Annotated in this window: 56 protein-coding genes and 3 pseudogenes (1 of these 59 only partly in view); 20 read left to right on the top strand and 39 right to left on the bottom strand. The window is 62.8% G+C overall.

Going from position 1 to position 55,041, the window contains the following annotated elements; all coding sequences use genetic code 11:
• Positions 1–208, top strand: a 208-nt coding sequence (locus AC07FD_RS18885; RefSeq protein WP_478351079.1) for a transposase, incomplete at its 5' end; no start/stop codon positions are given.
• An 81-nt stretch (positions 209–289) separates the two neighbouring features.
• Here AC07FD_RS18885 and ychF read toward each other — a convergent pair.
• Complete coding sequence (gene ychF, locus AC07FD_RS18890; protein ID WP_478351080.1) at positions 290–1,393, bottom strand: redox-regulated ATPase YchF; 1,104 nt, start codon at positions 1,391–1,393, stop codon at positions 290–292.
• A gap of 154 nt (positions 1,394–1,547) precedes the next feature.
• On the opposite strand from ychF, the gene AC07FD_RS18895 reads away from it, so the two are divergent.
• Positions 1,548–1,757 (top strand): hypothetical protein, encoded by a 210-nt coding sequence (locus AC07FD_RS18895; protein WP_478351081.1) that lies wholly within the window; start codon positions 1,548–1,550, stop codon positions 1,755–1,757.
• On the opposite strand, the gene AC07FD_RS18900 is transcribed toward AC07FD_RS18895, so the two are convergent.
• From AC07FD_RS18900 to AC07FD_RS18915, 4 genes are all read right to left on the bottom strand, one after another.
• Complete coding sequence (locus AC07FD_RS18900; RefSeq protein ID WP_478351082.1) at positions 1,743–2,033, bottom strand: hypothetical protein; 291 nt, start codon at positions 2,031–2,033, stop codon at positions 1,743–1,745. The two genes, AC07FD_RS18895 and AC07FD_RS18900, sit on opposite strands and share 15 nt — an antisense overlap.
• Before the next feature lie 3 nt (positions 2,034–2,036).
• Positions 2,037–2,759 (bottom strand): aminoacyl-tRNA hydrolase, encoded by a 723-nt coding sequence (gene pth, locus AC07FD_RS18905; RefSeq protein WP_478351083.1) that lies wholly within the window; start codon positions 2,757–2,759, stop codon positions 2,037–2,039.
• Positions 2,760–2,782: 23 nt separating this feature from the next.
• Positions 2,783–3,424 carry a 50S ribosomal protein L25/general stress protein Ctc gene (locus AC07FD_RS18910; RefSeq protein ID WP_478351084.1) on the bottom strand — a complete coding sequence of 214 codons (642 nt, stop codon included), beginning with the start codon at positions 3,422–3,424 and terminating at the stop codon, positions 2,783–2,785.
• 164 nt (positions 3,425–3,588) lie between these two features.
• Positions 3,589–4,623: a class I SAM-dependent methyltransferase gene (locus tag AC07FD_RS18915; protein ID WP_478351085.1), complete on the bottom strand. Its 1,035-nt coding sequence runs from the start codon at positions 4,621–4,623 to the stop codon at positions 3,589–3,591.
• A 293-nt stretch (positions 4,624–4,916) separates the two neighbouring features.
• On the opposite strand from AC07FD_RS18915, the gene AC07FD_RS18920 reads away from it, so the two are divergent.
• On the top strand, positions 4,917–6,923 hold the full coding sequence (locus AC07FD_RS18920) for a putative bifunctional diguanylate cyclase/phosphodiesterase (protein ID WP_478351086.1): 2,007 nt from the start codon (positions 4,917–4,919) through the stop codon (positions 6,921–6,923).
• 57 nt (positions 6,924–6,980) lie between these two features.
• Here the strand turns inward: AC07FD_RS18920 and AC07FD_RS18925 are convergent, their stop codons facing one another.
• Positions 6,981–7,409, bottom strand: coding sequence for a MarR family winged helix-turn-helix transcriptional regulator (locus AC07FD_RS18925; protein WP_478351087.1), 429 nt, complete (start codon positions 7,407–7,409; stop codon positions 6,981–6,983).
• A 152-nt stretch (positions 7,410–7,561) separates the two neighbouring features.
• Here AC07FD_RS18925 and AC07FD_RS18930 point away from each other — a divergent pair, with 152 nt between their 5' ends.
• Positions 7,562–8,425, top strand: coding sequence for an alpha/beta fold hydrolase (locus AC07FD_RS18930; protein ID WP_478351088.1), 864 nt, complete (start codon positions 7,562–7,564; stop codon positions 8,423–8,425).
• 62 nt (positions 8,426–8,487) lie between these two features.
• On the opposite strand, the gene AC07FD_RS18935 is transcribed toward AC07FD_RS18930, so the two are convergent.
• Both AC07FD_RS18935 and AC07FD_RS18940 read right to left on the bottom strand, forming a co-directional pair.
• On the bottom strand, positions 8,488–9,237 hold the full coding sequence (locus AC07FD_RS18935; RefSeq protein ID WP_478351089.1) for an SDR family oxidoreductase: 750 nt from the start codon (positions 9,235–9,237) through the stop codon (positions 8,488–8,490).
• 227 nt (positions 9,238–9,464) lie between these two features.
• Positions 9,465–10,709 carry an MFS transporter gene (locus tag AC07FD_RS18940; RefSeq protein WP_457151549.1) on the bottom strand — a complete coding sequence of 415 codons (1,245 nt, stop codon included), beginning with the start codon at positions 10,707–10,709 and terminating at the stop codon, positions 9,465–9,467.
• 152 nt (positions 10,710–10,861) lie between these two features.
• Between AC07FD_RS18940 and AC07FD_RS18945 the strand changes: the two genes are divergently transcribed.
• A complete protein-coding gene (locus tag AC07FD_RS18945; protein ID WP_478351090.1) occupies positions 10,862–11,740 on the top strand; it encodes an AraC family transcriptional regulator in 879 nt (292 codons plus the stop codon).
• A 22-nt stretch (positions 11,741–11,762) separates the two neighbouring features.
• Here AC07FD_RS18945 and AC07FD_RS18950 read toward each other — a convergent pair whose 3' ends face one another.
• The gene (locus AC07FD_RS18950) at positions 11,763–12,737 is read right to left on the bottom strand and encodes an AraC family transcriptional regulator (protein ID WP_478351091.1); all 975 of its coding nucleotides are present in this window, start codon (positions 12,735–12,737) and stop codon (positions 11,763–11,765) included.
• A 125-nt stretch (positions 12,738–12,862) separates the two neighbouring features.
• Here AC07FD_RS18950 and AC07FD_RS18955 point away from each other — a divergent pair, with 125 nt between their 5' ends.
• Positions 12,863–13,759 (top strand): SDR family oxidoreductase, encoded by an 897-nt coding sequence (locus AC07FD_RS18955; protein ID WP_478351092.1) that lies wholly within the window; start codon positions 12,863–12,865, stop codon positions 13,757–13,759.
• A gap of 18 nt (positions 13,760–13,777) precedes the next feature.
• Here the strand turns inward: AC07FD_RS18955 and AC07FD_RS18960 are convergent, their stop codons facing one another.
• The 6 genes from AC07FD_RS18960 to lgt form a co-directional block, all read right to left on the bottom strand.
• Complete coding sequence (locus AC07FD_RS18960) at positions 13,778–14,713, bottom strand: ribose-phosphate pyrophosphokinase (protein WP_478351093.1); 936 nt, start codon at positions 14,711–14,713, stop codon at positions 13,778–13,780.
• A gap of 155 nt (positions 14,714–14,868) precedes the next feature.
• Positions 14,869–15,495, bottom strand: coding sequence for a hypothetical protein (locus AC07FD_RS18965; RefSeq protein ID WP_478351094.1), 627 nt, complete (start codon positions 15,493–15,495; stop codon positions 14,869–14,871).
• 43 nt (positions 15,496–15,538) lie between these two features.
• The gene (locus AC07FD_RS18970) at positions 15,539–16,690 is read right to left on the bottom strand and encodes a M24 family metallopeptidase (protein WP_478351095.1); all 1,152 of its coding nucleotides are present in this window, start codon (positions 16,688–16,690) and stop codon (positions 15,539–15,541) included.
• Positions 16,690–17,484 (bottom strand): peptidoglycan editing factor PgeF, encoded by a 795-nt coding sequence (gene pgeF, locus AC07FD_RS18975; RefSeq protein WP_478351096.1) that lies wholly within the window; start codon positions 17,482–17,484, stop codon positions 16,690–16,692. The genes AC07FD_RS18970 and pgeF overlap by 1 nt, the downstream gene beginning before the upstream one ends.
• A gap of 132 nt (positions 17,485–17,616) precedes the next feature.
• Positions 17,617–18,705: a class I SAM-dependent methyltransferase gene (locus tag AC07FD_RS18980; protein ID WP_478351097.1), complete on the bottom strand. Its 1,089-nt coding sequence runs from the start codon at positions 18,703–18,705 to the stop codon at positions 17,617–17,619.
• Positions 18,702–19,556, bottom strand: a complete 855-nt coding sequence (gene lgt / locus AC07FD_RS18985) for a prolipoprotein diacylglyceryl transferase (protein ID WP_478351098.1) — start codon at positions 19,554–19,556, stop codon at positions 18,702–18,704. Before lgt ends, AC07FD_RS18980 begins: the two co-directional genes overlap by 4 nt.
• A gap of 166 nt (positions 19,557–19,722) precedes the next feature.
• Between lgt and AC07FD_RS18990 the strand changes: the two genes are divergently transcribed.
• From AC07FD_RS18990 to AC07FD_RS19000, 3 genes are all read left to right on the top strand, one after another.
• Positions 19,723–20,025 (top strand): accessory factor UbiK family protein, encoded by a 303-nt coding sequence (locus tag AC07FD_RS18990; RefSeq protein ID WP_478351099.1) that lies wholly within the window; start codon positions 19,723–19,725, stop codon positions 20,023–20,025.
• A gap of 324 nt (positions 20,026–20,349) precedes the next feature.
• A complete protein-coding gene (locus AC07FD_RS18995) occupies positions 20,350–20,850 on the top strand; it encodes a type III secretion system chaperone family protein (protein WP_006202532.1) in 501 nt (166 codons plus the stop codon).
• A 26-nt stretch (positions 20,851–20,876) separates the two neighbouring features.
• Positions 20,877–21,236: a tRNA-binding protein gene (locus AC07FD_RS19000; protein ID WP_478351100.1), complete on the top strand. Its 360-nt coding sequence runs from the start codon at positions 20,877–20,879 to the stop codon at positions 21,234–21,236.
• 144 nt (positions 21,237–21,380) lie between these two features.
• On the opposite strand, the gene AC07FD_RS19005 is transcribed toward AC07FD_RS19000, so the two are convergent.
• From AC07FD_RS19005 to AC07FD_RS19020, 4 genes are all read right to left on the bottom strand, one after another.
• Positions 21,381–22,403 (bottom strand): glycosyltransferase family 4 protein, encoded by a 1,023-nt coding sequence (locus AC07FD_RS19005; protein ID WP_477228199.1) that lies wholly within the window; start codon positions 22,401–22,403, stop codon positions 21,381–21,383.
• Positions 22,404–22,681: 278 nt separating this feature from the next.
• A complete protein-coding gene (locus AC07FD_RS19010) occupies positions 22,682–24,097 on the bottom strand; it encodes an ATP-binding protein (protein WP_095090872.1) in 1,416 nt (471 codons plus the stop codon).
• 49 nt (positions 24,098–24,146) lie between these two features.
• A complete protein-coding gene (locus AC07FD_RS19015) occupies positions 24,147–24,866 on the bottom strand; it encodes a response regulator (RefSeq protein ID WP_095090873.1) in 720 nt (239 codons plus the stop codon).
• Positions 24,853–25,386, bottom strand: coding sequence for a MarR family winged helix-turn-helix transcriptional regulator (locus AC07FD_RS19020; RefSeq protein ID WP_167392346.1), 534 nt, complete (start codon positions 25,384–25,386; stop codon positions 24,853–24,855). The genes AC07FD_RS19015 and AC07FD_RS19020 overlap by 14 nt, the downstream gene beginning before the upstream one ends.
• Positions 25,387–25,634: 248 nt before the next feature.
• Here AC07FD_RS19020 and AC07FD_RS19025 point away from each other — a divergent pair, with 248 nt between their 5' ends.
• From AC07FD_RS19025 to AC07FD_RS19035, 3 genes are all read left to right on the top strand, one after another.
• A complete protein-coding gene (locus AC07FD_RS19025) occupies positions 25,635–26,528 on the top strand; it encodes a branched-chain amino acid aminotransferase (protein ID WP_478351101.1) in 894 nt (297 codons plus the stop codon).
• Positions 26,529–26,673: 145 nt separating this feature from the next.
• On the top strand, positions 26,674–26,991 hold the full coding sequence (locus AC07FD_RS19030) for a hypothetical protein (protein ID WP_095091700.1): 318 nt from the start codon (positions 26,674–26,676) through the stop codon (positions 26,989–26,991).
• A gap of 139 nt (positions 26,992–27,130) precedes the next feature.
• On the top strand, positions 27,131–27,769 hold the full coding sequence (locus AC07FD_RS19035; protein WP_478351102.1) for an MBL fold metallo-hydrolase: 639 nt from the start codon (positions 27,131–27,133) through the stop codon (positions 27,767–27,769).
• A gap of 172 nt (positions 27,770–27,941) precedes the next feature.
• Here AC07FD_RS19035 and AC07FD_RS19040 read toward each other — a convergent pair whose 3' ends face one another.
• The 3 genes from AC07FD_RS19040 to AC07FD_RS19050 all read right to left on the bottom strand — a co-directional run bounded on the left by AC07FD_RS19040 (position 27,942) and on the right by AC07FD_RS19050 (position 29,328).
• Positions 27,942–28,370: a BA14K family protein gene (locus AC07FD_RS19040; RefSeq protein WP_478351103.1), complete on the bottom strand. Its 429-nt coding sequence runs from the start codon at positions 28,368–28,370 to the stop codon at positions 27,942–27,944.
• A 189-nt stretch (positions 28,371–28,559) separates the two neighbouring features.
• A complete protein-coding gene (locus tag AC07FD_RS19045) occupies positions 28,560–28,772 on the bottom strand; it encodes a cold-shock protein (protein ID WP_013530020.1) in 213 nt (70 codons plus the stop codon).
• A gap of 343 nt (positions 28,773–29,115) precedes the next feature.
• A complete protein-coding gene (locus tag AC07FD_RS19050) occupies positions 29,116–29,328 on the bottom strand; it encodes a cold-shock protein (protein ID WP_006202520.1) in 213 nt (70 codons plus the stop codon).
• Positions 29,329–29,837: 509 nt separating this feature from the next.
• Between AC07FD_RS19050 and AC07FD_RS19055 the strand changes: the two genes are divergently transcribed.
• A complete protein-coding gene (locus tag AC07FD_RS19055) occupies positions 29,838–30,239 on the top strand; it encodes a Kazal-type serine protease inhibitor family protein (RefSeq protein WP_478351104.1) in 402 nt (133 codons plus the stop codon).
• 62 nt (positions 30,240–30,301) lie between these two features.
• Here the strand turns inward: AC07FD_RS19055 and AC07FD_RS19060 are convergent, their stop codons facing one another.
• From AC07FD_RS19060 to AC07FD_RS19080, 5 genes are all read right to left on the bottom strand, one after another.
• Positions 30,302–30,526: a hypothetical protein gene (locus AC07FD_RS19060; RefSeq protein ID WP_478351105.1), complete on the bottom strand. Its 225-nt coding sequence runs from the start codon at positions 30,524–30,526 to the stop codon at positions 30,302–30,304.
• Positions 30,527–30,624: 98 nt separating this feature from the next.
• Positions 30,625–30,762, bottom strand: a complete 138-nt coding sequence (locus AC07FD_RS19065; RefSeq protein WP_164482279.1) for a hypothetical protein — start codon at positions 30,760–30,762, stop codon at positions 30,625–30,627.
• Positions 30,763–30,803: 41 nt separating this feature from the next.
• On the bottom strand, positions 30,804–31,088 hold the full coding sequence (locus AC07FD_RS19070; RefSeq protein WP_477300369.1) for a hypothetical protein: 285 nt from the start codon (positions 31,086–31,088) through the stop codon (positions 30,804–30,806).
• A complete protein-coding gene (locus tag AC07FD_RS19075) occupies positions 31,085–31,354 on the bottom strand; it encodes a hypothetical protein (protein ID WP_095090880.1) in 270 nt (89 codons plus the stop codon). Before AC07FD_RS19075 ends, AC07FD_RS19070 begins: the two co-directional genes overlap by 4 nt.
• A 148-nt stretch (positions 31,355–31,502) precedes the next feature.
• Complete coding sequence (locus AC07FD_RS19080; protein ID WP_478351106.1) at positions 31,503–31,703, bottom strand: cold-shock protein; 201 nt, start codon at positions 31,701–31,703, stop codon at positions 31,503–31,505.
• Between the two features lie 785 nt (positions 31,704–32,488).
• Between AC07FD_RS19080 and AC07FD_RS19085 the strand changes: the two genes are divergently transcribed.
• Entirely contained in the window at positions 32,489–34,123 is a 1,635-nt protein-coding gene (locus AC07FD_RS19085) for a tetratricopeptide repeat-containing sulfotransferase family protein (RefSeq protein WP_478351107.1), read from the top strand.
• A 232-nt stretch (positions 34,124–34,355) separates the two neighbouring features.
• On the opposite strand, the pseudogene AC07FD_RS19090 reads toward AC07FD_RS19085, so the two are convergent.
• From AC07FD_RS19090 to AC07FD_RS19130, 9 genes and pseudogenes are all read right to left on the bottom strand, one after another.
• Positions 34,356–34,710, bottom strand: a pseudogene (locus AC07FD_RS19090) (DUF1428 domain-containing protein).
• Between the two features lie 103 nt (positions 34,711–34,813).
• Positions 34,814–35,236, bottom strand: a complete 423-nt coding sequence (locus AC07FD_RS19095) for a VOC family protein (protein WP_478351108.1) — start codon at positions 35,234–35,236, stop codon at positions 34,814–34,816.
• 169 nt (positions 35,237–35,405) lie between these two features.
• Positions 35,406–35,588: a hypothetical protein gene (locus tag AC07FD_RS19100; protein WP_095091704.1), complete on the bottom strand. Its 183-nt coding sequence runs from the start codon at positions 35,586–35,588 to the stop codon at positions 35,406–35,408.
• Positions 35,589–35,681: 93 nt separating this feature from the next.
• Positions 35,682–36,068, bottom strand: coding sequence for a nuclear transport factor 2 family protein (locus AC07FD_RS19105; protein ID WP_478351109.1), 387 nt, complete (start codon positions 36,066–36,068; stop codon positions 35,682–35,684).
• Positions 36,069–36,202: 134 nt separating this feature from the next.
• Positions 36,203–37,729, bottom strand: a pseudogene (locus AC07FD_RS19110) (ABC-F family ATP-binding cassette domain-containing protein).
• Positions 37,730–37,982: 253 nt separating this feature from the next.
• Positions 37,983–38,875, bottom strand: a pseudogene (locus AC07FD_RS19115) (DMT family transporter).
• 188 nt (positions 38,876–39,063) lie between these two features.
• Complete coding sequence (gene uvrB, locus AC07FD_RS19120) at positions 39,064–42,087, bottom strand: excinuclease ABC subunit UvrB (RefSeq protein ID WP_478351110.1); 3,024 nt, start codon at positions 42,085–42,087, stop codon at positions 39,064–39,066.
• Positions 42,088–42,215: 128 nt separating this feature from the next.
• Complete coding sequence (locus AC07FD_RS19125) at positions 42,216–43,841, bottom strand: DUF2778 domain-containing protein (RefSeq protein WP_478351111.1); 1,626 nt, start codon at positions 43,839–43,841, stop codon at positions 42,216–42,218.
• Positions 43,842–44,054: 213 nt separating this feature from the next.
• Positions 44,055–44,246, bottom strand: coding sequence for a hypothetical protein (locus tag AC07FD_RS19130; RefSeq protein ID WP_478351112.1), 192 nt, complete (start codon positions 44,244–44,246; stop codon positions 44,055–44,057).
• A gap of 109 nt (positions 44,247–44,355) precedes the next feature.
• On the opposite strand from AC07FD_RS19130, the gene AC07FD_RS19135 reads away from it, so the two are divergent.
• Genes AC07FD_RS19135 through AC07FD_RS19145 form a run of 3 tightly spaced genes read left to right on the top strand, consistent with a single transcriptional unit; the run spans position 44,356 to position 48,909 of the window.
• Positions 44,356–45,225: a protein-L-isoaspartate O-methyltransferase family protein gene (locus AC07FD_RS19135; RefSeq protein ID WP_095091705.1), complete on the top strand. Its 870-nt coding sequence runs from the start codon at positions 44,356–44,358 to the stop codon at positions 45,223–45,225.
• Positions 45,226–45,274: 49 nt separating this feature from the next.
• Positions 45,275–47,977 (top strand): spermidine synthase family protein, encoded by a 2,703-nt coding sequence (locus tag AC07FD_RS19140; protein WP_478351113.1) that lies wholly within the window; start codon positions 45,275–45,277, stop codon positions 47,975–47,977.
• Positions 47,977–48,909, top strand: a complete 933-nt coding sequence (locus AC07FD_RS19145) for a hypothetical protein (RefSeq protein WP_478351114.1) — start codon at positions 47,977–47,979, stop codon at positions 48,907–48,909. The genes AC07FD_RS19140 and AC07FD_RS19145 overlap by 1 nt, the downstream gene beginning before the upstream one ends.
• A 7-nt stretch (positions 48,910–48,916) precedes the next feature.
• On the opposite strand, the gene AC07FD_RS19150 is transcribed toward AC07FD_RS19145, so the two are convergent.
• Positions 48,917–49,843 (bottom strand): LysR substrate-binding domain-containing protein, encoded by a 927-nt coding sequence (locus AC07FD_RS19150; protein WP_478351115.1) that lies wholly within the window; start codon positions 49,841–49,843, stop codon positions 48,917–48,919.
• A gap of 101 nt (positions 49,844–49,944) precedes the next feature.
• Between AC07FD_RS19150 and AC07FD_RS19155 the strand changes: the two genes are divergently transcribed.
• Complete coding sequence (locus tag AC07FD_RS19155; RefSeq protein ID WP_478351116.1) at positions 49,945–51,150, top strand: clavaminate synthase family protein; 1,206 nt, start codon at positions 49,945–49,947, stop codon at positions 51,148–51,150.
• Positions 51,151–51,166: 16 nt separating this feature from the next.
• Here AC07FD_RS19155 and AC07FD_RS19160 read toward each other — a convergent pair whose 3' ends face one another.
• Positions 51,167–52,423 (bottom strand): hypothetical protein, encoded by a 1,257-nt coding sequence (locus tag AC07FD_RS19160; RefSeq protein ID WP_478351117.1) that lies wholly within the window; start codon positions 52,421–52,423, stop codon positions 51,167–51,169.
• A 162-nt stretch (positions 52,424–52,585) separates the two neighbouring features.
• Between AC07FD_RS19160 and AC07FD_RS19165 the strand changes: the two genes are divergently transcribed.
• Together AC07FD_RS19165 and AC07FD_RS19170 are read left to right on the top strand one after the other, a co-directional pair.
• Positions 52,586–53,644, top strand: coding sequence for a CapA family protein (locus AC07FD_RS19165; RefSeq protein ID WP_478351139.1), 1,059 nt, complete (start codon positions 52,586–52,588; stop codon positions 53,642–53,644).
• Between the two features lie 67 nt (positions 53,645–53,711).
• A complete protein-coding gene (locus tag AC07FD_RS19170; protein ID WP_478351118.1) occupies positions 53,712–54,680 on the top strand; it encodes a hypothetical protein in 969 nt (322 codons plus the stop codon).
• A gap of 6 nt (positions 54,681–54,686) precedes the next feature.
• On the opposite strand, the gene AC07FD_RS19175 is transcribed toward AC07FD_RS19170, so the two are convergent.
• Positions 54,687–55,041, bottom strand: the 3' portion of a protein-coding gene (locus AC07FD_RS19175) for a YegJ family protein (RefSeq protein ID WP_478351119.1). It continues 140 nt past the right edge of the window; the window shows 355 of its 495 coding nt (coding positions 141–495); its start codon lies beyond the right edge, outside the window; its stop codon occupies positions 54,687–54,689.

Genomic DNA, 55,041 nt, shown 5'->3' on the forward strand with positions numbered 1-55,041 from the left:
CAAGTTCACGATGGAGATCATCAAGCGATCGGACAGCGCCAAAGGCTTCGAAGTCCTGCCACGCCGATGGGTCGTTGAGCGGCCCTTCGCATGGCTGGGTAGGTGCCGTAGGCTGGCCAAGGACTTCGAGCGATCCATCGAATCCGCACAGGCCTGGGTTCTCATCGCAAACATCCGCATGCTTACCCGACGGCTCGCAAGGGCCTGAAAACACGGCGGTCATTCCGATTCAGACACTTAGAGATGCCGGTACCGGAAGGGCTTGCCGCCAGGCGTGATCTTCACAAAATCAGGTGTTGAACTTGAACAGCAGGATGTCGCCGTCCTGGACGACATATTCCTTGCCTTCGTCGCGCGCCTTGCCGGCTTCCTTGGCCGCCACTTCGCCGCCCAACGTGATGAAGTCGTTGTAGGCGATGGTCTGGGCGCGGATGAAGCCGCGCTCGAAATCGGTGTGGATGACGCCGGCCGCCTGCGGCGCCTTGGCGCCCTTGTGCACGGTCCAGGCGCGCGTTTCCTTAGGGCCGGCGGTGAAATAGGTGATCAGCTGCAACAGCTCGTAGCCGGCGCGGATGACCTTGTTCAGGCCGGGCTCGTCGAGGCCGAGCGAAGAAAGGAATTCCATCTCCTCCTCGTCCGAGAGCTGGGCGACTTCGGCTTCGATCGCGGCCGCGATCACCACGGTGCTGGCGCCTTGCGCGGAGGCCATCTTTTCCACGGCCTTTGTGTGCTCGTTGCCGGTGGCGGCGTCGGCCTCGGCGACATTGCAGACATAGAGCACGGGATGCGAGGTCAGAAGGTTCAGCCCCTGCAGGATGCGCAGGTCTTCCGCCGAAATGCCCTTGAGCAGGATGCGGGTCGGCTTGCCGGCCTGCAGCAGCTCGAGCGCCGCTTCCATCAGCGGCAGCACGGTCGTCGCTTCCTTGTCCTTGCTGCCGGCGCGCTTGCGGATCTGCACGATGCGGCGTTCGAGGCTGTCGAGGTCGGCGAGCATCAGCTCGGTCTCGACCGTCTCGGCGTCGGCGACGGGATCGATGCGGCCCTCGACATGGGTGATGTCGTCATCCTCAAAGCAGCGCAGCACGTGCACGATGGCGTCGACCTCGCGGATGTTGGCGAGGAACTGGTTGCCCAAGCCTTCGCCCTTCGAGGCGCCGCGCACAAGGCCGGCAATGTCGACGAAGGAGATGCGGGTCGGAATGATCTCCTTCGACTTGGCGATCGCCGCGACCTTCTGCAGGCGCGGATCGGGCACCGCCACCTCGCCGGTGTTCGGTTCGATGGTGCAGAACGGATAGTTGGCGGCCTGTGCCGCCGCCGTCCTGGTCAGCGCGTTGAAAAGCGTCGACTTGCCGACATTGGGCAAGCCAACGATGCCGCATTTGAAACCCATTTTGTCCGGTCCTATTGGGAAATCGAAATTTGATCAGGGCTATGGGGGATAGGCCCCGACATCGTCAAGGCGCAATTCAATTCAGGCGTTGCGCGATGTCGTCGGTGGCTATGCCCAACGAGCGAACGCCGGACCTGCTCAGTGTCTGTAGGAGATGCCAAAAAGCATCGACTTCAGCGGTTCCAAAATCAATCGTCATCTGCCCATCAATCAATTGGGCACTGTGAATGATATTTCCGCCGATTTCCGTCGTTTCACGCTCTCCATCGATATCGAACCAGGCGTCAAACCATGCGTCGAAGAGATCGCCATCGAGCTCTTTGGTATCGAACTTGAAACAGACCTCATCCTATGTGAACGGTGAGATCAGGACGCCCATTCCGGCTATCTCGGCTCGTATACCCGGAGAGAATCTCAGATAGCTATCGCTGTTGATGAAGTGCGGATCGGGTTGTCCGTCATTGGCAACGAAGTCGACCGCAATGAAATTTCGATAAAAGGAATCGACGTTCGAAAACTTCACCTCGGTCGCATGGGATCCTTGGCGGTTGGCAGCAAGGTCACCAGCCGCAGAGACAAAGTGATCGAGATATTTCTGCCTGACGCGACGAACCAGATCCTGAACATCGCCGATATCCACGGCTCACTCCTTGCCGAAGAGTTTCTTCAGCATCGCGGCCATCGGGCCGCTTTCCGGCAGCTTGACCGCCGGCTGTTGCGGGCGAGCTTGCCGGACGTGACTTTGCTGCTTTGGCGCCGGCTGCTTTGGCGCCGGCTTTTCCGGCTCCGGCGCGGCCTTGCCCTGGACGGCGAGGCTGGCCTTGTTCATGAAGCCGGATTCGTCGCCCTTGACGATCATGGCGGCGTTGTCGGCGATCGCGTCGAGCAGCGGTTCGAGCCATTCGCGGTCGGCCTTGTCGAAATCGCCGAGCACATGGTGCTGGACCATTTCCTTGACGCCGGGATGTCCGACGCCGATGCGCACGCGGCGGTAGGCGTTGCCGACATGGCCGTCGATCGAGCGGATGCCGTTATGGCCGCCGGCGCCGCCGCCGGTCTTGATGCGCAGCTTGCCCTCGGCAAGGTCGATCTCGTCGTAGAAGACCGTGAGCGCGGAAAGCTCGAGCTTGTAGAAGCGCAGCGCTTCGCCGACCGACTGGCCGGACAGGTTCATGAAGGTCTGCGGCTTGACCAGGACGATCTTTTCGCCGCCAAGCATGCCTTCAGCAATCAGGCCCTGGAATTTCTTCGACCAGGGCGAAAAGGAATGGCGGCGGGCGATTGCGTCCGCCGCCATGAAACCGACATTGTGCCGATTGTTGGCGTATTTCGCGCCCGGATTGCCGAGACCTGCAAACAGCAGCATCGCCTGCTCCGGGCGTGAAAGAGTTACTTCTCTTCGGCGGCAGGAGCCGCTTCAGGGGCCGCCACTTCAGCCGTGACTTCCGTCTCCGGCTTCATCGCCGACGAGCCGGCAACGGTCGCGATGGTGAAGTCGCGGTCGGAGATGACAGGCTTCACACCGGCCGGCAGCTTGACCGCCGAGATGTGGATCGAATCGCCGATGTCAGCGCCAGTGAGATCGACGGTGATGAATTCCGGGATCGCATTGGCCGGGCAGTGGAACTCGACTTCGTGACGCACGATGTTGAGCACGCCGCCGCGCTTGATGCCGGGCGACTTGTCCTCGTTGATGAAGTGGACAGGCACGTCGACATTGACCTGGGTGTCCTTGCCGATGCGCAGGAAGTCGACATGGACAGGGAAATCCTTGACCGGGTCGAGCTGGAAGTCCTTCGGCAGGACCTGGATCTTCTTGCCGTCGACATCGATCGTGGCGATCGTGGTCAGAAACCCGCCGCCATGGATCTTGTAGTAGATGTCCTTGTAGGTGAGCGCGATGGCCAGGGGAGGCTGCTTGTCACCATAAATTACTGCAGGCACTTTACCGTTGCGACGAACTGCACGGGCGGACCCCTTACCGACCTGTTCGCGTGCTTCGGCCTTGAGCTCGTAAGTGTCGTGGCTCATGGCATTTCCTTTCGGTTTGTCTGGAGCGTTCCCGGCCGGCAACGTGCTTGGCCGTAAACGTCGAAAGCCGCCGGGTCAGGCGGCTTTCCGCCGCGTTGCCTCCAAGGGTGTCTACGCGGGTGGCGGCTCTATAGCGGAAGGCGGCCGGAGGTGCAAGCCAAAGGCTAGCCGCGCTTTTCTATCACGGCGTACAGCACGTTGCGGTTCTCGCCAAAGAACACCTTGGCCTCGACGGTGTTGCGGTCGACGCTGGCATTGACGATGTTCCACATGTCGACCTCCGTCCGCAGCAGCAACACCCAGTCCATGAACGTCTCGCGGTACCCGGCGTCAGGATTGCCCTCCGCGTAGTTCGCGAACAGGAATGTCCCGTTCGGCTTCAACATCTGCAGGCAGGTCTTGGTGAGTTTCACGGCAACGTTGTGCGCAAGGTAGTCATAAAGGCCGGAGGCGTAGATCAAGTCGAACTGGCCCAGCTTGTGACCCCTCGTGAGCACGGTCCGCACCGAGCCGTCGATGGCTTCGATCGCGGTGCCCTGGAAGTCGCGCGAGATCAATCCAACGCTCTGGGGATCCTGATCGAGTGCAACCCAGCGCTTGAGACGGCCCTCCGCCAGGGCGACTGAGCGATTGGCCTCACGCAAATGGCCGGCCGCGATCGCCAGGACCTCGGTTTGCGGTCCGTTCTTGGCCGCAGCCTCATCGACATATCGGGTCAAAAGATCGCGTCGTTCCCGGGCCGCAACGCACGACGGCACGTCCTGGGTGTGGGTATAGAGCGCCTTGCCGGTCTCCGAGGCGTTTGCCACGCTCTCAGCCACGTGCGGATCACAATAGATGTAATCGAGCAACTCCGCGTCGCCAGAATACCCCCTGGGCTTGCTGAAAGACCACCGTGTCAGCGGATCCTCAAGAAAGTACTCCAGGACCGGGTGGCCCTGCACCACCGGTATCAATGCTTGCCAAACGTCGGGATGCACCTTGGAACGCGTCGCGTTGAGGTGAGACATCAGGCGACGAATGATCTCGGCGGGGTCTTTTCGTTGTTCGATTTGCTGGTGTGTCGCGCTGAGAATGAGCGCCAGCTCCGCACGAGCGTTTTCGAACTCTTCGCCATGATGCTCGATCGTTCCCCGACGGAGAGTGCTGGCGATCATCTTGGCAGTAATCAGGCTTTTGCCATCAAACACGGTTTGCAACCCATCACTCCATAGTTAACAGTCAGTTAACTTATTGCGTAGAATGCTCCATTTGCCAATGGCGGGTCGGGCGCATTTTATCGGTATGATTAATTTCCCGCAAACCATGTTCATTCGTTAGGGAGCTTCTGGGGCCGATTCCTCGTTCGAGTTAACGGAAACTTGTCTTGCTCGATTGCATTTGTTGGCCCGGCGTCGCAATCGCTGTCGCGTCCAAGGAGCCGACCTGCGTGAGGGCAGAAGCTAGAGATGAGTTCGGCATACAAGATCCCCTTCAAACGGGGTTCGTTGTGATGGACGAACGCGTGGCATCCGTATTTGCCGATGCGGCTGATGCGGAACCGTACGAACCGCGTTACGAACTGGCGTCCGACGAGCTTCGCAGCCTTTACCGGACGGAAGCCCAGGTGACGCGAAGAGGGGAAGCCAGGCCCGGGCTTTGGATGGCCGTTGCCATCTATGTGCTGTTTTCGGCAACTGACCTGCTGCTGATCCCAGATGTGGCCGCCTACACGATCACGGCGCGCTTCGCGGTCGGACTGACCGCGCTTTTGATCCTGGAAATGCAGCTTCGCCATGGCGTCGGGACGGAATGGCTCGACATCACTTGCGCCGGGGCCATTATCTTTGGCTATGTCGGCTGGTTGTCCCCAGCGGTTATGGGTGCGGACAAGGAAAGCGTCTCTTATTATATGGTCTTCGGCACCATCTTCATGATGAGTGCCAATCTCTTCTTTACGTTCAGATTCAAAGTTTCTATTATAACTTCAACTATAATCTTATGCATATTGTATGTCGTAAACTATTTTGTGCCTTCCACGCTAACATACAAGTTGGTGTTTGGAACGTTCTACATTTCCTGCTTCACATTCACCTCATATGTGAACTGGAAACTGAATGAGGAGCGCTACAACGTCTTCCTGAACGCCCTGGAAGCCAAAATTCAGCACAACGAGGCGACCGAACGAGGCAAGGCTCTGCTGAGACTGTCGCGGACCGATCCGCTTACGGGTCTCGAAAATCGGCGGGCGATCGACGAAAAGCTGCGGGATTACTGGAGCGACTGGCAACGTGTTGGCACCAGTTTTGGGGCGATCCTCATCGACGTGGACTTCTTCAAAAAGTTCAATGACTGCTACGGCCATCAGGAAGGCGACCGCTGCCTGATCCATGTCGCCAATGCCCTTAGCGAAATGATCAAGCAGTATAGTGGCTCGATCGGTCGCTATGGCGGGGAAGAATTCATTGTCCTGGCTCGCGTGGAGAGAAAAGAGCAGATCATGGATCTCGCGGAAGCCATTTGCAGCACGGTGGAGAGCCTGGCGCTTACTCACGAGCTGCGGCGAGACGGGGTCTCGATTGTGACAGTGAGCGTTGGCGCGGCATTCACCAGGACGCAGACTGGCGCCAAGCTGGAGAAGATCATCCACGAGGCAGACCGCGCGCTCTATCTGGCAAAAGCCGGTGGTCGAAATTGCGCTCGGCTGTTCGATCCGACCGATCCCCAGAGCAGCGACGAAAGTGAGAACATCGCGGCCTTGCTGAAGATCGCGATTGGCCAGAATCTCGTTTCGCTGGTTTATCAACCTATCCAGGATGTCAAATCGGGCCGAGTCGAAGCCGTAGAGGCTCTGATGCGCCTCAGAATGCTGGACGGCACGTCGGTTCCGCCGAGCCTGTTCATTCCCGTTGCGGAACGAACCGGCGCGATCCTGGAACTCGGGCGCTGGGCAATAAGGACGGTGTGCTCCGAGCTTTTGGCGGACGACCACGTCCGCGTCGTCAGTGTCAACGTCTCTCCAATTCAGCTCAAGACACCTGGCTTCGCAACGTCTGTCGCGACCATTTTGGGCGAGACCGGCGTAGCCGGCAGCAGGCTGGCCTTCGAAATCACCGAAGGACTGGAAATGGAGATGCACTCGGACATTCTTCGCTGCATCAGCGACCTGAAGCTGCTCGGCATCAAGATATGGCTCGATGACTTCGGGACGGGCTTCGCGGGCCTTTCGTGGCTTCGTCTCATCGATTTCGACACGGTGAAGATCGACCGCTCGTTTCTGCACGACTGCAGCGCCCCGAACGGCAAGGCAATGCTCCAGGACATTATCACCCTGGTCCGAAATCGCGGCCACAAAATCCTGGTCGAAGGGGTGGAAACGGACGAGCAGATGGCCCTTATGCGCGAATTCGGCATAGACAAGGTCCAGGGCTTCCATGTCGGCCGTCCCGCTCCCGCCGCTAGTTTCCAGGCAAAGCGGACGCTCCGCAAACGTCCATTTACCGTGCTTAAGTCCGCATGATAGCCGTGCCGGCGCCGGCACTGCGGTTTTTGGACGAGACCGCTGTTTGGCGGCTGGCTATTGGCCGCCGGTCAACGCGTCGCGCAGCGCCTGAATCTGCCGGTTCAAGGCGTCAAGCTGTGCCAGCGTCATGCCCGAGCGCTCGATCAAGGTCTCATTCAGGCAGTTGCACCGGACAAGCAGCGCGCGCCCGGTTGCGGTCAGATCGACCTGCACCTGGCGCTCGTCGACCTGGCTGCGCCGGCGCCTCACCAGCCCAGCCTGTTCCATCCGCTTCACCAGCGGTGTGACGGTGCTCGATTCCAAGGCGAGCCGGTGCGCGATGGTGCCGACCGACATGCCGTCGGCCTCTGCCAGCGCATTGAGCACGAGATATTGCGGATAGGTGATGCCCATCTCGTCCAGCATCGGCTTGTAGGTGCGATTGATCGCCATGCTGGTGGCGTAAAGCGTGAAACAGAGCTGATTGTCCAACGGGAGAGGCACGGCGGATTCCTTCTTGCCAATACAGGCACCAAGTCTGTACCACGAAAAATGATATCGCGATACATATTTCCATGGACAAGCGGTTTGGGCTACGCTAGGCATGTGGACATCGCGATATTGTTTATCGCGACAACAATCGAAGGAAGATTGAGATGAACCAGGCCTTGCAATCCAAGCCCAGCGCCGGCAGCGGCACGATCACCACCAAGGACGGAACGCAGATCTACTACAAGGACTGGGGAACCGGTCAGCCCATCGTCTTCCATCACGGCTGGCCATTGAGCAGCGACGACTGGGACGCCCAGATGCTGTTCTTCCTGTCCAAGGGCTATCGCGTCATTGCCCATGATCGCCGCGGCCATGGCCGCTCGACCCAGACGGATATCGGCAACGAAATGGACACCTATGCCGCCGATGTCGCGGCACTGGCGGCGCATCTGGACCTCAAGGACGCCATCCATGTCGGCCACTCGACCGGCGGCGGCGAGGTGGCGCGGTACGTCGCCCAATATGGTTCGGGTGGTCGTGTCGCCAAGGCGGTGCTGATCGGCGCGGTGCCACCGATCATGCTGAAGACGGCGGCCAATCCCGGCGGCCTGCCGATCGAGGTGTTCGACGGGTTCCGCTCGGGCGTCGCGGCCAACCGCGCTCAGCTCTACGTGGATGTACCCGCTGGCCCGTTCTACGGCTTCAACCGCCCGGGCGCCGAAGTCTCGCAAGGTGTCATCGACAATTGGTGGCGCCAGGGCATGATGGGCGGCACCAAGGCGCACTATGATTGCATCAAGGCCTTCTCGGAGACCGACTTTACCGAGGACCTGAAGACTATCGACGTGCCGGTGCTGGTGATGCACGGCGACGACGACCAGATCGTCCCGATCGCCGACTCCGCACTGTTGGCGATCAAGCTGCTGAAGAAGGGTGAGCTCAAGGTCTACAAGGGCTTCCCGCATGGCATGGCCACGACCCATGCCGACATCATCAACGCCGACCTGCTGGCCTTCTTCAAGGCGTAGGATATTTCGACGTCACAGACAAAAGCACCCGCCATCAGGCGGGTGCTAAGGCCCTGCCGATCTCAGGCGATGCTCAAGCCGCCGTCGATCAGCATTTCCGCACCGACCATGAACGGGCATTCGTCCGAAGCCAGAAACACCACCGCATTGGCAATTTCCTCGGCGGTTCCGAAACGGCCCGCGGGTACCAGGCCGACCACCGCTTTCGCACGGGCCTTCGCCGCTGCCGGATCCAGCCCAAGTTTGTCATTGAGCGGTGTGTCGATCGGGCCCGGGCTGATTACATTGGCGCGAATGCCGCGCCCTATCAGTTCGCCCGACAGCGTCCGCGCCAGCGAAATCATGCCAGCCTTGGCCAGCGAATAGACATGCGTTCCTGCCATTCCCATATGCGCGTTGACCGAGCCGCTGAGGATGATCGATGACGGGTTCGAAAACAGCGGAACGAGCGCCTTGACCAGGAAGTACGGTCCCTTGAGGTCGACATCGATGCTCCTGTCGAACGCTGCCTCGGTCCAGTCGCCAAGCGGGCGCAGATCGGCGATGCCGGCGTTGAGGAAGAGAGCGTCGAGCTTGCCGAAGGTTTCGCCGATCCGCCCGGCAATGTCGCTTTGGGCGGCGGCATCTCCGGCGTCGGAGGCGATGACAAGCACATCGCTGCCCAAGATGTTGCGCGCCTCCTCGAGACGGCCCGCATTGGTGCCGGTAATGGCGACGCGCGCGCCTTCCTCAATGAAACGTCGCGCCGTCACCAGGCCGATGCCGCTGGTGCCACCCGTAATCAGCGCGACCTTGTCTTTAAGCCTGGACATAACAGATTGCCTTTCCTGACGCGGAGCGCTGCGCACTGATCCGTCGCGCCGAGCCCGGTACTTTATTTTCAACTTGAAAGCGTCCGCTGACCCAGCCTTGCCGTCGGCGTCATTTGTTGCACGTGTTTCGAACAATGACAGGCCTATACCCGGCGAATGACGAAAGAATCATTGAGGGCGTGGCAGCTGCCACGCCCTCACGTCAAAATCCTGAAGACTGGCTGATATTAGCTGATCGCCGCCTCCGCCTTCCTGGCTTCCCGCATGTTCGGCAGGAACACCGTCAGCAGGCCGAGCAGTGGCAGATACGAGCAGATCTGGAAGACGAACTCGATGCCCTTCATGTCGGCGACGACGCCAAGCACGGCGGCCGCGATGCCGCCCATGCCGAAGGCGAAGCCGAAGAAGATGCCGGCAATCATGCCGACACGTCCCGGCACCAGCTCCTGCGCAAAGACGACGATGTTGGAGAAGGCCGACGACAGGATCAGGCCGATCAGCACCGTCAGCACCATCGTCCATTCGAGGTTGGCGTAGGGCAGGGCCAGCGTGAAGGGCAGCACGCCGACGATCGAGAACCAGATCATCGCCTTCTGCCCGTAGCGGTCGCCGAACGGGCCGCCAAGCAGGATGCCGAGTGCCGAGGAGCCGAGGAACAGGAACAGCATGACCTGCGACATCTGCACGGAAACGCCGAATTTATGGATGGAATAGAAGGTGTAGTAGCTGGCGAGGCTGGCGATGTAGGCGTTCTTGCTCAACACCAGCAGGGTCAGCACGATCAATGCATTCATCACCTTGCGGCGCGGGAAGGGCGAGACGAAGGTTGCCGTCTTGCGGTTGCCCTGTGCGGCACGCAGGCGGCTGTACCAGCCGCCGACCTGCCACAGCACGATGATGCCGATCAGCGAGCCGACGGCGAACCACGAGATGCTGGTCTGGCCGAACGGCACGACGATGAAGGCAGCCAGCAGCGGTCCCATCGACTGGCCGAAATTGCCGCCGACCTGGAACAGCGACTGCGCAAGGCCAAAGCGGCCGCCGGACGCAAAGCGGGCGATGCGCGAGGATTCCGGATGGAAGATCGCCGAGCCGATGCCGATCAGCGAGGCGCCGATCAGTAGCAGCGAATAGTGCCCGGCATAGGCGAGCACGACCAGGCCGATCAGCGACGACGCCATGCCATAGGGCAGCGAATAGGGCATCGGCCGCTTGTCGGTGACCATGCCAATCACTGGCTGCAGCAGCGATGCGGTCACCTGGAAGGTGAAGGTCAGGAGGCCGATCTGCCAGAAGTCGAGGCCGTAATTCTCTTTCAGCAAGGGATAGATGGCCGATAGCAGCGACTGCATGATGTCGTTGATGCAATGGCAGAAGCTCACCGCCAGGATGACGGTGAAGGCCGTCGCCTGGGCCGAAGCGTGACTGACGGTCGCTGGTGGCGCGACGCTGGCGGCTGTCGTATCGGTCAAGGTAGGCTCCGTGGTCTTTTTGGCGGGCACGCCCGCAGGCAGGTCTGGCGGACGCTCCTGCAGACCGCGTTAGGACGGTTGCCTTATAAGCTGCTTGCGGCGCGACTTCTTTCGTGGTTTGGTCCAATAGTTTCGCAAGTGGGCCATACCCAATGCCGCATGGCAGGGAAATCTTTCACGCGGGCAATGCCAACCTCGAGCAATTGCACGAGCGCCGCTGGCTGTGGCTGGAGCAAGCAGTCGGGCCGGCGGTGGCGCTGCCGACCGAATATCCCGACGGCTACCATGTGCCGCAACACCGCCACAGCCGCAACCAGCTGCTGCACGCGCTGGTCGGCGTCGTGCTGGTAAAGACGCGGCATGGGCGCTGGATGGTGCCGCCCGATCATGCGATGTGGATTCCGGCCGGCACCGAGCATTCGGTCGAGATGCTGGGCGATGTCTCGATGCGTTCTGTCTATGTCATGCCGCAGGCTATTCCGGGGCTGCCGGAAGGCTTGCGCGTGGTCGGCGTCACCGACCTGATGCACAGCCTGATCGTGGAGTCCGAGAAGCTGCCGCAAGGGGGCGTGCTGGAGGGCCGTGGCGGGCTGATCATGAATCTCCTGCTGCATGAAATCCCGACCCTGCCGGAACGGCCGCTCGGCCTGCCGTTCCCGTCCGATCCCAGGCTGGCGGCACTCTGCCGGCGTTTCGTGGCGGCCCCTTCGCCGCATGCGACGATCGACGAATGGGCGGACGCCGCCGGCATGAGCCGCCGTTCCTTCACCCGCGCCTTCCAGCGTCAGACCGGCCTGTCGCTGTCGACGTGGCGCCAGCAGGCCTGCCTGTTCGCAGCACTGCCACGGCTGGCCGACGGGGAACCAATCACCAGGGTGGCACTCGATCTCGGCTATGACAGCGTGCCGGCCTTCATCACCATGTTCAAGCGCATGCTGGGCGCGTCGCCGCGCGGCTACATGCGCGGTGCGCGTGACAGCGGCGAAGGCATACGCCGGCCAAGCGCTGCGCTTCGATTGGAAAGTCCTTGATCTCGGCGTTATGCGCGGCCCTTCAGCCCGCGACCGGCTCGGGCAGGCTGGTGCGGATGATCTCCTCGCCATGCGGGGCGGAAGCCGGTGGCCGGCCACGGCTGTGTTGGCGCGGCGAACAGCCCATCACCCGCTTGAAGGCGGTGCTGAAGGCGCTTTCCGATTCGTAGCCGAGCGACAGTGCAATGACGGAAACAGGATCGCCGGAACTCGCCAGCCTGTCGCCGGCCAAGAGCATGCGCCAGCGCGTCAGGTAGTCCATGGGGGAAGCGCCGACCATCGCCCTGAATTTCAGCGCAAAGGTCGACCGCGACATGCCGGCGCGCTCGGCCAGCGCCTGCAGTGTCCAGCCATGCGCCGGGTCTTCATGCATGGCGCCGATCACCGCGCCGATCTGTTTGTCGGCCAGCGCAAACAGCCAGCCGACGCCGCCCCTCAGGCCCTCGGCCATATGCAGGCGCAAGGCCTCGATCAGGATCATGTGGGCCAGATGCTCGACGATGAGAAAGCCACCCGGCCGCCGCTCGCGCAATTCCTGCATCATCCGCTCCACCGGCCAGCGCAGCGCCGAATGATCGGAGTCGCTGCGGATGTGGACGATCGGCGGCAACATTCGCAACAGGATGCCGGCATGGTCCCCGGATAGGGCAAAGCGGCTGCTGACGAGAAGGAAATCGCCGCCGCCATTATGCGAGGTGATGCCACCGGTGCGGGCGGGGGAAAAGATAGTTCGGGCATCGACCGATGGCAGCTCCATGTCGCTGGCAAGGCGGAAAGGACGCCCGCGCGGCAGCAGGAAACAGTCACCCGTCTGCAGCCGCACCGCATCTGCGACGCCGTCCACGGACAGCCAGCATTGGCCGGATACCACGGCACCGCATTTGATGGCTGCCTGCTGGTCGGGGAACTGGATCGACCAGTCGCCACCGGCCTCCAGCCCGGCGGACAGGTAATTGCGCGGCTTCAGCAGCGACAGCACGTCTGAGAGCGGATCCATGAGCATTCCGGACGATTGCGAAGATAATACCGACTTTACAGCATAGATCGTATTTCCTCAATCCCGTATCTCCTTCGGCAACGGGCTGTCCATACGGCCCTTGAGCAAACAAAGGAGAAATCGCGATGCGTGTATTTGTCACCGGTGCCACCGGTTTTATCGGGTCGGCGGTTGTGCGGGAGCTCGTTGGAGCGGGCCATCAGGTGCTTGGCCTCGTCCGTTCGGATGCAGGTGCGAGGTCGGTTATCGCTGCGGGCGCCGAGGCGCATCGCGGCGATATCGAGGACCTGGAGAGCCTGCGCAGTGGAGCGGCCCTTTCGGATGGCGTCATCCACACCGCCTTCAACCATGACTTCTCGAAATTCGCGGCGAATTGCGAGGCGGACCGGCGCGCCATCGAGACGCTCGGGGCGGAACTCGAAGGCTCCGAGCGGCCCTTGCTTGTCACCTCCGGGCTGGCGCTGCTGACGCCGGCCGGTCACGTGGCGAGTGAGAACGACGCGCCTGTTCCTCCATCCGCTTCCTATCCCCGCGCCTCGGAAGTCACCGCCGAAGCGCTGGCGGCACGCGGAGTGTGCGCCTCGGCCGTGCGTCTTTCGCCCTCGGTCCACGGCGACGGCGATCATGGCTTCGTTCCGATGCTGATCGCCATCGCGCGTCAAAAAGGTGTTTCGGCCTATTTTGGCGATGGGACGAACCGCTGGCCTGCGGTGCACCGGCTGGACGCCGCTAGGCTCTTCAGGCTGGCGCTCGAGAAGGGGACCGGAGGAGCCAGGTACCACGGCGTTGCCGACCAGGGTGTGCCGACACGGGAGATCGCCGAGATCATCGGCCGCCGGCTGAACCTGCCGGTTGTCTCCAAAACCCACGAGGAAGCAGCCGACCATTTCGGCTTCCTCGGCCACTTCTTCGGCATGGATTGGCCTGCTTCCAGCGAGCAGACCAGGCAGGCGCTGGGATGGCAGCCGACGCAGCCGGGGTTGATCGCCGACCTCGACGGCCCGAGTTATTTCGAGGTTTGAAGCTGTTTCGAGACAGGCCTAGTCGAACAGGCTCGACACCGATTCCTCGGTCGCCGTGCGCGAGATGGCTTCGCCTATGAGGTCGGCGATCGAGATGACGCGGATGTTCGGAGCGTCGAGCACGCCTTGCGTCGGCTGGATGGAATCGGTGATCACAAGTTCCTGCAGCTTCGAGCCGCTAATGCGGGCGACGGCGCCGCCCGACAGGACACCGTGGGTGATATAGGCGGTGACACTGGTGGCGCCGTTGGCCAGCAGCGCATCGGCGGCATTGCACAGCGTGCCGCCGGAATCGACGATGTCGTCGATCAGCAGGCAATCCTTGCCGGCGACGGCGCCGATGATGTTCATCACTTCCGATTCGCCCGGACGCTCGCGGCGCTTGTCGACGATGGCCAGCTGCGCGTCGAAGCGCTTGGCCAGCGCACGGGCGCGCACCACGCCGCCGATGTCGGGTGACACCACCACGACATTGCCGAGCTGCTTGTACTTCGCCTTCACGTCGCGGGCCATGACCGGCACCGAAAACAGATTGTCGGTCGGGATGTCGAAAAAGCCCTGGATCTGGCCGGCATGCAGGTCGAGCGTCAGAACACGGTCGACGCCGGCGCGGGTAATCATGTTGGCGACCAGCTTGGCCGAGATCGGCGTGCGGCCGGAGGCGCGGCGGTCCTGCCTGGCGTAGCCGAAATAGGGAATCACCGCCGTGATGCGCTTGGCCGACGAGCGCATGAAGGCATCGATCATGATGAGCAGTTCCATCAGGTGATCGTTGGTCGGGAACGACGTCGACTGCAGGATGAAGACATCCTCGCCGCGCACATTTTCCTGGATTTCGACGAAGATTTCCTGGTCGGCGAAGCGCCTGACACTGGCCTTGCCCAGCGGGATGTTGAGATAGCGGGCGACCGCTTCGGCCAGCACCCTGTTGGAATTGCCCGCGAAGAGTTTCATACACCGTTCCTGGTGGAGGATGGAGAGATCAGACAGACTCTCCTGCACCTTTTAACCGGGCTTTTAGCGGCCCGCGCCGGTATTGCAAGCGCCGAGATCGGGAATCCGCCGGCTAATCTCAAGAAAGCCTCGCGCCATCGCCAGCCGGCAACACCTCAGCCCGCCTTGCCGCCGAGCCAGGCCGCGAACTGGTCGATGGTCTGGTCGGCGATTGCCTGCATAGTCGCCGGTGAGACCCCTTTCCAGCTATCGCCGCCCCCGCTGTCGCCGGAATTTGTCGAAGCTGCCTTCTGCTGGCCGTTGATGCGGTGCAGCCGGTTGCCGGCCGGGTCGTAGACGTCCCAGACATAGATGACGGTGGTGTCCTTGCCTTCCGATATCGCCGAGAAATAACCCTTGAGCACATGGGTCGCGGTCTGGTCGGTGCTGCCGGCAAGCGTGATGCCACGTTGCCTGGCGCGCGTCTGCAATTCCGCGGTCAGCGGCGTGGCGGCCTCCACCGAAGCACCGACGATCGGCGCGATCTGCAGGCGGGTCTTCGACAGGATGGCAGCACTTTGGGCTGGTGTGACCGGCGTGGTGGTGGTTGCGGGATTGCCCGCAATGGCGGGGTCGGCGGGCGACGGGGCGGGGGCGGCGCTGCCCTGGGTGCCGGGCGTCGACGGCGTCGAGGTCGCCGGCGGGGTGATGGCTGACGGTTCGAGAACGTCCTTTGCGTTGGTGCAGGCGGCAAGAGCCAATGCCACAAGCAATGACACGGTCGTCACATGCGATCGTCTCATTTGCCTTCTAACTCCTTGGCGAAGCACGCCTCCCATTGTGGATTCACTGTACGATCAAGTCGAGATCATGGCGGGACAGCGGCTTCGGCTGGGATTCGGTCGTCAGGTAGGTGCGGCCAAGCGTCATTGCCGTCTCTGTGTCGGAATCCATGATGATCATGTGGGCGAACAGCGTCATGTTCGGCGCGATCGGCTCGGGATTGCCCTGGTAGAACATCGGCATGTCCATCCAGGACGGCGTGAAGCGGGCGCCGACCGAATAGCCGCAGGCGTTCAGCCGGTGCTTGGTCAGGCCGTGCGCCTCCATGGTGCGGGCATGGGCGTCGAACACGTCGCCGAAGCTGTTGCCAGGCGTCATCGCCTTCTCGACGGCCAGAAGTGCTGCGCGGGCGGCGTCGAACAGCTCCTGATGGCGCTTCGAGACCTTGCCGGTGAGCACGGTGCGCATCATCGGCGCATGGTAGTGGTTGAAGACGCCGGCCCATTCGAGCGTCAGCTGATCGTTCTTGGTGAGCTTGCGGCGGCCGGACTTGTAGCGGCACAGCAGCGCATCGACGCCGGATCCGATGATGAACTCGTTGGCCGGATAGTCGCCGCCGCCGGCAAAGATCGCACCCTGCATGGCCGCCAGGATCAGCGCTTCGTCGCCGCCCTGCTTGATCAGCGGCAAGGCCGCGTCGAGCGCGTCATCGGAAAGGTTGGCGGCCTTCTCGGCCTTGGCGATTTCAGCCGGGCTCTTGAACAGGCGCAACCGGCCGACGATGCCGGACGCGTCGGCGATCTGGCCAAAGGTCTGCAGCTGTTCGTCCAGGCGACGGCCATTGTAGGCGGTCAGCCCGTGGGTGTCGTATTCGACGCCGATGCGGGCGCCGAGCAGGTCGAGCTCGTTGAGCAGATTGCGCAGGTCGACCGCCGGATTGGCGCCGTTGCGATCGGTCCACAAGACGATGTTGTCGATGATCGAGGTCTGGCGAGACTGGCGCAGGTCGGCCGAGCGGGTCAATAGCACCATCGAACCATCGGCCTTCACCACCAGGCACTGGAAGAAGCAGAAGCCGAATGTGTCGTAGCCGGTCAGCCAGTACATGCTTTCCTGGGCGAACAGCAGGATAGCGTCGAGCTTCTTCTCGGCCATCTCGATCATCAGCCGGTCGCGCCGCGCATCAAATTCCGAACGTTCAAAATGCAGCGCCATTATTGCTTCTCCAAAACGATTGCCGAAACCTGCCGGCCGTAATCGGGCTCCTTGCGGTGCGTGGTGCGCCGGTAGGAGTAAAACAGATCTTCCTCGGCATAAGTGCAGCGGCCGAGGCCCTCGGCCGTCACGCCGGCCTTAGCCAGCCGGTCGACCGTGTAGCGATTGAGGTCGAACATCGCATGGCCGGCGTTGGCGGATGGCACGAAATAGCGGATGTTTTCAGCGTCGGCCTCGACGAAACGGGCGACGAATTCCGGCCCGACCTCATAGTTTTCAGGGCCGATCGAGGGGCCGAGCACGGCAACGATGTTTTCGCGGCTGGCACCGAGGCTTTCCATGGCGAGGATGGTGTTTTCCAGCACGCCGGTGAAGGCGCCTTTCCAGCCGGCATGCGCGGCGCCGATGATGCGCGCCCGCGCATCGGCGAACAGCACCGGGCCGCAATCGGCGGTCGAGGCACCGATGGCAATGCCCGGCCGGTCGGTGACGATGGCGTCGGCCTTGGGCCGCTCGCCGGCAAAGGGCTCGCGCACGATGATGACATCGGGCGAATGGACCTGCCAGGAGGTCAGCAGATGGCTCGCCGGCACGCCCATCCAGGCGGCGACACGGCTGCGGTTCTCGGCGACCCGTGCCTGGTCGTCATTCGATCCGGTGCCGATGTTGAGGCCCTGGTAGATGCCGCTGGAAACACCGCCGAGGCGGGTGAAATAGCCGTGGCGGATGCCTTGCGCCTGCGCCTTGTCCAGCAGGGCCGACCGAACGGGATCCGGTTTGGTCTGATTCAGCATGCGGGCGTTGTTGTCCGTGTGGGCGGTTTCGTCAAGGAGAAGTGCTTTTCGACAAGAAGGCGGGGCAGAGTTCGGCTGGCGGTCCGAACGCTGTTTGCCGGACGGGAGATTGGGAGAGGCGGCAGTGAAAAGTCAATCCGCCGTGGCAAAGGGCCGGACGGCCATGTCGCGCGGCAGCACGGCAAGCACCTTGAACAGCTCGCCCATGGCTTGCGCGCCGGCGAGGCGTTCGACGTCGTCGGCGATCTTGTCGCGCGCCGTCCGGTCGGCATCGGCGCCGAGCCGGCCGGCACGCTCGAGAATACCCATGCCGAGCAGGAAGCCGCCTTGCGTCGACAGATGGGCGTCGAGACCATGCGCGCGCACGGTTGCGGCAAGAGCGGCGAAATCGACGTGGGTCGTCAGGTCGGCCTCGCCGGGATTGGCCAGCACATCTTCGTGATCGTGCCTGCGCAGAGCCTGCAGCGTGTCGCCGACACCTGGCCGGAGGTGGCCATAGTCCACGAACAGGCCGGCTCCGCCATGCGTGGATATGCGTTCGGCAATGGTCGCCATCAGGGCCGCCCGTGCCGGCGCGACCTCGACGATCGCGCCTTGCGGCGCGTCGGTGGCGCCGTCAGGCAGCAGCGTCGGGTCGACCGAGCCGGCGCCGGCGAAGAAGCGCAGCTCATTGGTCTCATCCAGGCCAACCATGCGCTCGCGCCAGCCGACACCGGCGCGGACGAACTGGCGGATGGGCACGGCATCGAACAATTCGTTGCCGACGATGAACAGCGGCTGTTGCGGCAGCGTGTCGATGGTTTCGTGCCAATCGATCGCGAACGGCGTCGTGCCCAGCGTCTGTTTCTGGACCTCTGTCAGGCGTGGGCTGGTTTCGATCATCGCAAAGCCGGCTCCTTTGGCCAGATCAGGATCAAGTCGCGATAGCGTGCGCAGCATGTCCTTCATCAGCGTGCCGCGGCCAGGACCGATCTCGGCGATGGTGACCGGCAGCGGCCGGCCGCTGGCCAGCCAGGCCTGGTAGAGCCAGATGGCGACGAGTTCGCCGAACATCTGGCTGATCTCCGGCGCGGTGATGAAGTCGCCGGCCGCGCCAAAGGGTTCGCGCGTCGTGTAGTAGCCGTCCACGGGGTCGAACAGGCACATCGCCATGTATTCGTTGACGGGAAGCGGCCCCGACGCCTCGATAAGGCCGACGATGCGGGTCTTCAGCCGTGTCATGCCGGCTGCGGTTGTGGCACCGGCTTGGCGGTCACCATCGCCCAGATGCCGACCAGCACCATCGGCGACGACAGGATCATGCCCATGGTCAGCCAGTTGGTGCCAAGGAGATAGCCGAGCTGCTGGTCGGGCTCGCGGAAGAATTCGACGAAGATGCGCGACAGGCCGTAGCCGCAGATGAAGGCGCCGCCGACGAAGCGCGGCGTCTTCAGCTTGAGGCGCGAATGGGTGAGGATGCGCAGGACGAGGAACAGCACCACGCCCTCCAGCAAGGCCTCGTAGAGCTGGCTAGGATGGCGGGCAAACGGCCCGCCATTGGGGAATTCGATCGCCCAGGGCACGTCACTGGGGCGCCCCCAGAGCTCGGAATTGATGAAATTGGCGACGCGCACCAGGCCAAGGCCAACCGGCACACCGGCCGCCACCATGTCGAACAGCGACCATGTGCGGATGCCGCGCTTGATGGAAAACAGCGTCATGGCGAGGATGACGCCGAGCAGGCCGCCATGGAACGACATGCCGCCCTGCCAGACCGCGAAGATGTCGAGCGGGTGGGCGATGTAGCGCGGCAGGTCGTAGAACAGCACGTAGCCCGTGCGGCCGCCCAGCACGACGCCGATGGCCGCCCAGACGATGAAGTCGTCGAGGTCTTCCGGCTTCATCGGCAGGACGCCGTTCGGCCACAGCCTCGCATTGGCGGCGAGCCGCTTGGCGTACCACCAGGCGAACAGGATGCCGACGATGTAGCCGACGCCGTACCAATGTACCGCCAGCGGCCCGATCTGGATGAGGATCGGGTTGATGTTGGGGAAGGGCAGGGAGGCCAGCGGCAGCAGGAAATTGTCGTTCAACAGGGAACTCTCGGTTGCGATCGTATTTGGGCGCGGACCATGCGGCAGGGTTTTGGCAGGGTCAAGGCAAGGCGGACGCGCCCGACTTGATGCCGCAGCAGGGCGCAACATGCTTGCATTCCAAGTGCAGCGCTACTAACTCAAATAACGTAAGCGAGGATTTGCCATGTCGACCGGACCGAACCGCATTCTCGATGAATTCGCCAAGCTGATGACCGATGCCGCCGGGGCTGCCCAAGGCGTGCGTCGCGAGGTCGAGACCGCCTTCAAGGGCCAGGCCGAACGCATCCTCAACACAATGGATGTGGTTCAGCGCGAAGAGTTCGAGGCGGCGCGCGAGATGGCCGCCAAGGCCCGGGAAGAAAACACCCGCCTTGCCGAGCGTATCGAGGCGCTCGAGGCCAAGCTTGCCGAATTGACCGGACAGGCCGCACCGGCGGCGGCGGTAAAGCCCCGCGCAAAAAAATAATCATTAAACTTTTCCACATAGCCCGATCCTGAAAAGCGCTTTGCCGTGAATCGCTTAACGGCGTTGCATGAATCTTTGTGACAGCGGCTTTCCACATGCGAATGACGCAGTGCGAAAAATTGGGCTGTTCACGCGACTCCCGATCAATAGACTGAATTTGTTGCATGATTCGGAACAGGGTCATGTGGCCGGGCGGTGGGGTCCGGTCTGGGGGTCTTTGCGTCGAGAAGTCCTGGCCGTCCGAGTTCTAGACAAGATTGTTCGTTGTGTGTGCCCTCCCGCGGAGCGTGTGGCGGCGCTCCTCAGAACGACAGGAAGCATTCCATGGAACTTCTCGAACTCGAATTCTCCCGCGAAATCCATCCGGTGGATGTTATCGAGCAGGTGGCCCACAACAACGACTGGTCCTTTGAGCGGGCCGGTGATGACGAGATTTCGATCTCGGTTGCCGGCAGCTGGACCGACTATCACGTCTCCTTCTCGTGGATGGAGGATTTCGAGGCGCTGCACCTGGCCTGCGCCTTCGACATCAAGGTGCCGGAGGCCCGCGCACTGGAAGTGATGCGGCTGCTGTCGCTCATCAACGAACAGATGCTGTTCGGCCATTTCGACCTCTGGGAGCAGGAAGGCGCGATCATGTTCCGCCAGTCGCTGCTCCTGGCCGGCGGTGTCGAGCCGTCGAGCCAGCAGGTCGAAGTGCTGCTGTCGTCGGCGCTGGAAGCCTGCGAATGCTATTTCCAGGCGTTCCAGTTCGTCGTCTGGTCGGGAACCTCGGCCAAGGACGCGCTGGCCGGCGTGCTGTTCGAGACCTACGGCAACGCCTGAGCTACGGCAAGGCAGACAAGACAGAGATGAGTTCGAGCAGCGCGCGCAAGCCCGAGATCAGTTTCGCCGACTTCGATCGTGTCGACATCCGCGCCGGCACGATCGTCGAGGCCGAACCGTTTCCCGAGGCGCGCAAGCCGGCGTTCAAGCTGAAGATCGATTTCGGCACCGACATCGGCATCAAGAAATCGTCGGCGCAGATCACCAAATACTATGCGCCGGAGGCGCTGATCGGCCGGCAGGTGTTCGCGGTCGTCAATTTCCCGCCACGCCAGATCGGGCCGTTCATGTCGGAAGTGCTGACGCTCGGTTTTCCCGACGAGGAGGGCGCGGTCGTGCTCGGCGCCATCGAGCGCAGGGTGCCGGATGGCGGGCGGCTTTTTTAGGACGTGCTGATATTCAGGTGAGGCGGCTTGCGAACGGCGGTCTCCAGCGCTTCCGGTGCTCACGCACCCAAACGGGTCTCGGAGCCCCCCATTCTCAGCTTGGCCTGATCTGAATCTCGACACATCCTGAGGCCACGATACTTCTCAGGCAGCCAGTTTCCGCGGCATGCCCAGCGCTTCCTCGACCGTGTCGAGAAACAGTTCGGCGCAGGCTTTCCAGCTGTAGCGCATGGCGCGTTCGCGCGCCTCGGCGCGGTCGACGTTGAGGGCGGCGAGCGCCGCCTCGCGCAGATCGGTCGACACCGCGCCGCCAAAACCGTCGCCGACAATGTCGATCGGACCGGTCACCGGATAGGCGGCGACCGGCGTGCCGCTGGCCAGCGCCTCGATGATGACATTGCCGAACGTGTCGGTGCGGCTGGGAAAGACGAAGACGTCGGCCGAGGCGTAGATCTCGGCCAGTTCGTCATTGGGACGATGGCCGAGGAAATGCGCCTGCGGGTATTTCGCCTTCAGCTTGGCAAGTTCCGGGCCCTCGCCGACGATCACCTTGCTGCCGGGCAGATCGAGGTCGAGAAAGGCCGAGAGGTTCTTTTCGATGGCAACGCGGCCGACGCAAAGGAAGATCGGGCCGGGAAAGCCGAGATCCTTCTTCTTGTCCGGCCGGAAATGGTCGGTGTCGACGCCACGCGTCCAGGGGCGCAGCTTGTTGAAGCCACGCGAGGCAAGATCGTCGGCGAGCGACTGCGTGGCGACCAGCGTGCCCTGGCCGGAATTGTGGAAATCGCGCAGCCAGCGATAGGCCCAGCTTTCCGGCACCGGCAGGCGGGCGCTCAGATATTCGGGAAAGCGGGTGTGATAGCTGGTGGTGAACGGCCGGCCGGCATTGCGGCAATAGCGCCGCGCCATGATGCCCAGCGGTCCCTCGGTGACGAGGTGGATGTGGTCCGCCTTGCCGGCTTCGATCAGGCGCGCAACATGGCCGGGCGTGGTCAGCGCCAGCCGGATGTCGGGGTAGGTCGGCAAGGGCAGCGTGCGAAAGATGTTGGGTGTCAGGAAATCCACCGCGACATCGAAGGATTTCAGCGTCTCGGTCAGCCGTTCCAGCGTGTGGACGACGCCATTGACCTGTGGGCGCCAGGCGTCGGTGACCATCAATATGCGCATGGCGGCCCTTTGCTTGAAAGGTCGACGGTTGCCTTGAGACGATGCCGGGACGGCGACCAGCCTGCGGCTCTCGCTTCGCTCCAGCGCACCCGGGCGGGCACGGGATCGAAGTGAGGCGGCAAGGCCGAATCAATTGAGGTCGCGCGCTTCATGCGCGCTCTTCACCATGGTTTCATGACGGGCGGATGAAGCAGTCGTCTAGCTAAGCATGATATCTCGATAAACAGTTTCCGTTTGTCCGAGAAAGCCGGTTTCCATTTTTCGAGATCATGCCCCGATCAGGCCGGAACCTTGATGACTGCGCGCAGGCCGCCGAGCGGGCTGTCGTCGAGGGTGATGTCGCCGCCATGGCTGCGTGCGATATCGCGGGCAATCGACAGGCCGAGCCCCGTGCCGCTGGCATCGAGGTTGCGAGCTTCGTCGAGCCGCACGAAGGGCTTGAACACGTCTTCGCGCCTGTCGAGCGGAATACCGGGGCCATCGTCGTCGATGGTGACCAGCAGCGAGCCGCGGCCATGATTGGCGTTGACCTCCACCGTCCTGGCATAGCGGAAGGCGTTGCCGATGACGTTGGACAGCAGCCGGGCAAAGGCGTTCGGCCGCACATGCACATCACGGTCGCCAACAAGCGTCGTCGACAGCTTGCGCTTGCGCAATCCGGCTTCCTCGTCGAGCTTTTGGAAATAGGCCTCGAGATCGAACCGCCCGGCATCCTCGGAAGCCTCGCCACGGGCAAAGGCGAGGTAGCCTTCGAGCATCGACTGCATATCGTCGATGTCCTGGTCGAGCGCCGCCTTGGTCTCGGCCTTTCCGCCGGCCAGCGCAAGTTGCAGCTTGAAGCGGGTGAGAATGGTTCTGAGGTCATGGCTGACGCCGGTCAGCATGGCGGTGCGTTGCTCGATCTGGCGTTCGATGCGCTCGCGCATCTGGATGAAGGCAAAGCCGGCGCGGCGAACCTCCTCGGCGCCGCGCGGCCGGAAATCGCGCGGCATCGGCCGGCCCTTGCCGAAGCTTTCGGCCGCCTCGGCGAGCGTCAGGATGGGCCGGATCTGGTTGCGCAGGAAGGGGATGGCGATCATCAACAGCACCAGCGAGGTGCCGACCATCCAGATCAGGAAGATGTGGGTGTTCGAGGCATAGGCCTGGCTGCGGCGCACGAAGACGCGCAGCACCTTGCCCTCAAGCTGGACGCGCACCTCGACGATGTTGGAATTGCCGACCGTGTCGATCCAGAACGGGCGGTTGATCTGGCGGGTGATTTCGGCCGAGAGAACATCGTCGAGGATCGAGAAGAAGGGCTTGGGCCCGGGCGCGGGCAGCGGGTCGGGCGGCAAGAGGTCGACCTTCAACTGCATGCGGTCCTGGGCGATCCGGATGATGTTGGCGTAGTCGGCGTCGTGCGGATAGGTTTCGATCATGTCGATGATGGCGGCGATGTCGCGCACGGTGGCCTGCGACAGACGCTGCGTCACGGTTGCCCAATGGCGTTCCATGAAGACGAAGGCGACGACCGATTGCAGCAGGATCATCGGCGCGATGACGATGATCAGCGAGCGGGCATAGAGCCGCTTCGGCATATACAGCGAAACGAGGCGCCAGAACCGGTTCCATGCACGCGGCACCGCCTTCAGCGTGCGCGCGGCGCGTGCGCTCAAGCCGTTATTGCCCGGCTGTTGCAGTTCCGTGGTTGCCATTCGCTCTTTTCGTTTGCCCGCAACCGTTCGACCGGCCGCAGGCGGCATTCTATTCCACGCTGAGCCGATACCCAATACCGCGCACGGTCTGTAGCCACACTGGATTGGACGGATCGCGCTCGATCTTGCGGCGCAACCGGTTGATCTGGACGTCGATGGTGCGCTCGCCGACTTCAGAATCGTCGCCGACAAGCTCGTGGCGGGGGATCGTCTCACCTGCTCGCGCGGCGAAGATCGCCAGGATCTCCTGCTCGCGGTCGGTCAGCTTCAGCGCCTCGCCGCCGCGCTTCAATTCGCGCCTGGCTATCTGGAACGTGTAAGGGCCGAAGACCAGTTGCTCGACCTTCGGCGTTGTCGCCGGACCGCCGCGGCGCAGGATGTTGTTGATGCGCAGGATCAGCTCGCGCGGATCGAAAGGTTTCGGCAGATAGTCGTCGGCGCCGGCTTCGAGGCCGGTGATGCGGCTATCGGTTTCCGACAGCGCCGTCAGCATCAGGATCGGCACGTTCTTTTCGGCGCGCAGCGACTTGGTCAGGTCGACGCCCGTCTCACCTGGCATCATCACGTCGAGGATCAGAAGATCGAAGTCGAGGCCGGCAAGCTTGCGCCTGGCTTCGCCGGCATTGCCGGCGACCGTGACGCGAAAGCCGTTTTCGGTCAGATACTGCTTGAGAAGATTGCGGATGCGGGTGTCGTCGTCGACGACGAGCAAATGCGGCGCGTCGTCGTCCGGTGCGGCCGCATGATCGACCCTTTCAGTGCTCTCCATGGCTTTTCCCTGACATTTTTGCGGACCCAACGTCGATCTGCGCTCTCAGTTCCGGATTGACCATCGCTTCGAGGAACCGTTCAACCAGGGTCCGTTCGGTTATCCCGGAATCTCCCAATGCAGCATGGATGCGGCGCGACTGTGGCCGCGCCAGCGCCAGCGCCAGTGCGCGGCCCTTGGCGGTCGGATAGAGCTCGCGCTGGCGGCGGTCGCGCGGACCTTGCAACTGCACGACATGGTCGGTGTCGATCAATTGCTTGAGCACCCGAGCCAGGCTCTGCTTGGTGATCTTCAGCACGTCGAGGAGTTCGGCAACCGTCAGGCCCGGCCTGCGGTTGACGAAATGCAGCACCCGGTGGTGGGCGCGGCCGAAGCCGTAATCGGCCAGGATCTGATCCGGATCGGAGGTGAAGTCCCGATAGGCGAAGAAGAGCAGTTCGATGATGGCGAAGTCGATGCCGTCCTCGTCGGTGATCGCCGTCCTGATCGGTTTCCCGGCTGCGTGGCTTCGATCCGTCATCTTTTCTCCGCTTGAAAGAGAGATTATGTCAGTACTATTGACGTAATTTCCCTGCAATGGTAATTTTTGACAAGCTTTTGGGCGGATTGCGAACGAAAAGGCAAGAGAGGCCGGTTTTTCCGGAACTTCCTGAGTTTGCCAGAGCGCAATTATCCGCCTACGCTCCAGCATAAAGGCCGCCATGCGCGACCGACACGAAACACACAACGATACAACACTATGCGGGCTGCCGCCCGCGGGAGGTTACCATGGCATCCGTTCCTTTCGATCAACTGGACGGCTTCATCTGGATGAATGGCGCGTTCGTCCAATGGGGTGACGCCAAGATCCACGTACTGACCCATGGCCTGCACTACGCCAGCGCCGTCTTCGAGGGCGAGCGCGCCTATGGCGGCGAGATCTTCAAGCTCAACGAACACACCGAGCGCCTGCATGAATCGGCGCGCTTGCTCGGCTTCAAGATTCCCTATTCGGTGGCCGAACTCAACGACGCTTCCACCACGCTTTTGAAGAAGCAGGGTTTCCAGGACGCCTATGTCCGGCCAATCGCCTGGCGCGGCAGCGAACAGATGGGCGTTTCGGCGCAGAACAACCGCATCAACTGCGCCATCGCCATCTGGCAGTGGCCGAGCTATTTCGATCCGGCGCAGAAGCTGAAAGGCATCCGCCTCGACGTGGCGGAATGGCGCCGGCCCGACCCGCGCACGGCGCCGTCCAAGTCGAAGGCCGCCGGCCTCTACATGATCTGCACCATGTCCAAGCACGCCGCCGAGGCCAAGGGCTATGCCGATGCCATGATGCTCGACTGGCGTGGCCAGATCGCGGAAGCGACCGGCGCCAACATCTTCTTCGTCAAGGACGGCAAGATCCACACGCCCAAGCCCGACTGCTTCCTCGACGGCATCACCCGCCGCACGGTCATCGGACTGGCCAAGGATCGCGGTCTGGAAGTGATCGAACGCGCCATCATGCCGGAAGAGCTGGAAGGCTTCGAGCAATGCTTCCTGACGGGGACGGCAGCGGAAGTAACGCCGGTTTCGGAGATCGGACCTTACCGATTCGAGGTCGGTGAAATCGCCAAGAACCTTATGAATGACTATTCTGTAGCGGTTCAGCCCAAGCACGCGATCGCAGCAGAATAACGAAAGTCACAGCTTTTCGAGCAAGCAGGGGCGGTTTTGAGGCCGCCCCTTTTATTTAAGCGTTTGTGCATTTGACTTTCGTCCAATTCGGCGTCTCATGATGATGTCGGCCCGGAAGGCTGGCAGCTATGGAGGGACTAATCATATGGACATGAACACGCTTCTTCCGATCATTGTACAGGTGATTACGGGTATCATCGGTGGTCAGGCGGTCGGTGCGGCGCTCAAGACGGCGGCGTTGGGTCAGCTTCCCAAAATCCTGGGCGGAGCCATTGGCGGCGTCGGCGGTGCGGCGATCCTCGGCAGCCTGCTTGGCGGCGGCGCGGTCGATCCGGCGGCCGCGGCTGCAGCAACGAGCGGTCTCGGCAGCGCGCTGAACCTCAACAACATCGTCGGCGGCGCCGGCGGCGGCGCGATCCTGACCGGCATTCTCGGCGCAGTCATGGGTGCCATGAAGAAGTAAGCTATTCGGTCTAGGCGTTCTAAGTGGGCGGCTTCGGCCGCCCATTTTCGTTTTCGGAGCGACTGACCGTTCGTCTGTCGAGGGGTGGACGCCCTTCGCCCGCGCCGTTACATCACGCTGGAATAGCGAAAGGACGATCATGGGTCAGCTCAATGCCGGCATCGTGCCGGTCACACCGTTCCAGCAGAATTGCACCATCCTGTTCGACATGGACGACAAGCAGGGTGTCGTCGTCGATCCGGGCGGCGACATCGACAAGGTGCTGGCGGTGCTGAAGGACAACGCGATATCAGCCGGGGCGATCTGGATAACGCATGGCCATATCGACCATGCCGGCGGCGCCATGGAGTTGAAGGAGGCGCTCGGCGTCGAGATCATCGGCCCGCATGAGGCCGACAAGTCGTTGCTCGACAATCTGGAAAACCAGGGCAGGCGTTACGGCATCGCCGGCGCGCGCAACTGCGTGCCCGACCGGTTCCTGACCGAAGGCGAGACCGTGTCGTTCGGCTCGCATGTGTTCGAGGTGTTGCATTGTCCTGGCCACGCGCCTGGCCATGTCGTCTACTACAACCGCGCGGCCAAGTTCGCCCATGTCGGCGATGTGCTGTTTCGGGGCTCGGTCGGCCGCACCGACCTGCCGGGCGGCAACCACGCGGCGCTGATCGCCTCGATCAAGGACAAGCTCCTGCCGCTCGGCGACGACATCGGCTTCATCTGCGGCCATGGTCCCGGCGGACGCTTCGGCGAGGAGCGGCGGACCAACCCTTTTCTGACTTAAGAGCGCCTGTGTTGCAGCCAATGCCTTCTCCCCGTACTTCGCTGGAAAGGTGCCGGCAGGCTGATGAGGGGCGGCGCCGATCTCAAGAGAAATCCGGGACGGTCAAGCCCAACAACAAAAAGCGCTGGCCTCGCGGTCAGCGCTTTTGTTTGGGGCAGGGAAGCCCTTGGTCTTAGTTCGCCGTGCAGAAATGCTGTTCGCCGTCATTGCCGGTGAACGTGCCGGTGCGGGCATCGAAGGTACGGTAGCGGTCCGAGCAATAGTCGTACCAGTCACGCGTCCAGGGCTGAGCGTAGCCTTCATTGTAGACGACCCTCGGTTCTGCATAGTAGCGGCGCACCGGTGCCGGGCGGACCACGACGTCACGCTCGTAGTAACCGTCATCGTAGTAGCGGTCAGCATAGGGCGGGGGCCCGTCATTGGCCAACGCACCACCGATCAGCGCGCCGGCCGCGAGCCCGAGGACGCCGGCAGCGATTGCATCGCCGTCGCCGTGATGGCCGTGATGGCGCCAGTCATCCGCGTAGGCAGCGGGCAAGGTCGCGAGCGTGGTGGCGACCACGGCAGCGGACAGAACAGCGGTCTTGAAAATTCGATTCATGTCGGTCTCCTTCGTGCCGGCCCGCGCAAGTTTCGGGGGATGCGGTCCGGCTTTACCAAAGACTAATATACGACCATGGCTGAACGGGGGCTGAACGGATTTCGACGCACAATATCCAAAACAGGCGTCAAAGACCCCTGCAGGGAACGGGGGCTATTCAGCCGGAGCCGTCGCCGGTCTGGAGCCGGTTCAGCCAACCGATAGGTTGACGGCCTTCGGGCCCTTGCCACGCTTGTCCGGTTCCGTGTCGAAGGAAACTTTCTGGCCATCCTCAAGACCAGGAAGGCCCGACGCCTGCACGGCTGAAATATGGACGAAAACATCCTTCGCGCCATCATCGGGCGTGATGAAGCCGAAGCCTTTGGCATGGTTGAAGAATTTGACGGTGCCGGTCTGCGGCATGGGAAGCTCCTTTGGTCCCATAAAGTCCAGTCTCGGGCCGGCAAATGCCCGAGTGGAAATTTGTCCTTTATTTTAGCGCCATCGGCAAGAGAAAGTTTTTGGGGCTGCTAAAGTGCGTCGCGTTTGAAGGGATTCAGACGACGCCCGTTTTAAGTCTTTGTTCTTATGCATGTCGTTGTCTCAAAGCCAGTGCGCACTTTTGAGCGACATGCATTGGCAGAACTCGCGGCACGAAAAAGGCGCGACGAAAACCGCCGCGCCTTTCAAATTCAAATCCCTCTCCAAGCCAGGTCCAGGCATTGGAGCCTCCGTCATGCGTCAGAGACGCACGGCGCCCGATGGCTCAGGCAGCGCGGAGGTTTACCGCCTTGGGGCCCTTGCCCATGCGATCCGGCTCGACGTCGAAGGTGACCTTCTGGCCGTCGACGAGCGTGCGCAGGCCCGAGGCCTCGATCGCGGAAATATGGACGAACACATCCTTGGCGCCGCCATCGGGCGTGATGAAACCGAAGCCTTTGGTCGCGTTGAAGAATTTAACGGTGCCGGTCTGGGCCATTGGGGAAACTCCTTCACCCGTTCAGTCTGGTGGTCCTGCCCGCCGCCTGGCGCAATGGGCAAGTCCCGGTGGTTGCTTCGGCAGTCATGCATTGGCGCATGGTCAAACCCCCCGCCGAAAACGGGGCCGTCAGAGATTCACAGTATCGGGGAAAGGTCGTCCAAAACGTTCCGCTCTCCGGGTCGCAAATGCCCGAACACGGGATTTATCGCACGGAAACGTGAAGGTTGCAAGATAGCGCCGCGGGCCGCCACAATGGGCGCATCCCGACGCATGGATCGACTGACCTGAGCATCGATGCGGCCCGACATAGGCTTGGTTGCCGGCCGGGTCATCGGCCCAGAGCGCAGCCACGAATGGGCCAGATGTCGTGGCCGCTAGCGGGACGGGGCTGATGGGTGCCATGGCTCCGCGCATCGTTTCCGGCGGGAGGCTGCAAACGGGGGTTGCATTTGGCAATGGAATGGCAAGGATCGTCTTCCCGGGACGGGATTGAGGGAGAGATCAACATGACGTTTCTGGCGACAGTCTTTTCGCGGCAAGGTTTTGCCATCCTGTTCCTGTCGGCAATTCTTGCCGCCTGCACCGTCGCCGTCGATGAGGGACCAGGGCCGCGTCCGCGTCCGCCACGGCCCGAACCGCAGTATTGCAGCAGGCAGTACGAGCCGGTCTGCGCCCGGCGCGGCGGCGACCGGCAGACCTTTGCCAATGCCTGCCTTGCCGACCGGGCCGGCTACCGCATCCTGCGCGACGGTCCGTGCCGCGACGGTAGCGGTGGCGAAGAGCAGACGTTCTGCACCCGCGAATATGCTCCCGTGTGCGCGCGCCGGCATGGCGAACTGCGCACCTTCCCCAATGCCTGCGAAGCCCGCGCCGCGGACTATCGCGTCATCGACGGCGGACCGTGCTGAAGGGAACTGGGTGTGTTTTGGTTTTTCCCACAAAGGGAAGAAGGGAAAGCCGATGCGTTCGCTCACACCTCCGCCGGATACGCACCGTCGGCAGGGCCGGCGTACAGCTCGCTGCCGTCCTCGTCGGAAATGCGCAGGCGATCGGGGATTTGCGGCATGGCCAGCGTGTGAAACAGCGCGGTGGCGCCCTGGAGGGCGGCGCGCAGGTTCGGCGCTTCCAGCGATACCTTGTCGAGCGTGGCTTCGTCGGCGTCGCGCGACCGGTAGAACTCGATGATGAAGTTCAACCGCGCCTCCGTGTGCGGGGTGTTGCGCAAACGTGTCGTGTCAGTCCGTCGCCTCACAAAGTGGGCGACGGGGGACGCACGAGGCGCCCCTGGGCTGGTCAGCCCTTCGACTTCGGCTTCAGGCTACTCTCGGCCTGCTTGACCGACGAGCCGAACGGGGAGGCTGGCTTGGCCACGACCTTGTCCTTCTTCGGCTTGCGCGTTTCGCGATTGCTTCGCTGTTGACCTTTGGACATGTCGTGCTCCTGTAGCGTGTTGGCGTGGCTTTGCTGGGCGCTCAGACGACCGGATTGTCAGCGACAAGCGGGTTGTCAGTGACAACCGGGTTGTCGGCCGGTTCGAGATTGTCTTCCGTGGTGACCCGCTCATGGGTCTCCTGCTCGCTGCGGATGCGGTATTGCGGCGAGCCGTCCTTGACCGGAAGCCTGCTCTTGATCTGGAACAGTTCCGCGGTTTTCTGGACGAGGCCGGTGCGGCTCTTCATGCGGACAGTCTGACCGATCGCAAACTGGTGCGAGGGCGTGTCGGTGCGCGGGCGCGCATTCTGCTGGAAACGGATCATGCTGCATTCTCCCTGTCGCGCTTCAGCGCTGTTTCGAGTTCGAGGTAATCGATGGCGACAAGCTGGCTGGTGGTCGGATTTTTCACTGCCCTTGCCGGCAGATGGATGAAAGTGGCGACGCGTCGCCAGGCAAGCCGCGACATGCCCTCGATCACCTCTTCGTCGTGATCGATGTCGTAGTCGCCGGCCGGCAGCTGCCCTTCCAGTCCGCCGAGCACGAACGGTGCCGCGAAATGGGCGATGGAGTGGGTGGTGCGATCGGTCATTGTCTTGCCTTGATGCTTCCGCAGCGGCCCTGAAAAGCAAAAAAGCGGGGACGAGCCCCGCTTTCCTATTTCCGGCAATCGCTGGAAATAAGCCGCTTTCGAGAGCTGCCAGTACATCCGTGGTCAGCGTTCATCGAATTCGGCCGGATCAGATCAGTTGCAAATTGGCGGCCGATTCGCGGCCCTGGGTGTCACGCTCCAACTCGAACTGCAGCTTCTGGCCTTCGGCGAGGCCAGGAAAGCCGGCGCGCTCCAGCGCGCTGACGAAAACGTCCTTGCCGCCATCGGTCGGCTGAATGAAGCCGAAGCCCTTCTGGCCATTGTAGAACTTTACGGTTCCGGTGTTCATGTGGGTCTTTCGAGGGGTGAGAAGCGGTCGCGAAACGCGGCCAGTATCGGTGATTTGGAATGAGATTGGCGGGTCGAGAACCTCTGACGCCGCGAGGTGCCAATTCTACCCAAAGCGATCCTGTATATCTAGGCCATCTCCGCAATTTTATCAAGGCGATTTAAAATAAAAATCGGGCTCTGCTCAGAAAATTGCTTTCTGTAACTTTCAGAAAAACGATGGTACAAGCCCAGAGATATCAAAAATTATTTGACGACAGGCGGGAAAATTTCTCCCGGTATTTTCATTTTATTTGCGTATGGAAGGACGAGATTTCATGATTAACGAAACAACATCGGCAGGAGTCACAGTCGCGATCGGCCCATTGGCAAAACCAGCGACGGCAACGCCCATTCTGTCGCCGCGGCTGACCGTCAGGAGTGACGAAGCGGCAAAGCGAAGGGTCGCCGATACCGACGGAACGCGCCGACGTGCAAGGCAGGTTGCGGAGACCAACCGGCTGATTTGACGGCTTCTATGTTGACGGACACCAAGCGAGCCTTGAACCTGATGCGCCGATGGCCTAGATCGGTTCATCGTTTCACTGAAACGCCGAACCGCTCTATCTCCTTGTTTGGTGCAATTCCGGACGGAAAACCGTTTCATACCTTTCCTGGAATTGCTTTAGATCGCGGCCGGCGGAAAAACACGGCAGGTTTCCCATTAACAGAGATCAGAGAAGAGCGGCGGGCGCGGGAGCCAGATCTGGCGCTGGAGGACAGCCACCGCTAGGGCTGGACCAGTATGTGCAGCAGGCACTGCAGCTGCATCAGGCCGGGCGACGGCAGGAAGCCGAGGCGCTTTACCGTCAGGTATTGGCGCGCAAGCCCAATCACGCGGCCGCGGCGCATTTCCTCGGCCTGCTGCTTCACCAGACCGGGCGCAGCGAAGAGGGGCTCGATCTCATCGAACAGTCGGTGAGCCTGCAGCCCACAAATCCCGATTTCCTCAACAATTTCGGCACGGTGATGCGCGATCTCGGCCGCATCGCAGCCGCCATCGATTTCTTTCGCGGTGCGGTGGATATCCGGCCGGACCAGCTCGCGGCGCGCGACAATCTTGGCTCGTCGCTGAAGCAGCTCGGCCAGTTCGAGGAGGCCGAAGCGATCTATCGCGGCACGGTCAGTCGCAATCCCTTCCATGTCCGCGCCCGCATCGGACTTGCCGAAACGCTGCAAGAAGCCGGACGTCTGGACGAGGCGATTGCCGTCTTCCGCGAGGCGCTGACCATCCGGCCGAAGGACGCGGACCTGCTGCACGGGCTGGGCGTCGGGCTGATGGAAAAGGGCAAGCTCGATGAAGCCGCCGACCTGTTTCGGCAGGCGCTGGCTGTCGACCCCGGCATGGCCAGAGCCTGGCTGATGCTGACGCAGGTCAAGCGCCAGAAGGAGCGCGACAGCGAACTGACCGGCATGGAGGCTCAACATGCCAAGGCGCCGCAGGATAGCCTGGCGCGCATGCAGCTGTCCTTCGGCCTCGGCAAGGCCAATGACGATCTGAAGGATTATGGCAGGGCCTTCGACTATTTCGCCGAAGGCAATGCGATCCGCCGCAAGGGCATCGACTACGATGCGGCCAGGACGCGCGCCGAATTCGAGGCCATGAAAGCAACCTTCGATGCCGGCTTCTTCGAGAAACACAAGCCCAGCTCGATTGCCGACGACACGCCGATCTTCGTCGTCGGCATGCCGCGCTCCGGCACGACGCTGATCGAGCAGATCATCGCCAGCCATCCCCAGGTCTATGGCGCCGGCGAGCTCAGCATCCTGAAGATGGCGGTAGGCAAGCAGTTTCCGTTGACCATGAAGGGCGGCTTTCCGGCCGGGATCGCCGACATGCCCGACAAGGCTTTTGCCGAGGCCGGCGAAGCCTATCTCGACATGCTGCACGCCCGCTATCCCGGCTTCAAGCATGTCACCGACAAGATGCCGGGCAATTTCCTGCTCGTCGGCTTCCTCCATCTGATGTTGCCGAAAGCCAAGATCGTCCATTGCGCCCGCGACGCGGCGGCGACGTGCCTGTCGATCTACAAGGTGCATTTCCGCGGCGACAGCCATCGCTACGGCTACGACCTCGGCGAACTCGCCGATTTCCACAACCTCTACACCGACATCATGGCTCATTGGCATGCCGTGCTGCCTGGGGTGGTGCATGATGTGCGCTATGAGGATTTCGTCGCCGACCAGGAAGGGCAGACGCGGGCGCTGATCGCCCATCTCGGCCTGCCGTGGAACGATGCGGTGCTGTCGTTCCACGAGACCGACCGGCCGGTGCGCACGGCATCCGCCGCGCAGGTGCGCCAGCCGATGTATCAGGGCTCGGTCGATCTATGGAAGCGCTATGGCGATCGGCTCAAGCCGCTGCTGGATAGGCTGGATTAGCGCGCGGGTGGCAGATTAACCCCAGCTTCGTCATCCACGGGCGGAGCAGCCGCGAAGCGGCGTCGCGCAGACCCGAGGATCCATTCCGGGACCTCGATCGAAGGATGCAGCGGAGCGGAATTCTTCACCGTTTTCAATGCTTTAACGTAACGGCATGGATCCTATGGTCTGCGCCGCGTCGCTTCGCACCTTGCTCCGCCATAGGATGACGAAGCGATGGGGGCTCAGTTGCTCAAAGCTCGATGAAGGGCTGGAAGCCGCCGAAGATCATGCGCTTCATATCGAACGGCATGGGCCCCCAAATCGGGTGTCAAACGCGGGTCGGCCATCACCTTGGCCATCACCGTGTCTCGGCTTTGCCTGGATTCATAGACCGCCCAGGCGAAGACGACGATCTCGTCGTCAGTTGCCTGAACGGCACGCGGAAACGAGGTGACCTCGCCATAGGGCACGTCGTCGCCGATACATTCGACATAGGCGAGCGCGCCGTGTTCCATCCATATGGGGCCTGCGAGGTTGGCCAGCCTCTTGTAGTCGTCGAGTTTGGCCTTGGGCACGGCAAGCACGAAACCATCGACATAGGACATGGCATATTCCTCTTGCTGAAAATCGGGCGCCGAGCCTGCAGGGACGCGGCCCGGCGCAGGTGAGCGCATCACTCCTGGGGAAAGAGGTGCTGTTGCTCGCCTATTACTTCACCGGGGCGTTCATCGCCCAGGCAACACCAAAGGGGTCACGCAGCTGGCCCCAGCGGTCGCCCCAGAACATCACCTGCAGCGGCACCACTTCTTCGCAGCCGGCGTCGATGGCGCGCTGCCACCAGCTTTCGATGGTGTCGTCCTGGAGATGCAGCTGCATGGTGTAGCCCTGCGGGTTCTGATGCGGGTGGCCGTGCTCGGGGTAGGCGTCGCCCAGCATCAGCGTCGAGCCATTGATGTAGAGATGGATGTGCATGGTGCGGCCTTTTTCGTCCGGCGGATAGGCAAACACCTGCTCGGCGCCGAAGGCCTTCTTGTAGAATTCAGCCGCCTTGAAGGCGCCGTCCACCTGCAGATAGGGGGTCAATCCGCCGAGCACTTTCGGCGCGGACTGAACGGGGGTCTGGTCAGTCATGTCTTGCTCCTCTTTGCGTTTGGCTTGGCCTTGCCAACCATAGGACGCATGAGGTGACGGCAATCCTACAGGGCCGCGAAATTTTTCTCGGCCGGGCCCGGACAGACCGGGCAACCGGCGGGATTGAGCGACAGAGGCAGAGGCAGAGGCAGAGGCAGGCTGGTCGCGGTCATATGACCTTGGCCGAGAAGGTGGCCGCGCGGCGGCTGTTCTGCGCGTCGAAGAGTTCCGGAAAGCCGATGTCCTTGCGCAATTCGGCGGGCAGCGAGAGCAGGATGCGTTCGCTGCGATGGCGGGCACGTGCCGCCGCATATTGGGTTGCGATACGACCGATGGATGAAAGGACCGACATGATATGCTCTCCCTGGGTTGGCGCCGGCATCATCGTGTCGGCATCCCAAGGACGCGGCAGGTTCAGACGATCCGACAGAGCGCCGAAATTATTTCAGAGGACCGAGGCGGCCAGCGCGGTGTCGTAATACTCCACCATCGCGATGATCTTGCCGTCGCGTATCGTCCAGAAGTCAGCGGTATGCATGACAAGCTCCTGGCCGGTGGTTCTGCGCGTCCGATGGATTTCGACCTGCGCCGCAACCTTGTCGCCACCGTCGATGTAGTCCATCGGGACGAAGCTCCGGTATTCGAAATCCTTGTCCAGCGACATGAGGCGGTCAAGGAATTGCTGTTTGCCGTTGCCTGCGGCGATGAAAGGTGCATGCGGTTCTGCGACCCAGCGGAAGACGACATCGTCGGAACAGTGGCCCAGCGCGCCCACGATGTCGCGTTTTGCATAAGCATCATAAAGGTTCTTGACGACGTCCATCCCGCGCATGACCGTTTTCCTCCCTCGGTTCGCGAGGTGTCAGGATGCGCCTTTTTCAGGCGATGGAAAAGTATTATTGCGGGCTAATATTTCCTTGTGGGCCAGCACTATTGGCAGTGTCGGCCCGCGTTTCTGTATTGTCGTCAATTCGATCCCTCCGCTACGGTACGGAAGAACTCTTCCGGGTCCTCGACTTCGGTCAGCCGCCGTTTCTCGATCAGCCAGAAGCGGTTGCCGATGGCGCGGATGAAGGAGCGGTCATGCGAGGCGAGCACGCAACTTGCCTGATGCGCCAGCAGCTCCGCTTCCAGGGCTTCCTGGCCGTCTATGTCGAGATGGTTGGTCGGCTCGTCGAGCAGATAGAAATTGGGGTTGGCGAGCCTGAGCGCCAGCATCATCAGCCGCGCCCTCTGACCGCCGGACAGCACGCCAATCCGGCGCTCCTGCATATCGATGCCGACGCCGGCGCCGGCGAGCAGCGAGCGGGCGCGCTGTTCGCCGACATCGTAGCGGCGCGAGACCATCGCCAGCGGCGTGTCGTCGCCGCCGATGCCCGACAGCGACTGGTCGCTGTAGCCAAGCACGGTCGACGGCGTCACCTTCACGTTCTGCACCGTCTCTGGCTCGAGGATGGCGTTGCTGATCAGGGTGATGAAGCGCGACTTGCCGACGCCGTTGCGGCCGAGCAGGACAATGCGATCGCCCCTGGCAGATGTGGCGCTTGCCGGTCCTGAACAGCAGCGCTCCATCAGGGGTTTCCACTGCGGCGTCCTCGAGCGTGATCAGCACCTTGGCGTGGGTGCCGCGATTGGCGAGCCTGATCGCGCCAGCCGATTTCTCGCGATGCGCCGGGGCAGCCGCCTCTTCCAGGCGCTCGGCGCGCTGATTGAGCTGCTTGGTCTTGACCGTCAGCAATTCACTGCCCGAATTGATGCCGATGTTGTTGAGCTTGGCGGCCTGCCGGCGCAATTGCTGCGCCACCTTCATGTCGCGCTGGAACTTGCGCTCCGTCGAGGCGTCGACGTCGTCGAGAGCCTGCCTTGCCCTGGAGTAGGGCAGGGCAAACACCGGCGACTGTTCCGGGCGTAGGAAGAGGGTCCGGTTGGTGGTGGCGTCGAGGAAGGCGCGGTCGTGGCTGGCGATGACGACGGGCACCTCGCGCGGCAGCGTGTTCAGCCAGGTTTCGAGCTGGCTGATCCTGGTCAGGTCGAGATGGTTGGTCGGCTCGTCGAGCAGCAGCACATCCGGATCGGTGACCCAGACGCGGGCGATCAACGCCAGCCGCTGCCAGCCGCCGCTCAGCGCCTGCATTTGCCGTTCGCGCATCGGCTCGGGCACGTCGAGCGAATCGAGAACGACGTCGACGCGCCACATCTCGCTTTCGGCCTGCTCGGGCGGCAAGGCGTCGGCCACCACCTGGTGGAACGTACGGTCGAGAAGGGCCGATGCAACGGACTGTTCGACATGGCCGACGCACAGGCCGCGCGTGCGGCTGATGTCGCCAAAGGTCGGATCCATCTCGCCAGTCAAGCATTTCAGCAAGGTCGACTGCCGCGGCCATTGGCGGCAACGATGCCGAGCCGGTCGCCGGTGCCGATGGTGAGGTCGAGATTGGCAAAGAGCGGCGCACTCATGGTGACGCCGAGGGATTTGAGGCTGATCAGGGCCATTTTGATTTCTCTGGTCTTGCCGGAGCCAAGTCCGGTTCAATGCACTTTGACGGTGCGCGTGCAGGCCATCAGGCTCGGCGTTGCAACACCACGAAGGGCAGACCAAAAAAATCGAAGCGGGAAAAACCCGGACCGTCCCTGGTCAGCCCTGCAAGCTAGCTCGCAGGGCAGAAATCGGGCCACGCTGACGATGGTGACGAAAAAACGTAAACACGTGAGCCCTCCTTTCAAGACGTTCGAGTACGGGAGATGACTACACCAAGGGCGAGGCCGATGGCAAGGCTGCCGCTTTCATCCGGCGCGGGAACGGGTCCAGCACCAGCACGCAGCCGGCGATGATCGCCACCGCGCCGAAGGCCTGGACGAGGGCCGAGCATGACCGTGCCGACCAGTACGGCGATCACGGTCACGGCGAATTCGACGCTGATCGTCCTGGTGGCGCCGATGCTGGCGACCAGGCGGAAATAGACGTCATAGGTCATTGCGCTCCTGACGCAGGCAAGGATAGCGAGATAGAGGAAGTCGATGGCGCGCGGCATCGCCGGCACCGGCACGGCCAGTAGGAGCGGCAGCGTCATCAGTCCGCCGAAGAGGAAGGCGGCGCTGGTGAGTTCGAGCGAGCCGGCCGAGCGCAGATGGCGGTTGGCATAGTTGCTGCCGAAGGCCGCCGAGAAGGAACTGAACAGCGATGCGGCACAACCTAGCGCGAAGGATGTCGTGACGGGCACTGCCGGGAAGCCGACGAGAATGATGATACCGGCGGCACCGAGCAGCAGCCCGGCCAGCCCGCGGACGGTGATGCGCTCAAGTCCCCACAACTGGCCGATGATCATCGAGAACAGCGGGATGGCGGCAACGAGGATGGCCGCCATCGCCGTGCCGATGCGCGGTGTGGCATAGGACAGGCCGATCAACTGTGCCGCGACCGTCGTCGCGCCGACCATGGCGAAGTGCGACCAGCCGGCGCTGAAGTCGAGCCGGCCTCGTTGCCACCGCCAGCAGCAGAAGCGTGATGCCGGCGATCAGCGAACGCAAGGTCACCGCACCGATCCAGCCGAAGGCATGCACCACCTTGAGCAGCACCAGGAACGACAGCCCCCAGGTGACGGCCAGGAAGACGTAGGCGGCGATGTCCTTGGGCTTCATTGTGTGGAGGGCCGTGGCGCTTGCAGGTGGAAGGAGAGAAGCTGCCACGGCCCGTATCGTTTCGACCGGCAACTGACAAGGGCTGGCGCATGGTCCAGGCAGACTGTTCAGGGGTTGCCAAGCGAAAATGTCAATGCGCCGACGGTGACGCGCCTGCCTTCTCCCACAGGGAAGAAGGGGCGAGCCTCCTACCGTCCCGGCCTGCCCGTCTTGCCCGGCCGACGCTTTTCGCGGCGGGCGTCGCCGGGATCCTCATAGGAGCCAATGCCGGCGCGCTCGCGCTTGACCGGTTTGTCGCCCTCGATGGGTGTCTCGGTCCGCCGCACCGTCATCTCATCGAGCGAGTTCTTCTTGAACAGCGGTTTGGTGGCGTCGCCGGGTATGCCGAAATCGGAACCGTGCGCCTCTTCGGCCGACTGCTTCTTGAACAGCGAACGGGACACCGCGCCTGCGGGCGTCGGCATGTCGGTGCCCGGACCCATGGCGTCGAGCGCCGGCTTGCGGAAGAGGTTGGGCCGGGCAGCCTTGGCCGCCTCTTCGGCGGCACGTGCTTCGTCGAGCTTGCGGAAACGCTCCTGTTCCTCCGTCGTACGATGTTTGGCCACGCCCTTGTTGTGCTTGCCCTTTTCGCGGCCCGAGGCGGGACTTTGGCCTTCCATCTCGCGCGCCAGCGGGTCTTCGGAGATCGACAGTTCCATCTCGCGCAGCCGCTTGATCTCGTCGCGGATGCGGGCCGCCTTCTCGAAATCGAGATTGGCGGCGGCGTCGCGCATCTGCTTGTCCATGGCGTCGAGATGGGCCTTGAGATTGTTGCCCATCATGGCGCCGGCGCTGTCGGTGAACTGCGAGATGTCGGCGCGGACATGGTCTTTTTCGTAGACCGAATCCAGGATGTCCGAGATGCGCGACTTGACCGATTCCGGGGTGATGCCGTTGGCCGCGTTCCACTCCATCTGCTTTTCGCGGCGGCGGCCGGTCTCTGCCATCGCCCGTTCCATCGAGCCGGTGACCTGGTCGGCATAGAGGATGACCTTGCCGTCGACGTTTCTGGCGGCGCGGCCGATAGTCTGGATCAGCGAGGTTTCCGAACGCAAAAAACCTTCCTTGTCGGCATCGAGAATGGCGACGAAGCCGCATTCGGGAATGTCGAGACCCTCGCGCAAGAGGTTGATACCGACCAGCACGTCGAAGGCGCCGAGGCGCAGGTCGCGCAGGATCTCGATGCGTTCCAGCGTATCGATGTCGGAGTGCATGTAACGCACGCGGATGCCTTGCTCGTGCAGATATTCGGTGAGGTCCTCGGCCATCCGCTTGGTCAAAACGGTGACCAGCGTGCGGTAGCCAGCCTTGGTGGTGTCGCGGATCTCGCCGACGACATCGTCGACCTGGCTCTTGGCCGGGCGCACTTCGACCGGCGGGTCGATCAGGCCGGTCGGGCGAATGACCTGCTCGGCGAAGACGCCGCCGGCCTGTTCCATCTCCCAACCTCCCGGCGTTGCCGAAACGGCGACGGAGAGCGGGCGCATGGCATCCCATTCCTCGAAGCGCAGCGGCCGGTTGTCCATGCAGGACGGCAAGCGGAAGCCATACTCTGCCAGCGTCGCCTTGCGCCTGAAGTCGCCGCGATACATGCCGCCGATCTGCGGCACGGTGACGTGGCTTTCATCGATGAAGACCAGCGCGTTGTCGGGAATGTATTCGAACAGCGTCGGCGGCGGATCGCCCGGCTGGCGGCCGGTGAGATAGCGCGAATAGTTCTCGATGCCGGCGCAGGAGCCGGTGGCTTCGAGCATCTCCAGATCGAAGCGGCAGCGCTGTTCCAGCCTTTGTGCTTCGAGCAGCCGGCCGGCACGCTCAAGTTCCACCAGCCGGTGCTTGAGCTCTTCCTTGATCGACTTGATCGCCTGGTTGAGGGTCGGGCGCGGTGTCACATAGTGCGAGTTGGCGTAGATCTTGACGCTCTTCAACTCGCCGGTCTTCTGCCCGGTCAGCGGGTCGAACTCGGTGATCTGCTCGATCTCGTCGCCGAACATCGAGATGCGCCAGGCGCGATCCTCAAGGTGGGCCGGAAAGATCTCGATCGTGTCGCCACGCACGCGGAACGAGCCACGCACGAAGTTGACGTCCTGGCGCTTGTACTGCTGCGCGACGAGGTCGGCGAGCAGCGCTCGCTGGTCGAGCCGGTCGCCGATCTGCATCTGGAAGGTCATTGCCGTGTAGGTCTCGACCGAACCGATACCGTAGATGCAGGACACGGAGGCAACGATGATGACGTCGTCGCGCTCGAGCAGCGAGCGCGTCGCCGAATGGCGCATGCGGTCGATCTGCTCGTTGATCGAGGACTCCTTCTCGATGAACGTGTCGGTGCGCGGAACGTAGGCCTCCGGCTGGTAATAGTCGTAGTAGGAGACGAAATACTCGACGGCGTTTTCGGGGAAGAATTTCTTGAACTCGGAATAGAGCTGTGCGGCCAGCGTCTTGTTCGGCGCCAGGATCAGGGCAGGGCGCTGCGTCTCCTCGATCACCTTGGCCATGGTGAAGGTTTTTCCGGAGCCGGTGACGCCGAGCAGCACCTGGGTGCGATCGCTGTTGTCGACGCCTTCGACAAGATCCTTGATCGCCGTCGGCTGGTCGCCGGCCGGTTCGAAGTCCGACACCATCTTGATGGCGATGCCACCTTCGGATTTTTCCGGGCGGGCAGGGCGGTGCGGCGTCCACAACACGCCATCCTTGTGCAGGGGATTGCCGGATTCGATCAGCGCCGACAGCGCGGCCACCGTGGCGGTGACGCCGCTCGAGGTCATCGTCTCGGCTTCTTCCAGCGAGATGTCGAGGCCGGCGACCGGGTTGAGGCCGGCGGCCGTGCGCTCCCTCGCTGTCGCCGCGCCACCCATCGAGGTGCCGCGCGCCGTGCGGCCGGGCGACGACGAACGCTCGGGGATCTTTTTCGACGGCTTCGGCGATTTTCCGCCGTCGCTCCTGCTGCCGAGGCGCCCCTCTTTCTCGGCTTCCTGCTCGATCTGCTCGGCCCAATCGGCGATCGAACCAGCCAGCGGCGTGCCCGACAGTTCGGCCTGCGGCATCTCGGCGAAGCCGCCCTTGTGCAGCGGCTCCGAGGCGTCGAGGAAATCGGTCAGCGGGCTGCGCCGCTTCGGCGCGGCGCGGTCGTCACTCGCCGTCGGCGGCGTTTTCTTATCGGGGGATCTGGCCATGTCCCGAATATGGGATTTCCTGGCCAAAATGGAAAGAGTGGGATGAAGGGAGGCGCTTCGCCCAATGCGGCTCCTGACAGAAGGCTGTCAGGAGCAAGCGACAGGGTGTGACCGAATGCGTTTTGGCGTTACGCGCCCCTGGCGGCGGATGCGACCCGCGTCGGCGAAGACGACAGGCGCGGCACCACTACGAGGCGCTTGATTTTGCCCTTCTTGAAGGCGGCGAGGAAGCGCGCATAGTCCTTGAAGGCGACGCAACCGCTCGACTGGGCGTAGCGGCCCCGAAGCAGGTAGGTATGGGCCAGCAGGCCGTCGCGATTGTATTTGTTGCGGCCATCGACCGGTGTCAGGCGCAAAGCCTCCACACCATGAAAGCGCGACTCGCGCAGCGACAGATTGTAGGTGTTGGGCGGTGTCGGTCCGCGGTTCTTCTGATCGGCATAGCGCGGCTGGTCCGCCATGGCGCCAACGCCCGAATGCGCCTCGAGCCTCGAGCCGTCAGGCATGTAGACGGTCCCGGCGCTGATGTCGTACACGGCGACGCCATTGCCGGCTCCGCTGCTGGACCCTGGCGCGTTGAACAGGTTCCTGAATGCCTTGCCGAGGCCGCCGGAAGGTGTGTCGGGCTTGGCATAGGCCAGTACGTCGCCGTCGCCCGGCCTGCCTTGCCGCGCCGGCCTGGACGGCTGGGCCTGTTGAACCGTCTCACGGGCAGGCTTCTGCTGCAGAACGGGCTTCGACTGCTGCTGGATGGGCTTTGTCGACTGCTGCACGACCTTTGGCTGCTGCGGCGCGTCGAACTGGGGGCGCCGGGTCGGCAACGGCACGTCGTCGGTCAGCGCATCCGGCAGCGAGGCGGCATCGCCGGGCTGTGCCTGCGGGGTTTCGACAGGCGAAACCGCGATATCGGCCGAGGATTCCTCAATCGGCAGTGGCGAGGCGAACGCCTCGTCGTCGACCGGCAGCGACTGGACGAGGGCAAGCGCCAGCTGTGCGTTGTCTGGCGTCTGTGCGTCCGACTGGGCAAAGCCCATCGGCCGCGGCGCCGTCTGCACGACGACGGAGCCGGTATCCATCCGGGCGAAGCGTTCGGCCGCTGGAGCCGGCATGTCATCCGACAGGCTGGCCATGACCTTGACGGACGGGACCAGGGACGCTTGAGCAATTTGCGGCGCAACGGTGGAAATGACCGGGCGCGCGGATGCGTCGGCCGCGACGACAGGTTTTCCGGCGCCGGCAAAGGCAGCGGCGAGCTTGGCCGGCGACAGCGACGCCGCCATGCGCTCGAAACGCTCTTGCGATTTCGACTTTACAACCATCGGGGCTGGCTTTGCCTGTGCCACGAGGCGAGCGGATTTCTCAGCCTGCGGGTTTAACGCAGCCAGCTTGAAGCAACTCGCGCCGCATTGCACGGCATGATCATGCAGCGCCTGCGTGCCGCCATGGGCACTGGCCAGCACGAACGGCGCCGAAGATGTCAGAAAGCGCTGCTTCAACGGATCGGCAAGGGCAAGCGCCCCCGTCATCGAAAGCGTCTGCGGCAGGCCGCCTGATGTCGCCGACAGCGAGGCGCCGACGGAACTCAGGCCAGCCATGGTACCGACCAGCCACAGGCCAATGGCCGCGCTGACACCGGGCACCGCGACCCAGCGGACGATCCGTTCAGGGTTGAAGGAAGAGGACCGTGGCGCGTCGCAGGCGGTCTCGCCGTCCCAACGCTCGTCCCCGCCAATTTTTTTACTCAAGAACGCCATGCACCAATCTTGCTCCAATCGGCTCCCACGTCCGCGGCTGTGATAGCCGCGACGACCATTCTGTGAGTGATCCCAGGTGGTCCCCGACGCGTTTATCGCGCCTGTCGTTAGTTGCCGATTGCTTCAAAATATGGACAAAGTTGGTTAATCAATCCCTCTCAAAACCAAACGAGCGACGTGGACTTTTTGCCTCAAAAGGCTTGTCCACGACTATCAACGCGGCATTGGAGCCCCTCCAATGCTGTTTTGCTGCCTGTTTTTGCCGCCCAAGTCAAGCAAAACAGCCTTTGCTAATTTACCAAAAAGGCCGTTCAGCGAGTCATGCGACAATGTCGCGCGCCATTGAGTGCTGCTGAACAGGCCGTCGGCACCGGCAAAACTGTTGCCCGCCAGCCACAAAATCATCGCCCGGACGGTTGCCCCTCGACGGCCATTGACTCGTTTTGGGAGGCAGTGCAATCGGATTGAAATGCTTGGGTTTGAGGTGGCAAAGGCCACTTTTGGAGGCTTTTTAATGAAGCGTCGGGACTTCTTGACGCTGTCGGCGGGGGCGGCGGCATTTTCCATTCTTCCGGGCGCCGCTAGGGCTGGTGTGCCGGTGCCGTATGATCGCAACGCCGAAGTGCCGGTGAACGACAAGAAGGCGTTCATCGAGTGGATGGTGGCCAATCGCGGCGAGGACCCGAAGTTGCTGGCCGAGCGCTTCGATCGCTTCCAGATCATGGTCTACAACAAGGACGTGCTGGACGACCGCAACAAGCGCGCCTTCCTGTTGACGCCGCGCGAGGAGTTCGTCCTGCCGCAGAATCTGGCGCGCGCCTATGATCACGCCTTCCTCGACATCGGCTATGGCGTGACCATTTCCGGCCCGCATCTGGTTGGACGCATGACGACGGCCATCGATGTCAAGCTCGGCGAATCCGTGCTCGAGATCGGCACCGGCTCCGGCTACCAGTCGGCCTATCTGGCCAACCTGACCGACAAGGTGCACACGATCGAGATCATCAATCCGCTGGCGCAGCGCACCCGCCGCACCTATGACGCGCTGATCGAGCGCGGCTACAGCGAGTTCGGCTCGGTCACCAGCCGCAACGCCGATGGCTACTACGGCTGGGAAAGTGTTGGGGCGTTCGACAAGATCATCGTCACCTGCGGCATCGACCACATTCCGCCATCGCTGTTGCAGCAGCTCAAGCCGAATGGCGTCATGGTCATACCGGTCGGTCCGCCAGGCGCCCAGCACGTACTCAAGGTGATCAAAGAGCAGCTCGCCGACGGCACGTTCAACATCGTCCGCTCAGACATCTATAATGGCAAGGTGGTGCCTTTCGTGCCCTTCACCAAGATGGAAGGCGACCAGATCGTCGGCACGCACAACAGCTGAGCTGGCCGTTTGGTAAGGCCTTGCTGAACCGCCAGATAAAAAGGCCCGCATGGCAGCCGTCGCACCGATCTCCCGACCAAGCATCGCCTCGCTGGAGGCGCCTGGTCTCGCGCATTACCTCGCAATCGGGCTGATTGCCGGCGCCATCATAGCGCTGCAGATATCAGTCATGCGGGTGTTCGCCGTCGGCAGCTGGTCGCATTTCGGTTCTCTGGTGGTCAGCCTCGCCATGCTTGGCTTCTCGCTGTCCAGCGTCGTCATCTTCGCCGGCAAGGACTGGTTCGACCGGCACTGGCAAGGGGCCGCGACAGCGGCGCTGCTGCTGGTCGGCCCGCTCGCCGTCGCCTCCAACCTCGCTGCCCAGACGGTGCCGTTCAACGCCATCTTCCTGGTCTCCGATCCCGAGCAGAAATGGCGGCTGCTGGCCAATTTCCTGCTCTATCTCCTGCCGTTCCTGGCCGGCGCATTCTTCCTCGGCATCGTCTTCCTGAAAAGCCGCACCGCCTTCAGTCGCGTCTATTTCGCCGACCTCACCGGCTCCGGGCTCGCCGGCCTCGTCGTCCTGGTGTCGATGTATCTGTTTTCGCCTGAAACCATCATCGTCGTGCCGCTGCTGTTGTGGGCCGCCGGTTCGCTGCTGTGGTTCTTCGCCTTCGGCGCCTGGAAGCGTGTTGTCGCCGGCGCGGTTGTCGCGGCGCTATCGATCGCCGGCTACCTGATGCTGCCCGGCCTGCTCAGCATACCCGACATCGCGGTGTCGCAGTACAAGGGCGTCGCCTATGCCCGCAACTTCCCGGACGGCAAGCGTATCTACCGCAGCGTCTCGCCGTTTGGCGACCTGCAGGTCTATGCCAGCTCCTACATGCATTTCGCGCCGGGCCTGAGCGACAATGCCGCCTTCGGCATGCCGGAAGTTCCAGCCAACACCTATGTCGGCATGTATCGCGACGGCGACGGGCCGGAAGGCATCATGCGCAATCTGGCGCCGGCCGAGCAGGTCTATTTCCGTTATCTGCCGATGCACTACCCCTATGTCATCAAGGCGAAACCCAGGACGTTCGTCGTGCAGTTTGGCGGCGGCATCTCCACCCAGGCCGCGCTCAACGCCGGATCGGCCTCGGTGACAGTCGCCGAGAGCAATCCGATGACATTGCGGGCGTTCCGCGACCCGGTGCTGAAGGATGTCACCGGCGATATTCTGGCCGAGCCGCGCCTCAAGGTGATCGACATTGACGGGCGTCTGTTCCTCGCCAACACCAGAGAGCGCTACGACGTCATCGATCTCAGCCTCGCCGACAGTGTCGGCCTGTCCAATCCGGGCGGCTTCGCCATCTCGGAGAAATACGCCTACACGCACGAGGCAATGCTGAGCTACATGCATGCGCTGGCCGACGGCGGCGTGCTGTCGGTGACCCTGTGGAACAAGGAAGAGCCGCCGAAATCGGTGCTGAAGCTCTATTCCACCATCGCCGAGGCGGCCAGGATGTTCGATCCGCAAGGTGCGGCCAACGATATCTTCGCCGTGTCGAGCTATCTCTCGACAACCACGGTGCTGTTCAAGCGCGGCGGCTTCAGCGCGGCGGAAATCAAGACGCTGCGCGACTACACCAAGTCGATGTCGTGGGAAGAGGTCTACTACCCCGGCATGCCTTATGACGGCTCGACGGCGCAGAAAATCCTCGACGACTATCGCGCCTCGATCTTTGGCAGCGGACAGGATGCGACGCTGACCCAACCCGCCGCCGATGCGACGGCGCCGGCCGACCCGACCGCTCCCAACGCAGCCTGCGACCCGACCGCGCCGGCCGATCCGACCCTCGATGCCTGCGCCGATGCTGGCGGCGATGCCGGCCCCGACGTGCTGCCGGCCACCGCGCTGCAGCGCATGACCTGGCACGCGCTTTTGACGGGTGGCTGGGCGAAGCTTGCCAGCGATTATGTCTTCGACGTGCGTCCGCTGAGCAACGACCAGCCCTACTTCGCCGCTTATGTGAAGGTCGCCGACCTGCCGCTAACACTGGACAGGCTCGACCTGTTCCAGGACGACTGGGGTTATCTGCTGATCTGGGCGACGCTCGGCATCGCCTGCATCACGGCGGCGTCGCTGGTGCTGCTGCCGGTCATCTTCGGCTGGCGCATCGTGTTCTCGCGCTCGCGTGGCAAGCTCGGCACCATCCTTTACTTCGCTTGCCTCGGCCTCGGCTACATCATGGTCGAGGTCGGGCTGATCAGCCGCTTCACCGTGGCGCTTGCCAATCCGACCGTGTCGGCCTCGGTGCTGATCTCGTCGATGCTGGTGTTTTCCGGTCTTGGCAGCCTTTTTGCCGAGCGCACCTTCAACCGCGCCCGGACGCTGTTGCCTGTCCTGCTGTTGGCGATCTGCGTGCTGCTGCTGGCCTACGGCTTCTATCTGTCGCCGGTGCTCGATTGGATCGGTGCCTATCCCTATGTCGTCCGGCTGCTGCTCTGCTTCCTTCTGGTATCGCCGCCGGCCTTCCTGATGGGCATGCCGATGGCAACCGCCATGACATGGCTGGCGCGGCTGGGCAAGGAGCACCTGTTCGTCTGGGCCTGGGGCATTAATGGCTGCTTTTCGGTGATTGGCTCGGCCGCTGTGCCGATCGTCGCCACCAGCTTCGGCCTCAGCGCCGTGCTGCAATGGGCGGCGATCGCTTATCTCGTCGCCATCCCGGCCTTCTTTGCCGTGCTGTTGCCGTCGAAGGCGCCAGCCATCCGGCTGGTGACGGCCTGATGCCCGACCGGCGCGCCATCGTCGCAGGACTGCTGGCCGCGGCGGCGTTTCCAGCGTCGAGCGAGGGCGCGCGCTTGCGCAAGGCCATGTCGGCCATCGTGCCGTTCAAGACTTCGCCGTTTCCCTACCGGGGAAAGCTGCCCGATGGATCCGGGCCTTTTCTCGACGTGACGGCCAACGGCCGGCGCGGCCACACCTCGCCGCGTGGTGGCATCTACTGGGAAGACGAGACCTATTCGGACCGCAGCACGCTGCTGTCGGCGCCACGAGGGTTCGATCCGACCAGGCCGGCAGTCATCGTGGTGTTCTTCCATGGCAATGGCGCCACCTTGCAGCGCGATGTCGTCGGCCGCCAGCGGGTTGTCGCGCAGGTCGAAGCGTCCGGCCTCAACGCCGTGCTGGTGGCGCCGCAATTTGCCAGCAACGCGCAGGATTCGAGCGCCGGCAATTTCTGGACGCCCGGTCACTTTGCGACGTTCATGGCCGAGGCAGCGCAAGGCCTGGGCAAGTTGACCGGCGCCAAGGCGGCAAAATTCGACGCCATGCCAGTTGTACTTGTCGCCTATAGCGGCGGCTACAATCCCGCCGCCTTCGTGCTGGGGAATGGCGACATCGGCGGTCGCCTGCTCGGCGTCATCCTGCTCGACGCCGTGTTCGACGAGGCCGACATTTTCGCCAGCTGGGCCGGGCGCCACAGGAAGAGCTTCTTCGTCAGCGCCTTTGGCCAATCTTCCGCCTCCGGCAATGCAGAAATCCGACAGTTGCTGGCAAGCCAGGGCATCGACGCCAGTTCGGACCCGCCACGCCGCCTCGAAGCCGGCACCGTCGCCTTGCTTGCCTCGGACGCCGCCCACGACAGTTTCGTTACGCGTGCTTTCGTCGCCAATCCATTGCAATGGTTGCTCGGCCGGCTGCACGGATTTGCGCGTTAAGTCGGGCTCACGCGGGCAGGGCGCCATCGATGCCGATATCGGCAATTGCTGCCAGTTCGGCGGCGACGGCTGCGGCGCGGCGCGCCTTCGGGCTATGCTGCGGCCAGACGAGGCGGCGCCTGATCATCAACGCCGGCACATCCCGTGCAATCTCGATGAGATGGCCGGGATCGAGATGAAGCCGCAGCACCAATTCGCTGGCCAGCAATGCGCCCATGCCGGCAATCGCCGCCTGTGCCGCGACGATCGTTAGCCCAAAACGTGGGCCCTGGTCGATGTCTTTCCGTTGCCGGCCGGCGGCAGTGAACCAGTCGCGCCAGGCCGGGTAGACGTCGTCGCCCATCGTCGGATCGATGTGCAGCAGCGGCATGCTGTCCAGCACCTCGGCCGCATCCGGCCTGATATGGCCGCGAACCAATGCAGGCGCGCAGGCTGGGATCACCCGTTCGGTGAACAGGTCGAGCGATGCGAGATCCGGTGTTGCGCCCTTGCGATAGCTGATGGCGAGGTCGACACCTTCCTCCAGCATGGCATCGAGCGCAACGGACTCAACGATGCGCACGTCGAGCTTGCCCAGCGCCGCGCGCACTCTGCTGAGGCGGGGCGCGAGCCAGAGCGAGGCGAAGGACGGATCGGCTGAGATGGTGAAGGTCTCGGCCCGTCGTTCGAAGCGCAGCCGCCGCATGCCGGAGGCCAGCGCGTCAAAACCGCGGTCGATGTCGGGCAGGGCGGCCTCGGCGGCGCGGGTCAGCACGATGCCGTTGCCTTCGCGCCGCACCAGTTTGACGCCCAGCCGCTCCTCCAGCTGCCGGACCTGATGGCCGATGGCGCCTGGAGTGACGCCCAGCTCCTCGGCAGCGCGCGTCAGGCTACCAGCCCTGGCGGCGGCGAGTAGCGCCCGCAAGGCGAATAGGGGAAGATCCCGGAGTGTCATGGATTGAATTTAACTCAAAAGCTGGCGAAGGGAACTCGTTTGAATCACTGTTTTCAGGGATCTAAGATCGTTTAAGAAATTCAATCGTGCGGACCGCTGCAATGCTTGACACGCTAATGCACCCATCAAGGCATTCAACTTCGACCACGCCGATCCGCGCCATGCGTGCCGAAGGCCAGCGCGTCGTCGTCGACCTGACGGACGGCCGAACTGGAAAGCTTTCGACGCGCTGGCTGCGGCTGGCTTGCGAATGCGATGCCTGTGGCGACACTGCCTCCGGCAAGAGATGGCTGACACCGGCCGATATTGCCGCAAACGCTCGAGCCAGCTCAATCAATGTCACGGCGGGCGAGGTGGGTGTCGTCTGGGATGATGGCCATGTCTCGCACTACGGAGCTGAATTCCTGGCAGGCCATGCCGGCGCTGGCTCAGGCCCGGCCCGGTTCCAGCTGCAATTGTGGAGTAGCGACCTGACCGCGCGGCTTGGCCGCTTTTCATTCGACGCGGTTGTCGAGGACGACGAGATGCTGTTCCATTCGCTGCGGGCGCTACGCGATCACGGCATCGCCATGCTGACCGGGGTTCCCGCAGAAACGGAAGCGACGGCGCGGGTCGCCGGCCGCTACGGGCCGATCCGCGAGACCAGCTACGGCAAGGTGTTCGACCTGATCTCGCGGCCGGATGCGCGGGTGGCGGGAGAGACGGCTCGGGCGCAGATCCCGCATACGGACGAGCCGTTCCGTTATGCGCCGCCGGGCTTCATCTTCTTCCACGCCATCCGCACCGGTGCGGGCAGCGGCGGCACCTCGCTGATGGTTGACGGCTTCCATGTTGCCGCGCTGATGCGGACGCAGACGCCGGAACTGTTCGATCTGTTGACGCGGCACGGCGTCACCTTTCATCGCGAGCATGCGGGCGAGGTGTTCTTCAGTGTCGAGGCACATGTCATCAGCCTCGATGCAACCGGGGTCGTCACCGGCGTCCGCTACAACGACCGCTGCCTGGCGCCACAGACGGCCTCAGAGGATGAAATCGACGGCGTGATCGAGGCGCTGGCCGAACTGACGCGGCTGATCTGCGATCCGCAAAACCAGTTCCAGCACCAGCTGCAGCCGGGCGAGGTGCTGGTCTTCGACAATCAGCGTGTCATGCATGGCCGCAGCGCCTTCGATCCGACGCTGGCGGTGCGGCATCTCAGAAGCTGCAACATCGACCGCGACGGCGTGCACAGCGCGTTTCGCACGCTGGCCCGCCGGTTTGCGCCTGAAGAGGCCGAGACGGTGCTCTATCAGGGCGCGATTTTCTAGCGTCCTGCAGTTGCCCTTAGTTGAACCACAGGGCAAAAGTCAGAAAACCGCTGCCGCCGAATTGGCGCTGGATCTGGTCGAAGTCGTCGCTGGTCAGGATCTTGCCGCTTTCGAGATAGGGCGCGATGGCCGGGCCGGTGATCGACAGCACCAGGTCGAAGGGTTTTGGCTCGTCGAAGAAGCGCTTCATGTTGATGCCCTTGCCGGTGATGCGGAAATGCGGCAGCAGCAAGCGGCCTTCCAGAAGATCCTCGGCCATGGTCAAGGTGGCGAGCCAGGCCTCGACCTGCTCCTCGCCGACTTCGAGGCCGGTGAGCGGGTTCTCGCCCTTCTGCTGCGGTCCCGGCAGCCATTCGCGGTCGTTGTCGGTCTCGGCGCGGATCGCCTTCCAGTCCTCGCGCGACAGCCGGATCATTTCGAGCAGGTGGCGACGCGCCGCTTGCCGGCGCTCGGGTTCGACCACCGGCCAGTTGACCAGATGCACCAGCGAGATGAAATCGGCGATGCGCCATTCCGACGAGAAGATGCTGCTGCCCATCTCGCTGCTCGGCGGCACGAGAATGTCCTGCAGCGGCAGTTTGGCGCGCGGGAACAGCATGTGGAAGGACCCGTCGAAAGTGCTCCTGAAATCATGCGCCAGCCAGAAATCGGCCTGCGCCATCAGGAATTCGGCATAGCCCTGCAGCCAATAGCCGTCGGCGCGGTCGAAGCGGAAGGTGAGCGCGGGTGCTGCTCCGTCCGGTGCGCTGCCGCCGCGCGACAGCGAGGCCATGATGGCGGCCATGCTCTCATCCGGCGTGATCGCGCCGTCCTCATTGAGGTCGATGCCGACATGGGTGAGGTCGAGCACCATGCCGATATCGGCATCGGCCGAGACCGAGCCCAGCGTTGCGGCGGATTTTTCCAGCCGGTCGCGGAAGCCGACCAGAATGGCGCGGAACTGCTCATAGGTCAGCGGCTCTGGGTTGGGATTGTCCGGCACCGGTAGCCGCATCAATGGCAGCATGAAGGATTGCGGGCTTTCGAAACCATGGCGGTGCAGGCCGCTGGCCAGCAGCTCCAGCGCAGTGAAGAACTCGCCGGCGCCGGCCGCGTAGGCGGACGCCGGATCTTTTGGTGCGGCGGCCTCCAGCGTCGACAGGGCGGTGTCGCGCGCGGCCACGGTCCTGGCCTCGAACAAGGCGGTTGCCGCCTCGGGCATTGCAGCGCGCGCGGAAGACAAGGGCACAAGCAGAATGAAAGCGGATGCCAGCAGGCTTGCTATTCGTGTCATCTTTTCCCCCATGCGTTGGTCGCGTCGGCGAGCATACACGCATTTGCAGTGCCGCGCCTGTCAGCGCCGAGGCGCAGACTGTCATCGTTGCACGATTGTCGACGGATGCGCTTCAACCCTCGAGGCCGACGGTCTACACAGGGCAAACGATTGGGCATGGGCGTGTCGAACTATCCGCTTTCCTACAAACTGTCGTGGCTGCCGCGCTTTCTGAAGCCCTCGCTCAGCGGTGATGCCAATGGTTTCGCGCCGATGGCCGCGACGATGATGACACCGCCGCCGAGGCGGGCGGTGCGGCTGGCCTTTATCGGCGACATCTCGGCGGTGGCTAACCGCGGCGCGCCGGACTGCGATCCGGCGATCAAGGCGTTGCTCGGCGCTGCCGACCTGGTGATCGGCAATTGCGAAAGCCCGATCGTGGATGGACCAAGTGCGGTGCTGGGGACAAAACTCGGTACGCACCATGCGATGAGCGAGCGCTTTCTGGTCGAAGCGCTGGCGGCCCTTGGCATCGCACACGAAAAGCTCGTGCTGTCGCTGGCCAACAATCATGTGCTCGACCAGGGCGTTGCCGGTTTCGACGCGACGGTGGCGGCGCTGAAACGGCTCGGCATCTGGACCATCGGCCTGGCCGCCAATGGCGCGGTGGTGCCTGTCACCGTCGGGCCGCTGAACATAGGCTTCGCGGCCTTCACCCTATGGCGCAACGCCGATGAAGACCTGTTCGCCGGCCGCGTGTCGATGGAAAGCGATCCAGCGCACTGGCCGCGCGCCGGTCTCGATCTTCTCTGCGCGGTGCCGCACTGGGACTGGGAGTTCCGGCATTTTCCGCGCGCCGAGACGCAGGCACTGGCCAGGCGGCTGGCCGCAGATGGTGTCGGGCTGATCGCCGGCCATCATGCCCATGTCATACAACCGGTGGAGTGGATCGACCAGACGATCGTCGCCTATGGGCTCGGTGATTTCCTCGGCACCGCCCTTGCCCGCCAGCCATGGCCGGGGCGCATTGGAGGAATATTCATCGTAGATGTCAGTGCCGATGCCGGCACGCGCGGCGCGATCGCGTCGTACCAGTTGCATCCCTTTGTGCGGCTGCGCGCCGGTGATCATGAGCGGCTGCTGCCGGTGGAAGGGTTGAAGGGGCGGATGCGCGGCAAGGTCAAGGGCCGGCTGGAAGCGATTTTCCCTTCTCCCACAAGCGAGGAAGGGGTCACCGCCTAACCGTCTAGCGGCCTCGGCAAAACCGACTATCATGCGCCGGCAGCGGCAGGCTTGCGGGGGGATGGCGATGGAAACAGCGGATTTCATGCCGAGCGAGGCGGTCACGGCCGGCATCCGGAAAGACATCGAGACCTATGAGGCGGCGAGGGCTTCGGCGGTTCGGCAGGTGCGCTGGCGGGTGCCGCTGTTCGTCGGTCTGGTACTGGTGTTCGTGGTGCTGGTCGCCTGGCTGTTCAACAAAGTCGCCGACCCCAACGAGCAATGGTTCTCGACGCCGCATGTATTTCTCTACGTCATCGGCTTCGCGGCTTCGATCCTGCTCTACTTCCAGGCCATGAAACCGGCGACGCGGCTGCAGCAATCGTTCCGCGAAACGCTGCTGCCGATCATCTTCGGCTTCATCGCGGACATGCGTTACCAGCATGGAGGCAGGCCGAACTCCTTCGATCGGCTGCCGCGCGAGGCGGTCGGGCCCTTCAACCGGCAGTCGTTCGACGATGTCGTTTCGGGGCGCTACGAGGAGTTTCCGTTCGAGCTTTACGAAGCAGAACTGCGGGAAGGGTCGGGCAAGGGTTCATCGACAGCCTTCAAGGGTGTCATCGTCGCTTTCGAAGCGATCGAACCGTTCCCGGGAATATTGGTGGCGACGCGGCGGACCAATGCGGTCGTCGGCTTCTTCCGCGGCATGTTCGCCAGCAAGATGCAGGACTTGTCGTCCGGTGTGCCCGAACTCGACGCCGCCTATGAATTCCGCACCGACAACATCGAGGCTGCACGGCCGTTGGTGACCGGCCGGCTGGCGCAGGCGCTGAAATGGCTGGGCGAAACCTGGCCGGACGATCCGGCCCGCGTCGCGCTCAACGGCAGCGACGGTTTCCTGCTGCTGCCGCAGACGAAGAATTTCTTCGAGCTGCCAGCTATCTCGGTGCCGCTCGACTACACTAGGCATGTCGCGCCGATGATCGCGGACATGGGCGCCATGCTGGCGACCGCAGCGCTGGTGCGCAAGATCGGCGCGAAGGACGAGATCGGTTGATCGCTGTCAGCAGTCGAAGCCGTACTTGTCGCGCATATAATCCGCTTCTTCTTTCGACATTTTCTTGAACATCACACAGACAGTGAAGCTGCCGACCTGGCGCCCGCCGCGCGTGTATCCCCAGTCGGAAATATCGTCCCTGGTGAATTCGATGTTCTGGCCGAGGACGACGCTCTGCACCTCTTCGGGCTGGTTCGCCAATATGCCGACAAAACCGGTCTCGGTGCGGCGGAACGGTATGACCCAGAAGTGTTCGGTGACATTCCCGTCCCGCACCTTGACCTTCAATTTGAACCGGTCCGTGCCGGAGGGAGGAGCCTCAGACAAAGCCAGGAATTCATCCAGGCTGGCGAGTGCCTTC

This window comes from Mesorhizobium waitakense (genome assembly GCF_056431085.1).

Excerpts from the sequence above, each read along its gene's own strand:
- AC07FD_RS19130 (WP_478351112.1), bottom strand. The coding sequence starts at position 44,246 with ATGATTTTGTGGCTGGCGGGCAACAGTTTTGCCGGTGCCGACGGCCTG.
- pth (WP_478351083.1), bottom strand. The coding sequence starts at position 2,759 with ATGCTGCTGTTTGCAGGTCTCGGCAATCCGGGCGCGAAATACGCCAAC.
- AC07FD_RS18995 (WP_006202532.1), top strand. The coding sequence starts at position 20,350 with ATGGAACTTCTCGAACTCGAATTCTCCCGCGAAATCCATCCGGTGGAT.
- AC07FD_RS18960 (WP_478351093.1), bottom strand. The coding sequence starts at position 14,713 with ATGAAACTCTTCGCGGGCAATTCCAACAGGGTGCTGGCCGAAGCGGTC.
- pgeF (WP_478351096.1), bottom strand. The coding sequence starts at position 17,484 with ATGCTGAATCAGACCAAACCGGATCCCGTTCGGTCGGCCCTGCTGGAC.
- AC07FD_RS19135 (WP_095091705.1), top strand. The coding sequence starts at position 44,356 with ATGAAGCGTCGGGACTTCTTGACGCTGTCGGCGGGGGCGGCGGCATTT.
- AC07FD_RS18955 (WP_478351092.1), top strand. The coding sequence starts at position 12,863 with ATGCGTGTATTTGTCACCGGTGCCACCGGTTTTATCGGGTCGGCGGTT.
- AC07FD_RS19040 (WP_478351103.1), bottom strand. The coding sequence starts at position 28,370 with ATGAATCGAATTTTCAAGACCGCTGTTCTGTCCGCTGCCGTGGTCGCC.
- AC07FD_RS18930 (WP_478351088.1), top strand. The coding sequence starts at position 7,562 with ATGAACCAGGCCTTGCAATCCAAGCCCAGCGCCGGCAGCGGCACGATC.
- AC07FD_RS18935 (WP_478351089.1), bottom strand. The coding sequence starts at position 9,237 with ATGTCCAGGCTTAAAGACAAGGTCGCGCTGATTACGGGTGGCACCAGC.
- AC07FD_RS19055 (WP_478351104.1), top strand. The coding sequence starts at position 29,838 with ATGACGTTTCTGGCGACAGTCTTTTCGCGGCAAGGTTTTGCCATCCTG.
- AC07FD_RS19045 (WP_013530020.1), bottom strand. The coding sequence starts at position 28,772 with ATGCCGCAGACCGGCACCGTCAAATTCTTCAACCATGCCAAAGGCTTC.
- AC07FD_RS18945 (WP_478351090.1), top strand. The coding sequence starts at position 10,862 with ATGCCGCATGGCAGGGAAATCTTTCACGCGGGCAATGCCAACCTCGAG.
- AC07FD_RS19000 (WP_478351100.1), top strand. The coding sequence starts at position 20,877 with ATGAGTTCGAGCAGCGCGCGCAAGCCCGAGATCAGTTTCGCCGACTTC.
- AC07FD_RS18965 (WP_478351094.1), bottom strand. The coding sequence starts at position 15,495 with ATGAGACGATCGCATGTGACGACCGTGTCATTGCTTGTGGCATTGGCT.
- AC07FD_RS18950 (WP_478351091.1), bottom strand. The coding sequence starts at position 12,737 with ATGGATCCGCTCTCAGACGTGCTGTCGCTGCTGAAGCCGCGCAATTAC.
- AC07FD_RS19125 (WP_478351111.1), bottom strand. The coding sequence starts at position 43,841 with ATGGCGTTCTTGAGTAAAAAAATTGGCGGGGACGAGCGTTGGGACGGC.
- AC07FD_RS19020 (WP_167392346.1), bottom strand. The coding sequence starts at position 25,386 with ATGACGGATCGAAGCCACGCAGCCGGGAAACCGATCAGGACGGCGATC.
- AC07FD_RS19145 (WP_478351114.1), top strand. The coding sequence starts at position 47,977 with ATGCCCGACCGGCGCGCCATCGTCGCAGGACTGCTGGCCGCGGCGGCG.
- AC07FD_RS19080 (WP_478351106.1), bottom strand. The coding sequence starts at position 31,703 with ATGAACACCGGAACCGTAAAGTTCTACAATGGCCAGAAGGGCTTCGGC.
- AC07FD_RS18920 (WP_478351086.1), top strand. The coding sequence starts at position 4,917 with ATGGACGAACGCGTGGCATCCGTATTTGCCGATGCGGCTGATGCGGAA.
- AC07FD_RS19015 (WP_095090873.1), bottom strand. The coding sequence starts at position 24,866 with ATGGAGAGCACTGAAAGGGTCGATCATGCGGCCGCACCGGACGACGAC.
- AC07FD_RS19155 (WP_478351116.1), top strand. The coding sequence starts at position 49,945 with ATGCTTGACACGCTAATGCACCCATCAAGGCATTCAACTTCGACCACG.
- AC07FD_RS19070 (WP_477300369.1), bottom strand. The coding sequence starts at position 31,088 with ATGATCCGTTTCCAGCAGAATGCGCGCCCGCGCACCGACACGCCCTCG.
- AC07FD_RS19035 (WP_478351102.1), top strand. The coding sequence starts at position 27,131 with ATGGGTCAGCTCAATGCCGGCATCGTGCCGGTCACACCGTTCCAGCAG.
- AC07FD_RS19010 (WP_095090872.1), bottom strand. The coding sequence starts at position 24,097 with ATGGCAACCACGGAACTGCAACAGCCGGGCAATAACGGCTTGAGCGCA.
- AC07FD_RS19025 (WP_478351101.1), top strand. The coding sequence starts at position 25,635 with ATGGCATCCGTTCCTTTCGATCAACTGGACGGCTTCATCTGGATGAAT.
- AC07FD_RS19160 (WP_478351117.1), bottom strand. The coding sequence starts at position 52,423 with ATGACACGAATAGCAAGCCTGCTGGCATCCGCTTTCATTCTGCTTGTG.
- AC07FD_RS18910 (WP_478351084.1), bottom strand. The coding sequence starts at position 3,424 with ATGAGCCACGACACTTACGAGCTCAAGGCCGAAGCACGCGAACAGGTC.
- AC07FD_RS19005 (WP_477228199.1), bottom strand. The coding sequence starts at position 22,403 with ATGCGCATATTGATGGTCACCGACGCCTGGCGCCCACAGGTCAATGGC.
- AC07FD_RS19075 (WP_095090880.1), bottom strand. The coding sequence starts at position 31,354 with ATGACCGATCGCACCACCCACTCCATCGCCCATTTCGCGGCACCGTTC.
- AC07FD_RS18970 (WP_478351095.1), bottom strand. The coding sequence starts at position 16,690 with ATGGCGCTGCATTTTGAACGTTCGGAATTTGATGCGCGGCGCGACCGG.
- AC07FD_RS19100 (WP_095091704.1), bottom strand. The coding sequence starts at position 35,588 with ATGTCGGTCCTTTCATCCATCGGTCGTATCGCAACCCAATATGCGGCG.
- AC07FD_RS19050 (WP_006202520.1), bottom strand. The coding sequence starts at position 29,328 with ATGGCCCAGACCGGCACCGTTAAATTCTTCAACGCGACCAAAGGCTTC.
- ychF (WP_478351080.1), bottom strand. The coding sequence starts at position 1,393 with ATGGGTTTCAAATGCGGCATCGTTGGCTTGCCCAATGTCGGCAAGTCG.
- AC07FD_RS19065 (WP_164482279.1), bottom strand. The coding sequence starts at position 30,762 with ATGTCCAAAGGTCAACAGCGAAGCAATCGCGAAACGCGCAAGCCGAAG.
- AC07FD_RS19095 (WP_478351108.1), bottom strand. The coding sequence starts at position 35,236 with ATGACTGACCAGACCCCCGTTCAGTCCGCGCCGAAAGTGCTCGGCGGA.
- AC07FD_RS18895 (WP_478351081.1), top strand. The coding sequence starts at position 1,548 with ATGCCAAAAAGCATCGACTTCAGCGGTTCCAAAATCAATCGTCATCTG.
- AC07FD_RS19170 (WP_478351118.1), top strand. The coding sequence starts at position 53,712 with ATGGAAACAGCGGATTTCATGCCGAGCGAGGCGGTCACGGCCGGCATC.
- AC07FD_RS19030 (WP_095091700.1), top strand. The coding sequence starts at position 26,674 with ATGGACATGAACACGCTTCTTCCGATCATTGTACAGGTGATTACGGGT.
- AC07FD_RS18980 (WP_478351097.1), bottom strand. The coding sequence starts at position 18,705 with ATGACACGGCTGAAGACCCGCATCGTCGGCCTTATCGAGGCGTCGGGG.
- AC07FD_RS19105 (WP_478351109.1), bottom strand. The coding sequence starts at position 36,068 with ATGCGCGGGATGGACGTCGTCAAGAACCTTTATGATGCTTATGCAAAA.
- AC07FD_RS19140 (WP_478351113.1), top strand. The coding sequence starts at position 45,275 with ATGGCAGCCGTCGCACCGATCTCCCGACCAAGCATCGCCTCGCTGGAG.
- AC07FD_RS18990 (WP_478351099.1), top strand. The coding sequence starts at position 19,723 with ATGTCGACCGGACCGAACCGCATTCTCGATGAATTCGCCAAGCTGATG.
- AC07FD_RS19150 (WP_478351115.1), bottom strand. The coding sequence starts at position 49,843 with ATGACACTCCGGGATCTTCCCCTATTCGCCTTGCGGGCGCTACTCGCC.
- uvrB (WP_478351110.1), bottom strand. The coding sequence starts at position 42,087 with ATGGCCAGATCCCCCGATAAGAAAACGCCGCCGACGGCGAGTGACGAC.